The following is a 51,426-nucleotide window of genomic DNA, read 5'->3' as shown; positions in this document are numbered from 1 at the left end:
GGGCACCACCACTCGGCGCCTGGCCGTGGAGTGAGTAGCCGCGCACAAGTAAGCGTGTAGCTAGCGCGGCCCCGGGCGCCTCACCCCCGGCCCCTCTCCCGCGGAGAGGGGAGCCTGCCGACTGGTAACGTTTGCTTGCGTTTGGCTCCCCTCTCCGCGGGAGAGGGGCCGGGGGTGAGGCGCCCGGGGCCGCGCTAGCTACACGCTTACTTGTGCGCGGCTACTCACTCCACGGCCAGGCGCCGAGTGGTGGTGCCCTCGGCCGTGCGAATGCGCAGCAGGTAAAGGCCCTTCGCCGCCGAGGACAGCTGCAACTGCCGGGGCAAGCGCCCCGGAACTTGTTCTTTCAGCACCACCCGGCCGCTGAGGTCCAAAACCGTGGCCTCGCCGGGGCTGCTGCTCTCCACCCAAAATCGTCCGTCGGGCGCCGGGTTCGGATACAGGCTGACCATGCCGGCCCCCGCGGGGTTGCGGGTGCCACTGACCACCGGCGCGGCGGGCACCGTGACGCTGAAGGAGCGGGTAATGGTGCCGTTCTGGGCTTGGCCGTTGCTCACCGTCACGCTCACGGTGGCCGTGCCGCCGCGCGTGCTGCTGATGGCGTAGGGAATGGCGCCCGTGGCGGCTGGGCTGCCGTAGCTCACCGCGTCGAGGCTCACCAGGGACGGGTCGGAGCTGATGGCCGTGACGGTCAGCGGCAGCACTTGGTTGGGGTCGCCGTCGGCGATGCCCGTCAGCGCCACGGGCACCTGCGTGGTCAGGGCGCGGCTGGCTGTCACGTCAGCGATGGGGTCCAGCGTGGGCGGGCTGGCCGGCTGGTTGGGAGCCGTGCCGCCCGGGTTGTAGTACACCCGGAAGGTCCGGCTGGTGGTGCTGTTGCTCGCTTGGCCGTCGTTCACGGTTATGGTCACGGTGGCCAGCAAGCGGGCGAGACCGCCGAAAATATTTAAGGGTAGCTGGTACTCGCCGGTGGCGGCGGGGCTGGTGTAAGTGAAAGTCCCGTTCGGCAGCCCGCCACCCGCCTGGGTTACCGAAGAAATGGCGCTCAGGCTCAGCACTTGGTTCTCGTTAGCGGCTCCTGAGGTGATGCCGGAGAGCGGAACGCTGACCTGAAAATCGCTCGTTTGCACGGTTGTAATAATCACGTCCGGGATGGCATCCAGCGTGGGCGCGTCGTTCACCGGGTTCACCGTCACGCGAAAGGTGCGGACCACGGTGCCGCCCTGCGCCTGCCCGTCCGCAGCCGTGACGCTGATGAGGCAGGTGCCGAAGGCGTCCGGGGCCGGCTGGAAGCGCAGCGTGCCGGTGCTGGTGGGGCTGAAGTAGGCAATGGTCGGGTTGGGAATCAGGCCGGGGTCGTCGCTGACGGCCGTAATCGTCACGGCCTGCCCCGCGTCGCCGCCGTTGCTGATGCCGCCCAGCGCCACCGTTTGCTGGGGGGCGTCCTCGTCCAGGGTCAGGTCGGCCAGGGCGTTGAGGGTGGGCGGGTTGTTGACGTTGGGGCCGAGGCCGGTGTAGCGGTACACCACGAGGTTACCAGTGGCACCGTCGTAAGCGGCCAGGTCGGTGCGCCCGTCCAGGTCGAAGTCGCCCGCCACGAAGGTGTTGCCGGCCACGTTGTAGCCAATGGGCTGGCCGAGGCCGCCGCCCGCCTGCCCGCGCAGCACCGTGAATCCCCCCGCGGCGGAGAAAGTATTCGCCAGCAGGTCGGGCAGGCCGTCGCCGTCGGCGTCCGCTGCCAGTTGCAGGTCGCCGCCGTTCGTTGTAATCGATGGAAACGGGCCCCGCAAGGCAAAGCCTGCGGCGGTTCGCTCCGCCACCACCGTGGCTCCTACGGCATCATATAGCGCGTTCACCACCACGTCGGGTCGTCCGTCCACGTTGATGTCGGCCAGCAAGGGGGACCGAAACGAGGTGGTGTTGCTCAGGAGGCTGACCACCGGGGCATCGTAGCCGGTGTTAGCGGCGTTGCGGGCCAGCAGCACCACTCGACACGGGGGCTGGGTGAAAAGCTGGTCCGGGCTCAGCAGCGCAATGTCCAGCCGGCCGTCCTGGTTGAAATCGGCCACTACTTTGCCTAAAAGCCGCTCCGTCAGCAGCAGGACGGGGGCGTCAAATCCGGCCCCGTTGTTGCGCAGCTCGACCAGCTGCACGGGCGCGAACTGCTGCGTAGTACTGGTTGCGGTGATGGCTACCAAATCGGGCAGCCCGTCCGCGTTCGTGTCCTGTACGTCGAAGGGGCCGACGGGCACCTGGCCGTTCAGGTTCAGCGGCGTGGCGCTGGCAAAGCCGTTGCCGCCGCCGAGGCTGCGGAGTAGAAACACCCCGGAAGCGGCGGTCACCAGCAGGTCGGCCGCGCCGTTGGCATCCACGTCAACCGCCTGCACGTTGGCGGGAGTGGTCCCCGCCGCCAGCTGCACAGGCGGCCCGTAGCCGCCCTGGCCGTCGCCAAACACCAGGCTCAGCAGCCCGTCGGCGACGATGGCAAAATCGGGGTAGTTATCGGCGTTGAAGTCGGCCGCGGCGAGGTTCCGCTGCGCGAAGCCTATCAACTGCGGGGTGGCCACGGGGTAGCTGGTGGCCTGGTACGACGCCGCGTTCAGGCCCGGCCCGGCAAAGCGCAGCGTGAAAAACGGCGTGGCCGACGCCAGCGACGAGCCCACCTGCCGGCTCACCAAATCCGTCACCGTCACGGGTGCAATCGACGAGGCCCCGACCGGCACCTGCACGGTGAGCTGAGTGGCCGTCGCGGCCGTCACCGTGGCCCGGACGGCTCCAAAATTCACCGCGTCCCGGCCGGCCGTTGCCGAAAAGCCCGACCCATTGATGACGACCGTGGCCCCGGCCGCCGCCGCCGCCGGCGCAAGGCCAGTGACGACGGGCTGGGCCTGGGCCGCGAAGGCCAGCAGCACGCTGGCCGCCGCGCCCAGCCAGGCAGAAGAACGTAGCGAAAGTTTCATAAAGCGAACCAGGAAAGTAGGGGAGCTAAGTTAGGCTAAAAAGCGCAGTGATTTGTCAATCAGTGGAATGCGGGCAATAAGACTGTTTAGAAAGTCGATAGCACGTCATGCTTCGACAAGCTCAGCATGACGTGCTAATTGAAATTTTTGATTACTAAACAGCTTCAATGTTCTTGTTTGTGTTCACGCGGCAGAATTTATCTACAAAAGAAGAAACCCGGAGCTGTTTGGCTCCGGGTTTCTTCAAACTAATTGCTGGCTGTCCGCGCGAAGTGCCCGTCAGCTCCCGCCCGATTCTGCGCGCCGCCAGCGCGGGGCGTCCATGCCCAGCGTCACGAGCAGCGCGTGCGGCAGGGTCACGACCGAGGCGGCCAGCAGCGCCAGGCTCACCAGCACCGAGCCGCTAGCGGCGCGGGTCCAGGCTAGGCCGAACACCACTGCCAGCCCCGCGATGCTGATGAGCAGCAGCGGCGCCGAGCGCCGCAGAAAAAACTTCAGCTCGGCCACCAGCCCTGGTCGGCGGGTGGCCAGGCGATGGTCCATCAACTGGTTCATGCGCAGCACGTGCTGCAAGCTGTGCCAGAACACGAAATACATCCCCCCGGACAGCACCGGGGGCAGCACGACCAGCAAGAGCGTGAGCAGCGCCACTTCCAGCGCATCGGTCAGGGCCAGACTACTTTGGCTTTCCCACACGTAGCTGAGCCACAGTACTAAGTGCCCGACCAGCACTGCGGGCCCGATAATGGCCGCGGCCTGGGCGATAGCGGCGGCCCTGACCGGCGCGGCGCCGGCCAATTCCAGCAGACCGTTCACCGTGGCTTGGGTTTCGAAAGGCTGGTGCCACAACGGCACGGCGAAGATGAGGCTGCCGCGCAATAAGCTGTGGGCCAGCCATTGGGCGCGGTGCCGGGCCTGGGCCGGGGCGTCGGCCGAGCCCCAGTGCCAGACGGTGAGGACGAAAAAGAACGTCACCGCCATCGCGGGCTGCCACCACCAGAGGACTCCCACGGCCGCCGCCAGCCCCAGGTACCCCACCAAAAAACGAGCCCAGTACCGCAATTTGTCTTCGGCCAAGGTTGGATGGGTGGCCGGCACCACGTACTGGTCGCAGGCTCCGTGGGCCACGCCCAGCAGCACCATGCCCACCAGCAGCGCGGGCCCGAGCAGCCAGTTGGCCAGGCCCGGGGCCAGGAGCCCCACTGCCACGGCGGCCACTACCGCGCCGTACGAATAGCGCTGGGTCTTGACGGAAATGCTCCAAAAACGTGGCGTGGGGTGGCTGAGCGGCAGCATAATTTCAGAAGAACCAGTTCCGGTGGGTGCCCGTGCTGAAAACCATCAAATCGAAACCCCCTTTTGTGCTCATTCCCGCCCCCCGCAAAACGCTTGTGGAAGGCGGGAATGAGTTCAAAGGGTAGCGGGCTGCTTTTTGGGGAGGGAGTATCGTCGGCTGACGCCGGCCGTTCACCCCTCCCCAAAGAGCGGGTCAACCCTGCGGCGTTAGGCCGTGGCCGCCGTGGGAGACAGCTCCCGAACGGCCGCCGTGCTCTTGCCGGCAGCGGCAATGCCGTAAATGACCAGACCGAAGCCGATTTTGTTGATGGCATCAGCGACGTTGTAGAACAAGTCGACGCTGGAAGGCTGCCACCCGAAAGCGGTGTTCAACCAGCCACCCTGCATGCACATGTAGCCGATGGGGTAGATGGCCCAGCCCACCAATACAAACCAGCCCAGGGCCCGGATGCCCTTGATGACAATGGCATCGCCGGTGCTGCTGGCCAACTGCGCCACCTCACCGAACCAGGCGGTGTAGAGAATGTACACGTAGCCCACCGTGGAGATGGTGCCCCACAGCACCGAGTGGCTCGTGGAACCGCCCACGGGGTTGAAAGCTTCGCCGATGTAGCCGGCGACCAGCATGAGCAGCGAGGCCAGAATCAGCTTCCACAGCAAGCCGATTTTAGCGCCGGCGGCTTTGGTGAGCAAGTAAAACTCCACGCACATCAGCGGCACGGTCAGCGTCCAGTCGATGTAGCGCAAAGCCGTGGGGGTCTTGCCCGTCGACAAGTAGTAGTCGCGCATGTAGTAGTAGTGAATGGCCGCGATGCCCGTGATTAGTCCGGAGACCAGCAGCGACAGCTTCCACTTGCCTTCTACGCTTCCTCTTTCCAAGAAGAAAAACACGGATGCCGCCAGCATGGCCATGTAGCCAATAAAGAACGTGAATGCAATCGGGTCATCCACGGGGATGGTCACAATGTTGAACAGTACGTTAGACGTCATCATGTTGTTGAAGATTTAGAAGTGAAAGATTTGACAAAAGACACGCATAGATAACAATTGTTTTCTGAAACTTTGAGAAAAAAGCGCGCAGATGGCAAAAAAATTATTCATCCGTCACCTCTTTGTCGGGAATTGAGAGGCAATTAGCTGTTTTTTAGGTAATAAATGTAAATGTGCGAAAAATGCGGATGCTGACCAAGGTATAAATTATTGCATCCCCAGCGCCTCAAAGGTCTTCCATCCCGTCAAATGCGCAGAGCGTTTTGGACTTCTTCGGGTGCCCAGCGCAGCAGGGCGTTCGCCTTATTTCCGGACGGGCTCCCAATGGTCATCCAGCAATTAATGAGTTGTCCGCTGCTCGTTGCCAGTCAGGTATTTGCCAAAAGGCTGACAGCGGACAACAACTGGCTGACCACTCAATGGTAAATCAAATAGCTTCCCCTGCTGCTGCGCGCCCGCACGGACTCGCACCGAGCCCCGCCATTAGTTCTTGATGGCCCGCAGCATACTGGCCAATGCGGGCGCCGGGTAGGCCTTGCCGCGCGACACCACGGCGTCGATTTTTTTAATGTTGACAATGTCCTCCAACGGGTTGCCGGTCAGCAGGACCAGGTCGGCGTCTTTGCCCGGGGCAATGGTGGCGGTGCGGCTCGTGGCGCCCATAAACTTGGCGCCGTTCACGGTGGCCGCCTGCAGGGCCTGAACCGGCGTGAGGCCCGCTTCGACCAGCAGCAGCAGTTCCTCCTGCAGCGAGGCGCCGGGGTAGACGAAGGAATTAAACGGCCCGCTGTCGGACCCCGCCAGCAGCGGAACCCCGGCGGCCTGCATCAGCGGCACCAGGCTCATGAACTTGGCGTTTAGCTTTTTGGCAAAGGCACGGGCGGCGGGCGCCTGCTGCTGGGCGCTGGCCAGCCGCCGGGCGTAGGTGGCCTGAATGCGGGGGGCAATGTAGGCGCGCAGCGAGTCCTGGGCGTGGTCGTTGTCGGCCAGCTCGGCCAGGGTTTTTTGGATGTAGAGCGTGGGCACGGCGGCGGTGTTGCGCTTGGCCATCAGTTGAAAAATGCGGGTGGCAGCGGCGGGGCTGTAGGTGTTGTACACGGCGGGCAGCACCGCAAACAGCCCCAGCGGCTTGGGCGTCTGCAGGCTGTTGCGGACCAGCGCCGTGAGGCTGTCCTCCTTGCCGGAGCAGGCCTTGAACACGTAGTACAGGTGCTCGGTGGCGTCGAGGCCCCGGGCCACGGCCTCGCCCAGGGTCACGGAGTAGGGCATGTGGCCGGTGGTTTTCAGGCCCCGCCGCTGGGCCTGGGAAATGGTGTTCAGGTAGGCCTCGCCGGAAATCTTGCTGTCGTAAATCTTCACGTAGTCCACCCGCAGGCGCCGAAGCGAGTCCAGGGCCTTGCCGATTTGGGCGGGCGTTTCCACCTCCAGCGAGCCGGGCCAGTAGGCCTGGGGGCCGTCAATCTTGGGCCCCGAGGTGAAGATGCGCGGGCCGACCAGCAGGCCCGCATCCATTTCCCGCCGCCATTGCAATATGCTGGGGGTGAGGTCGCCGCCCGCGTCGCGCACCGTCGTCACGCCGTGGGCCAGGTAGAGTGCCAGGCTGTTCTTGTTGGCGGCCGCCAGGCTGTCGCCGCCCCGGAAGTGCACGTGCATGTCCCAGAGGCCGGGGATGAGGTAGCGGCCGTTGCCGTTCACGTACTGCTTGGCGGCGTAGCTGTCCTGGTCGGCGGGTTCCACGTCCACAATTTTGCCCCGCGCAATGGTCACTACCTGATTGGGCCGCAGCTGCCCGGTCACCACGTCCACCACCGTCACGTGGTTAATCACCACGTCGTAAATCTCCAGCTTGGTGGGCCGGCGGGTACAGCCGGCCAGCAGCGCGGCCACGCTCAGGCCAAAGAGTACGCGGGTCAGGTTCATGCGGGGAATGGGGCAAACGGCGGGCAGCAAAGTTAGGCGGGCACGCGCACCGTGAATGCGGTGAACTCGCCTTCCCGCGTTTCCCAGGTCAAGGTACCATGGTGGCCTTTGGCAATGGTGTCGTGCGAAAGCGAAAGGCCCGGGCCAGAGCCCTTGCCGGCGGGCTTGATGGTAAAAAAAGCCGAAATACCTGCGCCACCGCCCCGCTCATGCCCGTGTCGTTGTCCCGCCCCCGAATTTTGATTTCCGCGCCCAGTGGCCGCTGCCAGCCGTTTGCTGGCGCTTCCGTACCGCGTACAGCGCGTTGGTACAGGCTCAGCAACGCCCGGCCCAGCTCGTGCGGGACCACCAGCCCGAAGTCAGCAGGGTGCAGGTACTCAGCTACCAGGGCCTTGGGGTCGGGGGCCTCAGGCTGGCCGTCCCAAGCCCGCCAGCACCAGCGCCGCGGCTTCGCCTTGAAATTCTACGCCGAGGACGGCAACCGGGACCTGGTGGGCAGCAACGCGCCGGTGTTCTTCGGAAAAGCCCCGCAGAAATTCACCGACTTTCGACCTACCCAGAAGTGCGGGCCGCGCCAACCGCAAAGTCGCCCACGATGATGCGGGACCGTACATCTGTTCAAGCGAAGAAGCCGCCTTGGGCAATCGAGGCGGCTTTTTTGTGGGTGGTGGCGAGGGGCTACTGGGTCTTTGCTCTGAGGTTCTTGAAGGTCCCGGCCAGGATGATGGTGCAGTTGGGGTCGGTGGAGAGGCCCGCCTTCGGTGGTTCGTTTTGCTCGGGCGCGGGGACTTCGTAGCTGCCGGTCACGAGTTGGCGCTTGGCGTCGTACGCCGTGATGGTGGCATTGCCGGTCAGCTCCCGGGTGAAGTCGTTGAAGCGGCCGATGGAAAAGCTGCCGCTGCCCACGACGCTGCAGACGCAGGAGGGGAAACCCGGGTTGGCGGGGCGGCCGCGGCAGCGCAGCGCGTGGGTGCCCGTCCAGTTGGAGGCCAGCCGGGCGGTGGAGAGCCAGGCACTTTTAACTTTTGACCCTCAACCTTTACACTTTTACAGTGGTGACCCTACAGCGGCTTCTTGCGCTCGGCCTGAAACTTCTTCAACTGCGGGTCCACCAGCTTTTTGTCGCCCACCACCACGATGGTCATGGCCTCGGGGCGCACGTATTTGCGGGCGGTTTCGCTGATTTGCTGGGGCGTCACGGCGTTGATGTTCTTGACCTGCTCGGTGAGGAAGGTTTCAGGCAGGCCGTGGAAATCGAGCGAGTTGAGCTGGCTGATGATGCCGCCCGGGCTGGAGTTGCGCAGCACAAACATGCCGCCCTCGAAGTTCTGAATGCCCTTGAGCTCATCGACCGAGGGCGGGGTTTTTTGCAGGCGCTCCACTTCGTACATGATTTCGCGCAGCGAATTGTAGGTGTCGGCGGTGGTCACGTCGGCGTTCTGGGTCCAGTTGGCGGTGCGGTAGTGCGTTTCGATGTAGCTGTAGGGCGAATACGTGTAGCCCTTGTCCTCCCGAATGTTGCGGGTGATGCGCGAGCCAAACGAGCCGCCGAGCAGCGAGTTCATCACCCGCAGCCGGATGTAGTCGGGGCTGCTGGGGTCCACGGCCGGCAGGCCCACCACGATGGTGGACTGCGGCGCGTTGGGCCGGTCCTGGGTCAGCACTTCGCCTTTGGTCACCGGCTTGGCCACGTCGATGAGCGGCGCCGGGCCCGGCGGGAAGGCCGCCCACGCCGCCGTGATGGCCTGGCGCAGCGCCGGGGCTTCAAACCGCCCGGCCACGTACACGCTGGTGCGCTGGCCGCCGTACTGCGCTTTGTAGAAGGCCTGCACCTGCTCCAGGGTCAGGGCGTCGAGCTGGGCGTCGGTGGGCAGGCCACGGCCGTAGGGGTGGCCGCCGTAGAGGGCGCCCGTGAACTTCTGGCGGGCCTGCACGCCCGGCTGGGCCCGGGCCAGGGTCATTTGCCGCTTCAGGTCGGTTTTGAGGCGGGGCAATTCGGCGGCGGGCAGGGCCGGGTGCTGCACCACGTCGGCCAGGAGCGTCGCCAGCTCCGGGGCGTACTCGCTCAGGCAGGAGGCCCACAGGGTGGTTTGGTCGGCGCCCACCGAAATGCTCAGCGTGCCGCCCATGCGGGCCATTTTTTCGGCGAGCTGGGTGGCCGGCATCGTGGCGGTGCCTTCCTGCAGCAGCTTGCCCAGCAAGTCGGCCACGGCCACTTCGGTGGCCGCCTCGTGCACGTTGCCGGCCTGAATGGCCACCATCATCGTCACCTTGGGCACCTGGCCGTAGGGCACCAGCCGGGCCCGCAGGCCGTTGGCAAGGGTGAATTCTTCCTTGGCGGGCAGGGCGAAGTCGCGCGGCTTGCCGCCAACGGGGGCCGCTTGCTTGGCCGCGGCGGGCGCCTTAGCGGCGGCCACGGCTTTGGCCACGCCCGTAGCCCGCGTGGCGGCTGGTTTGGCGGCCGGCTTAGCCGGGGCTTTCTGGGCCTGAGCGCCCGGCGCGGCCGTGGCAACGAGGGCAATGCTGAGCAGCCCGATAACTAGCTTGTTCATGGCAATCAAGGGGATGGACTAGCTCTTGGCCAGCGGATTGACGGTGATGATGGTGCGGTTGGTGGGCCGCAGGTACTCGCGGATGGTTTTCTGCATCAGCTCCGGCGTCACTTTGCGGAACTCACTTTCCAGGCGGTTGATGCGGCCGGGGTCGTTGTCGAACAGGGCAAACGAAGCCAGCAAATCGGCCCGGCCGAAGTTGTCGGAACCGTTCACCTGGTCGTAGAACGAGGAGCGGATTTTGACCATGGCCAGGTCCAGCGTGGTTTGGGTAATGCCGCTGGTGGCGAGGCGGTTGATTTCCTGGTCGAGCACGCGCACCACCGAGTCGGCCTGCACGGTGGGGTCGTAAATCAGGCTGCCCATCCACAGCATCGGGCCGTTGTAGTTGAACTGGTTGCCCAAATCGGAATTGATGCCACCGGTCACGCCGTCGGAGTAGCCGCGCTTCTGCACCAGGGCCTGGTAGAGGCGGCTGTCGTTGCCTTGCAGCAAAATCTGGTCGAGCATGATGAGGGCGTAGTACTCGGGCGTGTTGCGGTCGGGCATGTGGTAGGCGAAGGCCAGCGCGGGCTTGGTGGCCAGCTTGTCGTCCTGCGCGAAGCGCTGCTCCTGCTCCTGGCGCGGCTCGGTGAGGTCGGGCTTGGGCGGCTGCGGCGCGCTCGGGATGTTGCCGTAGTACTGCTGTACCCAGGCCTTGGCCTCGGCGGGCTCGAAGTCGCCCACCACGGCCAGCACGGCGTTGTTGGGGGCGTAGTAGGTTTTAAAGAAGCTCCTGGCGTCGGTCAGGTTGGCGGCGTCCAGGTCCTTGAGGTCGCCGTAGAAGTTGTGGGCGTTGTTCCAGTTCTTGTTGGCTTTCATGGGCATGTCTATCCACGGGAAGCTGCCGTAGGGCTGGTTGAGCACGTTCACGCGCACTTCGCTCTTCACCACGCCCTGCTGGTTGGTCAGGTTGCTCTGGTTGATGGCCAGGCCGCGCATCCGGTCGGCTTCGGCCCACAGAATGGTTTCCAGCTTGTGGGCCGGCACCACCTCGTAATAGTTCGTAAAGTCGAAGCGCGTGGAGCCGTTCAGCGCCCCGCCGTTCTTCTGAATCAGCCCGATAAACTCGTTCTTGCCCAGGTTTTGCGAGCCCTGAAACATCAGGTGCTCAAACAAATGCGCAAAACCCGTGCGGTTGCGCGGCTCGGTGCGGAAGCCCACCGCGTAGTAGGCCGCCACGGTGGCCGTAGGCGCGGTGTGGTCGGGCGAAAGCACCACCCGCAGCCCATTCGGCAAGGTGTAGTACTCCACCGGAATCTGAAACGCCGGCCCCACGGGCGCGGCGGCCGGCACCGGCGCCGTGGCGGTGGTAGCCGGCGCCGCGCTGGTGGCCGAAGCGGCGGTGGGGGCCGTGACGGCGGTAGTGGCCTTGGGGCTGCACGCGCCCAGGGCCAGCGCGGCCACCGGCGCCCACCGCAGGCCGCGGCTCAATGCTTTTAAATGTCTCATAGGTTAAAGAGGGTGAGGTGTAGGAAAGCAGAAACTGGTTTGTGCAATATTAAGGCATATGAGCTAGCTTTCAACTATTTGCATTGCGCCTTCGGCAGCGCGCAGTAAATGTGGAAGGGCTTCGACTAAGGACGGCCACAAAACGCCGACGCTGCGTCGGAAGCGTGCCGCGGTTCGGCGGTTCGGCGATTTGGCGGGAGCCCCCGACCTTTGCGCGGTGTTCACCTTTTCCGCCTTGCCGGCCCTGCTGGCCGGCCGCCTTCTGCAAGCCCCCGCCGACCCGGCCACCGAAGTCCGCCACCTGCTGCTCGACAGCCGCCGGGTGAGTCTGCCGGCCGGAACGCTGTTTTTTGCCCTGCGCGGCCCCAGCCACGACGGCCACCGCTACCTGCCGGCGCTGTACGCCCAGGGCGTGCGCTTGTTTATTGTAGCAGAAACCGCGGCCCTGCCCGGTGACCTCGCGGCCTACCCCGAGGCCGGCATTGTCGCCGTGGCCAGCCCTTTGGCGGCCCTGCAAGCGCTGGCCGCGGCCCACCGTGCCGAATTCACGGGGCCGGTGCTGGCCATCACCGGCTCCAACGGCAAAACCATTGTCAAGGAATGGCTGGCGCAGCTGCTGAGCGCCGACGAGGACATTTGCCGCTCGCCGCGCTCCTACAATTCGCAGGTGGGCGTGCCCCTGAGCGTGTGGGAGTTGAACCCGGCGCGCCACACGCTGGGCATTTTTGAAGCCGGCATCTCGGAAGTGGGCGAAATGGCGCGGCTGGCGACGATTATTCGGCCCACCGAAGGCATCTTCACCACCTTGGGCACGGCCCACGACGCGGGCTTCGCGTCGGGGGAGGCGAAGCTGCTGGAGAAGCTGCGGCTGTTTCAGGGGCCGCGGTTTCAGCGCCTGTTTTACTGCTACGACCACGAGCCCGTGCGGGCCGCCGTGGCCCGACTTCGACTGCCCGGCTTTAGCTGGACGCGCCGGGCCGACCCGGCGGCCGACCTTTGCTTTGCCCTGGAACCCGCCAGCAGCGGCAGCACCGGCGTGCGGGCGCACTACCCAGCCGCCGGCCTCGCAGCCGCGTTCATGCTGCCTTTTGCCGACGAGCCCTCGGTCGAAAACGCCCTGCACTGCCTGGCCGTGCTGCTGCACCGCCAGGTGGAGCCGGCCGAAATCCAGCGCCGCCTGGCCCGGCTGCACCCCGTGGCCATGCGCCTGGAAATGAAGCTCGGCCGCCACGATTCGTACCTGCTCGACGACACCTACAACAACGACCTGGCCGGCCTGGCGCTGGCCCTGAACGCCCTGGCCCGGCAGTCGCGCCCCGGCCGCCGCACCCTGATTCTGAGCGACGTGTTGGAATCGGGCCTCAGCGAAGCGGCGCTCTACGCCCAAGTGGCCGGGTTGCTGCCTGCGGCGGGCGTCACCCGGTTGGTCGGTATTGGCCCGGAGATTTCGAGAGAATTACAAGAATTAAAAATTATAAATTATAAATTAAAAATTGATGAGGAAGTTCTCGGCAGTAGCGAGGAAGAAGGGGAAAGCAGGGGTGAGGCAAACCAAGAGGCAAACCAATTTTTAATTTTTAATTCTCAATTTTTAATTCAAACCTACCCCACCACCGAAGCCTTTCTTGCCGTCCTCGACCCCGCTGATTTTGCCCGCGAGGTCATCCTCATCAAGGGTGCCCGGCGCTTCGGTTTCGAGCGCATTGTGGCCGCCTTGCAGGCCCAGCAGCACGGCACCGTGCTCGAAGTGAACCTCGACGCCCTGAGCCACAACCTCCAGCACTACCGCCGCCAGCTGCGCCCCGGCACCAGGCTCATGGTGATGGTGAAGGCATTTGCCTACGGCGCGGGCTCCTACGAAGTAGCCAGTCTGCTCGAATTTCAACGGGCCGACTACCTCGCCGTGGCCTACGCCGACGAGGGCGTGGCCCTGCGCGAAGCCGGCATTAGCCTGCCCATCATGGTGATGAACCCGGCCCCGGACTCGTTCGACACCCTGCGCCGCCACCGCCTGGAGCCCGAAATCTACTCGTTCGACCTGCTGCACGAGTACCTGAAGGCGTTTTTAGCGGCTGCTTCCGACCCGGGCCCGCCGCCGGTTCACGCCGCCGCGCCCGCCATGCACCTCAAGCTGGACACCGGCATGCGGCGGCTCGGTTTCGACGAAGCCGACGTACCCGCGCTGGCGGCCTTGTTGCGCCAGCACGCCGCCCGCCTGCCCGTGGCCAGCCTGATGACGCACCTGGCCGCCGCCGACGACCCCGCCCACGACGACTTCACCCGCGCCCAACTGGCCGCTTTCCGCCGCATGGCCGCCGCCCTGGAGGCCGCCCTGGGCCGCCCCGCCCTCAAGCACGCGCTCAACTCGGCCGGCATCCTGCGCTTTCCCGAAGCCCACTTCGACATGGTGCGCCTGGGCATCGGCCTGTACGGAGTAGACGCCAGCGGCCGCGACACCGACGCCCTGCGGCCCGTGAGCGAGCTACGCACCACCATCTCCCAAATCAAAACCCTGCCCGCCGGCGCCACCGTGGGCTACGGCCGCCGGGGCGATGCCGCCCCGGCGGCGCGCCGCATTGCCACCCTGGCCATCGGCTACGCCGACGGGTACGACCGGCGCTTCGGCAACGGCGTGGGCACGGTGCTCATTCGCGGCCAGGTGGCGCCTTTGGTGGGCTCGGTGTGCATGGACATGTGCATGGCCGACGTGACAGCCATTCCCCAGGCGCGGGCCGGCGACGCGGCCCTGCTCTTCGGCGAAGGGCTGCCGCTGCCGGAGCTGGCCGGCCGCATCGGCACCATTGCCTACGAGCTGCTCACCAACGTGAGCGAGCGGGTGAAGCGGGTGTTCGTGAGCGAGTAGGCCGTGCCAGGTGGCTCGGTACGTAGGACGGGGCCTTGCGGTGGTGCGCCGGTGTGAGCGGGCCCGCGCCGTCCGCGCCACCAGAAACCGGAACCTTTGAAGCCCGCCGCTTGGGGTCGACAAAGAGTCTTTTTTACTGTCGACAGGGAGCGGCCCAATGTTGGCAAGGTATTTATTTTGCTACTTTACAGTCGGCGTAACGAGCTCCGAATAGACTTAGACCAAAACTCTGCTTTTTGACGCCTCTTCTTGTCATGATAATCAATACGTTCCGTTTATTTCGCCTGCTTGGCGCGCTGTCTATCTGCTTGGCGGCGGCGGCGGCGGCCAGTGCCGGCACCCGTTCCGCCCCAATAGTTTTGGCTGAGCCCAATGCCCCGGTGCTTGACGGGCTTTGGAAGGGCCAGCTGAAAGTGCCCGGCGGGCAACTTGAAGTCATTTTCCGGTTTCAAAAGCTGACCGGCGGCGAGTATTTCTGCGCCCTCGATGTGCCGCTGCAAAAGGTGAGCCGGATGAACGTGAAAGCGGAAGTGAAGGGCGACACCGTGCGCCTGTTCGCCGAGGAAGCCGCCACCCGCTTCGTGGGCCTGTTGTCGACCGATGGCAAGCAGATGGTTGGCACCTGGCAGTCGCCCGGCTTTAAAGCTCCCATGGTGTTGACGTTCAGCCCGGTGCTCGCCATGAACGCGAAAAACGTGCGCCTCACGCCCCCTTACCGCGAGGAAGAAGCCACGTTCAGCAACCTGACCGTCAACGCGCGCTTGAACGGCATGCTCACCGTGCCGGCCGGCCCCGGCCCCTTTCCCGCCGTGGTGCTGCTGAGCGACAGCGGCCCGCAGGACCGCGACGGCACCGTGGGCGACTTTGCCCCACTGGGCCTGCTGGCGGATTTTCTCACCCGCCGCGGCGTGGCCGTGCTGCGCTTCGACGACCGGGGCGTGGGCAAGTCGGGCGGCACCCCCGCCACCACCACCGCCGACTTGGTGAGCGACGCCCAAGCGGGCCTGAATTACCTGCGCACCCGGCCCGAAATTGACCTGGCCCACCTCGGGCTGGTGGGCCACGGCGAGGGCGGCAACGTGGCCTTGCTGGCCGCCGCGCAGCCCTTGCCCCCGGCCTTTGTAGTGGCGCTGGCGGCCTTTGGGTTGCCCGGCCGCGAGATTGTGGTGCAGCAGCAGGCCACCACCCTGCGCACGCTGGGCACCGAACCCGCCCAGATTGAAGCCGCCACCAAACGCCAGCAGGCCATGCTCGAAATCATCCGGCAAACCACCGACAACGCCCAGGCCCAGGCCATTGTGGCCAACATGCTGAAGCAGAACAACGCGGCCATCGACAACGCCACGGCCCAGTCGAGCGCGGCCGAGATGACCTCGACCCGGTACCGCTACTTCCTCGCGTTCAACCCGGTTGAGCGGCTTGTGGCCGTCAACTGCCCGGTGCTGCTGCTCAACGGCACGTCGGACCTCACCATCAACGCCGACGCCAACCTCAACGCCCTCAAGGGTGGCCTGAGCAAGAACAAAACCCTGACCGTTAAAAAGCTGGCCGGCGTGAATCACCTCTTCCAGCCCGACCCCACCAGGTGGCCCGTCGTCAACGGTCAGCCCCAGCCTAACTTCTCGCCCGAAGCCCAGGAAACCATCCGCGAATGGATTATGGAGCAGGCCAAGAAATGATGCGCTGGTTGGTCGGTGCGCTGGTTGTGCCGTACTGGTTGATGCCGCCAATTTCTTTCAAGCGAAAAAGGCCTTGCTGGAGAGCAAGGCCTTTTTCGTTCCGGTACACGCTGGTTTAGCACAGCGGCACATCCACCAATCAGCACATTACTTTATCATGTCCACTTCGGCCTTAATCATGGCGTTGTAGCGGCGGCCCTGGCCGTTGGCCAGCGTCAGCAGGTTCCAGCCTTTGCCAATGGTGTAGCTCCAAGTGCGGCTTTCCTTGAACTCGAAGGTGGGGCGCATAATCTGCCCGTAGGGCGTGTAGTTGTCCATGAAGTTGGTGGTGTAGAACTTGTCGCCGCCCACAATCCACTCCATGGCCACGAAGAAGCCCTCCTCGGGCGCCGGGATGTTGTACGTACTCAGGTCGATGGTGTACCACTCGCCCCCGCGCGACGCCGACACCACCACGTTTTCGGTGAGCAGGTCGGTGTTGGGGGCGTTGTAGTTGCCGTCGGCCTTGTAGATGCGCACGCGGAAGGGCTCGCGCGGGAAGCCGTTCTCGCCGATGTAGAACGACACCGTGCGCACGTTGCCGAGCTTTTTCTGCTTGTCGTTTTTGACGAAGAAGGCGTACTGGCTACCGGGCAGGCCCTGAATCATGCCTTCACCGGGGTTGTTGGAGCTGGAGCCCAATTCCAGGTTTTTGACCTTGCCGCCTTTGACCACCACGTTGTCCAGCAAAATCACCCGCTTCTTTAATTCAACTATTAGGTCTTCGGTGCTACCGCGCTTAATTAGAACGGCGGTGTTCGTATAACCCAGGGTCATGACAATCAACGAATCTTGAGTGTTTTTCTCCAGGCCCGCCAATTGGAAGTAGCCGTACTCGTTGGTGAGGGCGCCCGTGCCCTCCTCGCGCAGGGCAATGGAGGCAAAAGGTACCGGGTCCTTGGTCTTCGCATCCACGACGCGGCCGGTAATGCGGTTTTCCTGCGCCCAGCTCAGCGCCGGCAGCAGCAACAGAACCCATAGAGCGAGAAAAGGTATGCGTTTTATCATCGCCAAAAAATAATATAATGGATGGTAGACTGGCAAATTTACAAATTCCGAATCATTCCGTCGCTATCGCAGCCCAGCACGAACCGCGGTTTGGCGACTAAACGCCATTAATTCCGGCCGTACGGAGCCTCAGGGGTAATTTTGGTCCTGCTAAAATAGCTTCTGCCACATTCAAACAAATGGTCCGTCCTATTTTCAAAGCCGGCCGCGCAAAAAAATAACATAGCTGCGCGTATTGCGTAACCGCGTAAGTTGCTATTTCCACCTTCTTCTTTTCACACCATGAAATCCTCCATTCTTTCTTTTCTCGCGGCCACCGCCTTGCTGGCCAGCTGCGAAACCAAGCAGTCCGAAACCAAAGACCAGCTCGGCGAGGCCGGCCAGGACACGGCCGTGATGGCCCGCGACGGGCAAACGGCGGGCGAAGTGGCCGGCACTGCGGCTGCTTCCGTGGGCGCCGCCGCGGACAATGCCTGGGACCTGAGCAAGGCCAAGCTGGCCGACGTGAAGTTTGAGGAAATCACGCTGCCCGGCGTGACCGTGCGCGGCGATGCCACTTACAACGTGTACAGCGTGGACGAAAAAGTGTTGTTCGACACCGACAAGGCCGACATCAAGGCCAGCGCTGCCGCGGCCCTGAACCAAATCACGGGCTCCATCGGCCAGCGCTACGGCGCGAGCCAGGTGCGTGTGATGGGCTTTGCGGACGCCCGCGGGGACAAGAACTACAACAGGGAGTTGAGCGGGCAGCGCGCCGAAGCTGTGAAAAACTATCTGGTGTCCCAGGGCAAAGTCGACGCCTCGCGTGTGAGCCTGGAGCCGATGGGCGAGAGCATGCCGGTGGCCTCCAATGCCACGGCCGCTGGCCGGCAGGAAAACCGCCGGGTGGAAATTGCCGTCCGAAGCAACTAACCCCACCGGCCCGGGGCCGCGCGGCCCGTCCCAGTCCAGACCGCGCGGGCCCATCCAATCGTAGTCAGCCGCCAGCAGGCCCGTGCGTTCGTTCGCGCGGGCCTGTTTTTTTGCCCGCTGCTGCCGGCCCACCGGGCGACGGCGACGGCAGCAGCCCAAGTGCTCCGTCAGGAGCAGTCGACGGCCGCGAAACCCGGGCTGGCCCCTGCCATCAGGGCAGTAGTCCATCTGACCGCTGAATAATGAGGTGGATAGGCATCTAGCTATGAATTTGCGGTGTACTACGCACGGCTACTTATCTTTAGGGTGCCATAGGCAGATTTACGCTTATTAGTTAAGATGACAAGACGTTTAATGTGGGCGGTGGCTCTTCTGTGGCAAGGCTGGCTCGCGGGCGCTCCGGCAGAAGAACCCTTGCCGCTGGGGGGGCTGTGGAAAGGAAAATTGCCCGTCCTGGGCGGGCAGCTGGATTTGACCATCAGCGTGGTGCCACTGGCGGGCGGCAAGTATTTTGCCGCGCTTGACGTGCCTGCTCAAAAGGTGAGCCGGATGCCCACCGAAGTGACCGTACGCGGCGACTCGGTGCTGCTCTGGATGCCGGCGGCCGGCAGCCGCTACGCCGCCCGGCTCGACGTGGTGAAGCGGGAGCTGAACGGCATCTGGACCCAGGCCGGCATAAAATCGCCGGTGCGGCTGCTGTACTCGCCCATGCCCACGCTGGGCACGTCGGGCACCCGCCTCGCCCCGCCCTACCGCGAAGAGGACGTGATGTTCCACAACCCCGTGTCGCGGTTGAACATGGGCGCCACTCTTACCGTGCCAGCCGGCCCGGGCCCGTTCCCCGCCGTGGTGCTGGTGAGCGACCTGGGCGCGCAGGACCGCGACGGGACGGTGGGCGACTACGCCATGATGGGCTCCCTGGCCGACTACCTGACCCGCCGGGGCATCGCCGTGCTGCGGTACGACGACCGGGGCGTGGGCCAGTCGGGGGGCAGCACGGCCACCGCCACCACCGCCATGCTGGTCAGCGACGTGCAGGCGGCCATCAATTTCCTGCGTTCCCGCCTGGAGGTGAACATCAGCCGCATCGGGGTGATAGGGCACGGCGAAGGGGCCAACGTGGCCTTGCTGGCCGCGGGCCAGCCGCTGCCGCCGGCCTTCGTGGTGTCGTTGGCGGGCTACGGCCTGACGGGCGAACAAACCCTGCTGCAGCAGCAGGTGGCGCGGCAGCGGGCCAACAAGCTGAGCCCGCTGGTGGTGCAGGCCGCCTACGAGCGCCAGCGCACCATGTACGAAATCATCCGGCAAACCAACCCGCCCCAAGCCCAGGCCATCGTGAGCAACATGATGCGTCAGGACCAGCCCGGCCTCGACCCCGGGGAAGCCCAAGCGGCTGCCCAGCAACTGCTCTCGCCGTGGCGGCACTATTTCCTTTCCTTCGACCCGGTGGCCGAGCTCGACCAAGTGCGCTGCCCGGTGCTGCTGCTCAGCGGCACCGCCGACCTGGAGGCCCCCGCCGATTTGCACCAGGCGGCCCTGGAGAAAGAGCTGAAGAGCGTCAACCACAGCACCACGGCCCGGCGCCTGCCCGGCCTGAACCACTTGTTTCAGCCCCCTGCTTCGGAGTGGACCCTGATGAATGGCGAAATGAGGCCACTGTTTTCACCCGTGGCCCAGGAGATTATCCGCGAGTGGATTACGGGGTTGGTGGCCAAAAAGTAGCGCGGGAACCTGGGCCGGTGGTAAGTGGGAAGTTTGCCCATCCGCGGGGTGGCCGGGACTGGGACGAAGGCGCCGAGGGCACCGGCACCGTTGGCACCGTCGGCGGTTTATTTAATCATGTCCACCTCGGCCTTAATCATGGCGTTGTAGCGCAGGCCCTGGCCGTTGGCGGCCGTGATAAGGCTCCAGCCCTTGCCGATGGAGTAATTCCAGGTGCGGCTTTCCTTGAACTCGAAGGTGGGGCGCATAATCTGCCCGTAGGGCGTGTAGTCGTCCATGAAGTTGGTAGCAAAGAACTTGTCGCCGCTCACCACCCATTCCATGGCCACGAAGAAGCCCTCCTCGGGGGCGGTGATGTTGTAGGGCGTGAGGTCGACGGTGTACCACTGACCGCCCTGGGGCGCCGACACCACCACGTTTTCGGTGAGCAGGTCGGTGTTGGGTGCGTTGTAGTTGCCGTCGGCCTTGTACAGCCGTACGCGGAAGGGCTCGCGCGGGAAGCCGTTCTCGCCGATGTAGAACGACACCGTGCGCACGTTGCCGAGGCGCTTGTTTTTGTCGTTCTTCACAAAAAAAGCGTACTGGCTGCCGGGCAGGCCCTGAATCATGCCCTCGCCCGGATTGGAAGCCCGGGCCCCGAGGCCGAGGTTTTTGACTTTGCCGGCTTTGACCACCACGTTGCTCAGCTCGACGGCGCGTTTGGGCATCTCGATGGTGAGGTTGGGCACGGCGACGCCACGCTGCACCAGCACGACCCGACGGGCGTACCCCAGGGCAACGACGACCAGCGAATCCTCGGCATTCTTGGTGGGTGCGGGCACAATGAACTGGCCGTGCTCATTGCTGAGGGCGCCAATTTGCTCGCTTTGCAGCCCAATGGAAGTAAAAGGCAGCGGCTCCTTGGTGTCCTTGTCAACGATGACCCCTTTGATTTGGACCAGTTGCGCCCAACCGAAATTTGCAGCAGCAACTATAAATAATGCTATAAGTAGTAGGCGTGTGTACATAGTAGCGACGATAGAGCGAACAAAATTACAAATTCCAAGGCGGAAAGTTATCAGAAAATATCAGTAGCTACAAACTCTGGTCGGAAGGGGGCCGAAGCTGGGCCGCCCAAATGCTGGCCGGTAACTTGGCTTGGCCTTTAAAAAAATGGGAGCACTCGGAAAGAATTTGGTGGCGTACCTTTGTTTGTATTCTTTCTAAATAAGCAGCTCACCCTTCTTTGCTCGTGGCCCTATTCCGTCGTTTTTCGCAAAATGTTGCCACCGGCGCGGCTACCCGACGTACCGCCAAAGACTTGCACGTGGGCGAAACGGGCACTATTTGCTGCCTGGAAGACCCGGAAATGGCGCTTAAGCTACTGGAAATGGGCTGCGTACCGGGCGTGCGGGTGCGCCTGAGCGGCCGGGCCCCTTTGGGCGACCCGCTGATGCTGGTCCTCGGCGACCAGGAGTACACGCTGTCGGTGCGGGCCAGCGAGGCGGCCACCATTTTACTGAAAGAATAGGCGCGACGGATGGCGGCGGTAGCGAGCAATTCGGCGGGGGCGCAGCCCACCGCAGCGCAACCCGGCCCCGCGGCGGGGCCCCGGCCCTTGCGAATTGCCCTGATTGGTAACCCCAACAGTGGGAAAACTTCACTATTTAATCAACTGACGGGGCTCAACCAGAAGGTGGGCAATTTCCCAGGGGTGACGGTGGACCGCAAGTCGGGCTTTGCGCAACTGACCCCGGCGCAGCGGGCCGAGATTGTGGACCTGCCCGGCACGTACTCGCTCTACCCCAAGAGCCTGGACGAGAAGGTCATCACCGACATGCTTTACGACCGGGCGGCGCCCAACTACCCCGATTTCGTGGTGGTGACCGTGGACGCCAACAACCTGCGCCGCAGCCTGCTGCTGTTTACGCAGCTCGGCGACCTGGGCCTGCCCGCGGTGCTGGCCCTGAACATGATGGACGTGGCCGAGCGCCACGGCGTGCGCATCGACTTGCCGGCGCTGGAGCGGGAGTTGGGTGTGCCCATCATTCCGATGAATGCCCGCAACGGCAGCGGCGTGGCCGCCCTCAAGATTGTGATGGCCCAGCGGCTGGACGCCGCGCCGGTGCGCTTCTGGGAGCCCGATGAAAAGCTGCTGCCGCTGGTGCGCCAGATTCGCTACTATTTCGACCTGCACAACGACTACCTGGCACTGCACTACGCCCAGCAATACCGCCACATCGGCTTCCTGAGTGCCGAAGAGAAAACTCACTTGCAGGAACTGACGCAGCAATACGCGTTCGAGGCCACGGCGCAGCAGGCGGCGGAAACCATTGCCCGCTACGCCCGCATCAACGACATTCTGCTGGAAACGGTGACGGTGACGCGCACCGAAACCCGCGAGCCGGTGAGCAACCGCATCGACAAGGTGCTGACCCACCGGGTGGGCGGCTACCTCATTTTTCTGGGCATTTTGTTCCTGCTGTTCCAGGCCATTTTTGCCTGGGCGCAGTATCCCATGGACTGGATTGACCAGGGTATTTCGGGACTGAGCGCGGCCATTCAGGACCGGTTCGACGGGCCGCTGGTGCGGCTGCTGACGGAAGGCGTGCTAGCCGGGCTGGGCGGGGTGCTGATTTTCATTCCGCAGATTGCGCTGCTCTTTGGCTTCCTGGCGGTGCTGGAAGAGACGGGCTACATGGCCCGCGTCACGTTTTTGATGGACAAGCTGATGCGGCCGTTTGGGCTGAGCGGCAAGAGCGTGGTACCCCTGATTTCGGGGCTGGCCTGCGCGGTGCCGGCCATCATGGGCGCCCGCACGATTGAGAGCTGGAAGGACCGGATGATAACCATTTTCGTGACGCCGCTCATGTCGTGCTCGGCGCGCATTCCGGTGTACACGGTGCTGGTGGCGCTGGTAGTGCCCGACGAAGCCGCCTGGGGCCTGTTCAATTTGCGCGGCGTGGCTCTGATGGCGCTCTACCTGCTGGGCCTGTTCTCGGCGCTGGGCTCGGCCTGGGTGCTGAAAAAGGTGCTCAAGGCCCGGGAGCGGAGCTACTTCATCATGGAGTTTCCGGTGTACCAGTGGCCGCGCTGGAAAAACGTGGGCCTGACCATCTACCAGAAAGTGCGGGCCTTCGTGTTCCAGGCCGGCAAGGTGATTATTGCCATTTCGGTGCTGCTCTGGGTGCTGGCCAGCTACGGCCCCGGCCAGCAGCAAGCCACGGCCGAGGCCCGGGTGCGCCAGCAGGCCCCGGCCCGCAGCTGGGACGCGCCCGAGCTGAGCCGCCAGGTGGCTTCGGCGCGGCTTGAAAACTCCTACGCCGGTTCCTTCGGGCGGGCGCTGGAGCCAGTGATTCGGCCGTTGGGTTTCGACTGGAAGATTGGCATCGCGCTGCTCACCTCGTTTGCGGCGCGGGAGGTGTTCGTGGGCACCATTTCCACCATCTACAGCGTGGGCCAGGACGCCGACCTGGGCACCTTGCAGCAGAAGCTGCGGGCCGAGAAAGACCCGAACGGTCAGCCGTTCTTCACGCCGGCGCGGGCGTTTTCACTGCTGGTGTTCTACGTGTTTGCCATGCAGTGCATGAGCACTCTGGCCGTCACCTACCGCGAAACCAAAAGCTGGAAATGGCCCCTGGCACAACTGGTGTATATGACCGGGCTGGCCTATGTGGCGGCGCTGGCAGTGTACCAGGTGCTGGCGTAACGGCGGGCGATGTGAAGGGCTGGCCTACTCGGGAGGACCCGTGCAGCATCGAGCTAAGGGATAGCTTAAGTAGTCAGCCAAAAGTAACCGTGCCTTTTGCCCGGTCCCGGCACCCTCACCCCCGGCCCCTCGCCCGCGGAGTGGGGAGCCAGACAAGCCCTTTGCCAACTCCCCTCGCCTTGGGAGAGGGGCCGGGGGTGAGGTGAACCAGGCGCGCCGTTTGTACGGTTACTTTTGGCCGACTACTTAATGACTGTTCATGGTGAGCAAGGAGTTATTTGTGTCAACCGGGTTGCTGCCAGAACTATGTAGAGACGCAACATTTTGCGTCTCGTCGTTGAACGACTCCCGAACGGCGCGGTCCCGAAGACGCAAAATATTGAGTCTCTACGCTGTTTTAGCTGATGCGAACGGCTTCCAATACTTCGAGAAAACGAGCGAAAAGCGGTGACACCCGAGTACCGGGAGCAGCTTAGCACTGCTTGCTGCTACCAAACGAGGGCACAGCGGCGGCTAACTTTTCGCGTACGCCGGGGTTGGGGAAATCATGGCCAAGCGCAATTCACCCAACGACATTAAAGGCATCGACGACCTTAACCGGCTCAATGAGATTGTGGTGGACAAGCGGAACGGCAAGCGCGCCGATGCTAAGAAGAACCGGCGCAACCGCCATTACGAAAAGCAGTTCATCAAGAGCGCCATTAAAGACAATCTGCAAGGGGAAATTGAGGAGTGAGTAGCGCCGATGCTTGAGGTTGTGCAGAATAGCTGCCGGGTAGCGTGAAAGGGAGTGTTCGGTTTGGAACGCGGTGTCCAGAACCGGACAATAATTACTGCCCAATCACCAAGCTATTTCAATGCAAAATATTTATTTTAAGACGATTATGTAACTGGCACGCCGCTTGGCTCTTTGTGTAGGAACCCGCCCCCTTCCTGTACGAAAATGGACAGAGCCATTGCCCCCGCCGCCCAAACCCAACGCAAGCGCCGCCGCTGGCTCACAGTGGCCGGCGGGCTGCTGCTGGCACTGGCAGGCGGGCTGGCCTTCCGCTCGGTGCTGAAGCCCAGCATCCGGCGCACCGATTTGCTCACGGCCCGGGTGGAAACCGGCGACGTGGAGGCCGCGCTGACGGCGGCGGGCATCCTCATTCCGGGCCGCGAGGCCGTCCTCACCAGCCCCATTCCGAGCACCATCCGCCGGGTGGCGGTGGCGGTGGGAGCCCGGCTGCGGCCCGGCGAAACCATCCTGGAGCTGGACAAGGAGCTGGCCAACTCGGCCCTGGCCAAGCTCGACGACGAGCAGCGCCGCAACCAGAACAAGAACTCGCAGTTGCAGCTCAGCCTGGAGCGCAGCCTGAACGACCTGCGCGCCCAGGCCCAGGTGCAGGCCGTGCGGGTGCGCAGCCTGCAATCGACGCTGCGCGACGAGCAGCAGTTGCTGAAAATTGGCGGCGGCACGGCCGAAAACGTGCGCCAGGCCGAGCTGAACCTGACGGTGGCCGAGCTGGAAGCCGGCCGGCTGGCCCGCCAACTGCAAACGCAGCAGCGCGCCAACGCCGCCGATGTGCGCGAGCTGGGCTACACCGTGTCGATGCAGCAGCGCAGCATTGGGGAGCTGGCCACCAAGCTGCGGCAGGCCGACATCAGCAGTCAGCAGCCGGGCGTGCTCACGTGGGTGAACGAGAACATCGGCACCACGGTGCAGGCCGGCGACGCCCTGGCGCGGGTGGCCGACCTGAGCAGCTTCCGGGTGCGGGCCACGATTTCGGACAGCTACGCCGAGGCCCTGCACGCCGGCGACCCGGTGGTGGTGCGCATCAACGGCACCGACTTGCGCGGGGCGGTGGCCAGCATCAGCCCGGCCGTGGACAAGGGCGTGGTGACGTTCTACGCCCAGCTCGACAACCCCCACCACCCGGCGCTGCGGGCCAACCTGCGGGCCGACGTGTTCGTGGTGACCCGGGCCCACCGCGGCGTACTGCGCGTGAAAAACGGGCCGTTTTACCAGGGGGGCAAGGAGCAGCCCGTGTTCGTGGTGCGCGACGGGCGGGCCGGGCGCCGCACGGTGCGCTTCGGCGACAGCAACTTCGACTTCGTGCAAATCACCGGCGGCCTGCGGGCGGGCGAGGAAATCGTGGTGTCGGACATGAAGGAGCATCTGGACACGCCGGAGCTGACCATTGACGATTGAGGGGGCGCACCTCACCCCCCGGCCCCGCATCTGCTACACGCGCAGAGTCCCGCGGAGAGGGGGAGCCAAGCGTCCTCTTATTACCCATGCTACTTCTGCTTTTAGCACCAATGGCTTTTCTCCTTTCTTTCTGCAAAAGTGCCTTTGTAAACCCGCCGCAATCGTCAGGCTCCCCCTCTCCGCGGGAGAGGGGGCCGGGGGGTGAGGTGCGCCGGGCGGCAAGCGGCATCTTAACGTTGCTGTTGCTCCCCATCCTGGCTCAAGCCCAGACGCCCTCTCTCACGCTGGCCGACGTCATTGCCCAGGCGCTCGACCACTCGGCCGTGGGCCAGCAGGCCGTGACGACCCGCGAAACCAGCTACTGGACCTGGCGCGGCTACCGCGCCAACTACCGGCCCCAGCTGGGCTTACAGGGCACGCTGCCCAACTTCAGCCGGGTGATTACGCCCGTGGTGCAGCCCGACGGCACCACCAATTTCCGGCCCGTGCGCATTAATAACTCCGACCTCGGGCTGACGCTCAGCCAGAACGTGGGCCTGACCGGCGGGCAGGTGTACGTGGGCTCGGTGGTGCAGCGGTTCGATGATTTCAACGGTGACCTGCGGCGCTACAATAACCAGCCCTTTGCCATCGGCTTCACGCAGCCGCTGGGCCAGTTCAACGGCCTGCGGTGGGCCCAGCGCATCGAGCCGCTGCGCTACCAGGAAAGCCAGCGCCAGTACGTGGAGGAGCGCGAAACCATTGCCCAGCGCGTCACGGAGCTGTATTTCGACCTGCTGCTGCAACAAGTAAACGCCGACGTGGCCCGCCAGAATGCCCAGGCCACGGCCGAGCTGCTGCGCGTGGGCCAGGAACGCTACCGTCTGGGCCGGCTCTCGCAGAGCGACTTGCTGCAACTGGAGCTGAACCTGCTGGACGCGCAACAAGCGCAAACCCAGGCGCAGCTTGATGCGCAAAACGCGGCCGTGGACCTGCAAGCCTACACCGGCCTGGCCGGCAGCGAGGCCCCGGCGCTGGCCGTGCCCGCCCCGGCCCCCGCGCCGGCCGTACCGCCCACCCAGGCCCTGGCGCAGGCCCGCCAAAACCGCAGCGCCACGCTGGCCTTCCGCCGCCGGCTGCTGCAGGCCGAGCGCGACGTGGCCCAGGCCCGGGGTACCACCGGTCTGCAAGCGTCCCTCACGGCCAACCTGGGCTACGTGAACCAGGCCGAAAACCTGGGCAATACCTACCTCAACCTCCAAAACCAGCAGCAGCTGCGCCTGACCTTTGTGGTGCCGCTGATGGACTGGGGCCGGCAGCGCGCCATCGTGAAAACGGCCCAGCTGACCCGCGACCAGACCCAGCGCGCCGTGGCCCAGGAGGAGCGCAGTTTCGAGCAGGCGGTGCTGGCCCAGGCCGGCCAGCTGGCCGCGCTGGGCCAGCAGCTGCGCCTGGCCGGCCGGGCCGACTCCCTGGCCCAGCGGCGCTACGACATCACCCGGGCCACTTATCTGGTCGGCCGCCTCAGCCTGACGGATTTGAGCCTGGCCTCCAACGCCAAGGACGGGGCCAAGCGCGGCTACATCTTCGCGCTGCGCGCCTGCTGGGTGGCCCACTTCCGCCTGCGAGCCCTCACGCTGTATGATTTTGAAAACCAGGCGCCCATCATCGCCGCCCGCTGACGGGCGCCCGTCATGTCGAGCTTGCCGAGACATCTCGCGTGCGGCAGTAACCTAATCGGCGAACGATGCGAGCGAGATGTCTCGGCAAGCTCGACATGACGTTCAATTTTTCTCGATACCACTTCTCACCTTATTCCGCTCATGGAAAATATGCTTGCCAACTCCTCCGATGCCCGCGCCCAGGCGCCGCTGCCCAGTGACCGCGCCGCCGCGCCGGTGCTGCGGCTGACCAACATCGAAAAAATCTATCAAACCAAGACCATCGAAACGGTGGCGCTGAACCGGGTGAACCTGACTATCGGCCGGGGCGAGTTTGTGTCCATTATGGGGCCCAGCGGCTGCGGCAAATCGACGCTGCTCAGCCTGATGGGCCTGCTCGACGAGCCCACCAGCGGCACCATTGAGGTGGACGGCCGCGCCGTGGAGTCGTACTCCGACAAGGAGCTGGCCGGGCTGCGCAACCTCAAAATCGGCTTCGTCTTCCAGAGCTACCACCTGATAAACGACCTCGCCGTGGTCGACAACGTGGAGCTGCCGCTGCTGTACCGGCGCGGTCTCAGCGGCAAGGAGCGCCGCCAACTAGCCCTGGCCGCGCTCGACAAGGTGGGGCTAAGCGCCCGCACCACGCACTTTCCCAGCCAGCTCTCAGGCGGGCAGCGGCAGCGGGTGGCCATTGCCCGGGCCCTGGCCGGCAGCCCGGAAATCATCCTGGCCGACGAGCCTACCGGTAACTTGGACTCGGTGATGGGCGAGGAAATCATGGGCCTGCTGCTGGGCCTGAACCAGCAGGAAGGCACCACCATCGTGATGGTGACCCACGACGAGCAGCAGGCCCGCAAGACCCAGCGCCTGGTGCGGTTCTTCGACGGCAGCCAGGTGGGGTAATCAACTAACAGTTAACAATTGGCAGTGAACAAAAAGAACGTCATGCAGAGCGCAGCGAAGCATCTCGCGTGCAGCAGTAATCACGACGGTTGCAACGGCGTGAGCGAGAGGCTTCGCTGCGCTCTGCATGACGGGTTGATAACACCTTGTAAATCTAAAAACCCATGCTGCTCTCTTATTTGAAAATTGCCTGGAAGGTGCTCTTGCGGCGCAAGTTCTTTACTTTCATCAGCCTGTTTGGCATCAGCTTCACGCTGATGATTCTGCTGGTCGTCTATGCGTTTTACGACCATACGGTGGGGCCGCACACGCCCGAAAAAAAGGTGGACCGGCTGGTGTTCGTCAACCGGATGACGGTGGGCTTCAAGGAAGGCGGGCAGAACAACGGCACCGCGAGCTACAGCTTCCTGGAGCGCTACGTGCGGCCATTGCGCACACCGGAAACGGTTTCCATCTGCTCCTACTTTGGCTCGACGGCCGCCTACGTGGGCAACCAGAAGCTCGACGTGGACCTGAAGTACACCGACGGGCAGTTCTGGCAAGTGCTCGACTTTGACTTTCTGGAGGGGCGGCCCTACAGCATCCGCGAAGTAGGAGAGGGGGCGCACGTGGTGGTCATCAACGAGCGCACCAGCCGGGCCTACTTCGGCACGCCGCGGGGCGTGGTGGGCCGCACCCTCGAAACCGACCGGGTGCGCTACCGCGTGGTGGGCGTGGTGCGCGACGTGCCCGGGATGCGCTTCAATTCCTACGCCGACGCCTGGGTGCCCATCACCACGGGCACGTTCGACGCGAAGGACCCCGTTCTGTTCGGCAACTGCCTCGCCATTATCCTGGCCCGCCGGCCGGGCGACATTCCGGCCATTCAGGCCGAGTTTGACCGAGCGGTGGCGCGGGTGCCCGTGCCCGACCCCAAAACGCAGGACAAAGTAAGCTCCAGTGCCAGCACGCTGCTGGCCTCGCTGGTGCGCTGGTTCAACAACAACAACGGGCCCAACGACGGCGTGCGGCAACTGCTGGCCAAGATTCTGGCCTTCGCGCTCTTGTTCATGCTGCTGCCGGCCCTCAACCTGGTCAACGTCAACGTGAGCCGCATCCTGGAGCGGGCCTCGGAAATTGGGGTGCGGAAGGCGTTCGGGGCCACGTCGGGCACGCTCATCGGGCAGTTTCTGGTCGAGAACGTGCTGCTCACGCTGGTGGGCGGCGTGCTGGGGCTGGGGTTGGCAGCGGGCGTGCTGGCGCTCATCGACGGCAGCGGCTTCATTCCTTACACCACGCTCACGCTCAACCCGCGCATTTTCGCCGGCGGGCTGCTGCTGAGCCTGCTGTTCGGGGTGCTGTCGGGCGTGTACCCGGCCTACAAAATGTCGAAGCTGCACGCGGTGCAGGCCCTGAAGGGCAACGGCAACTAATTCTTTCATTCTTAGCGCGCCCCTTGTCATGCTACGCCACCTGTTTACCCTGATTTGGAACCGCAAGCGGGCTAATGGCCTGCTCATTGCCGAAATCTTTTTTGCCTTCGTCGTGCTGTTCGTGCTGGGCAGCTTGCTCGTGGACAGCTACCGCCGCTACGCCATGCCGCTGGGCTACCAGTACGAGCAGGTGTGGCACCTGGAACTGGACCCCGGCAACGAGCCTGCCGCCCGACAGGACGCCACCTTCGCCCGGGTCATCCGCCAGCTCAAGGCCCTGCCCGGCGTGCGGAGCGCGTCGCCCACGCGCTACAACACGCCCTTCTCGTTCAGCGACAGCAGCGTGGACTTTAAGGCCAACGGCCGCGAAACGGGCAGCGACTTCTACTCCGGCGGCGACGAGCTGGCCGACGTGCTGAGCCTGCAATTGGCCGAGGGCCGCTGGTTTGACCGCCGCGACGACGCGGCCGCGCGCAAGCCCGTCGTCATCAGTCCAGAAACCCGCGCGGCCTTGTTTCCGACGGGCCCGGCGTTGGGCCAGGTTATTGCCTTGAAGGACGAAGAGTTGCAGGTGGTGGGCGTGCTGGCCACCACCTACCGCGGCCGGGGCGAGTTCCAGGAGCCCGCGCCGGCCACGTTCTTGCGCAGCGAAAAGCTGCTGGCCGACGCCGACACCACCCACCTCGACCGGCCCCTGCTGCTGGTGCGGGTGCAGCCCGGTGCCACCGCCGAGCTGGAGCAGCGCATGACCCAGGAGATTGCCGCCGCCTCGGGCGGCTGGAAATCGACGGTGACCACGCTGCGCGAGGAGCGCGCCATCCGCATGAAGTTTGCCCTGGCCCCCATGGGCGCAATGGTGCTGGTGGGCCTGTTTCTCATCATCAACGTGGCGTTGGGCCTGTTCGGCGTGCTGTGGCAAACCATCAACCAGCGCCGGGCCGAAATTGGGCTGCGCCGGGCCATCGGCGCCAGCAGTGGCAGCATCAGCGGGCAGATTCTGGGCGAAACGCTGGTCGTGACCACCTTCGGGCTGGCGCTGGGGCTGCTGGTGGCGGCGCAGTTTCCGCTGCTGGGCGTGATGGGGATGAAAGTTGGTGTCTACCTGACGGCCATGCTGCTGGCATCGGGGCTGATTTACGCCCTCACGGTGGTTTGCGCGTTGTACCCGAGCCGGCTGGCGGCGGGCATTCACCCGGCGGTAGCGCTGCGGGAGGAGTAATACTCCGGGCGCCCGCTACTTTTTGTCGGCGGCGGTAACGAATTACCCTTCGGTCCGGTAACCGGGCAACCTGGCGCTCCCGCGCCGCATCTGTCCCACCAAAACCAACCTTTTTCTCACACCCTTTTCACTTTTTTCTTATGAAAACCTTCACTGCTCTCGCCTTCCTCTGGCTGCTGGTCTTCGTGCCGGCCCTCGCCCAAACCGCCCCGGAAACCCGCACCGTGGCCGCCTTCACGGCCGTCGAAGTCGGCAACGGCATCGAGCTGCGCCTCGCGGCCGGCCCCACCCAGCGCGTGGAAGCCAGCGCCGACACGCCCGAACACCTGGCCCGCCTCAAAACCGAAGTGCGCGACGGGGTGCTCAAAATCAGCTTCGACCGCCAGCTGAACGAGGCCTGGGGCAAGAAAAATTTCGTGCGCAACCTGCGGGTGCGCGTGACCGCCGCCTCGCTCGCGGCCCTGCAAGCCAGCAGCGGCGCCAAAGTGGAAGTGGCCGGCCCGTATGCTACCGACAAGCTGCGGCTCGGCGTTTCCTCCGGCGCCACGCTGAAAGCGGACTTCACCACCCCGGCCCTGCAGGCCCGCGTGAGCAGCGGCGGCGTGGCCACGGTGACCGGCAAAATTCAGCGCCTGGACGTGCGGGCCTCCAGCGGCGGCGTGTTCGAGGGCGACGACTTGCAGGCCACCGCCTGCGAAGCCGCGGCCTCCAGCGGCGGCACCGTGGCGGTGGCCGTGCAGGAAACCCTAACCGCCGAAGCCAGCAGCGGCGGCGACGTGCGCTACAGCGGCTCGCCCCAGGTCACGAAACACACCAGCAGCGGCGGCAGCGTGAAAAGCCGCTAGCCGGTCATGCAAAAGAACGGTCACGCAGAAGAACGGTCATGCAGAGCGCAGCGAAGCATCTCGCCCGCGCAAGTAGCTGTTTACTGCTGCACGCGAGATGCTTCGCTGCGCTCTGCATGACCGTTCTTCTGCGTGACCGCCCTGCCGTCATTTGTTAGGCCGTCAAACTTCCTCCCATGTTCCTCATCGTCGACGACGACCTCGCCATTCGCACCTCCCTGCGGCTGCTGCTCAAGCAAGCCGGCTACCCGGCCCAGGCCGTGGCCACGCCCGCCGAGGCGCTGGCCGTGGTGCGCGCCGCCGCCCCCCGCCTGGTGCTGATGGACATGAATTTCTCGCTCGACACCAGCGGCCAAGACGGGCTCATGCTGCTGGCCGAGCTGCGCCGGCTGGTCCCGCAAGTGCCGGTGGTGCTCATCACCGGCTGGGGCAGCATCGCGCTGGCGGTGGCGGGCATGAAGGCCGGCGCAGCCGAGTTCGTGACCAAGCCCTGGCACAACGACGCCCTGCTCCAAACCATCCGCACGGTGCTGGCCGTGCGCGAAGCCGCCGCCGAAACCGAGCCGGCCGAAGCCCCCGCCCGCCAGCGCCGGCAGCTTGACCAGCAGTTTCGGTTTCAGGACATCGTCGGGCACGATGCCCGGCTGCTGCACGTGCTGCGCCAGGTGGGCCAGGTGGCCGCCACCGATGCCGCCGTGCTCATCGAGGGCGAGAGCGGCACTGGCAAGGAGCTCATCGCCGAGGCCATCCACCAGAACAGTCCGCGTCGCGCGCAGGCGTTCGTGAAGGTGAACCTGGGCGGCATCTCGGCCAGCCTGTTCGAGAGCGAGATGTTTGGCCACCGTCGCGGCGCCTTCACCGACGCCAAGGCCGACCGGGTGGGCCGCTTCGAGCTGGCCAACGGCGGCACCATTTTCCTGGACGAAATCGGCGAATTGGAGCTGGCCTCGCAGGTGAAGCTGCTGCGCGTGCTGCAGGACCGCACCTACGAGGTGCTGGGCGATAGCAAGCCCCGCCGGCTCGACATCCGCGTGATTGCCGCCACCAACCGCAACCTGGCCGAGATGGTGGCCCAGGGCCGCTTCCGCGAGGACCTGTTCTACCGCATCAACCTGATTGCCGTGCGCCTGCCCGCCCTGCGCGAGCGGGCCGCCGACATTCCGCTGCTCACCCAGCACTTCGTGGGCCAATTGCGCGCCACTTACCAGCGCCCGTCCCTCAAGGTGGGCACCCGCGCCCTGCACTGGCTGGCCGAGCAGCCGCTGCCCGGCAACATCCGCGAGCTAAAAAACCTGGTGGAGCGCGCCGTGCTGGTGAGCGGCCACGACGAGTTGGGCTCTGAAGATTTCCAGACCAACGCCCAGCCCTTGCCCGCCCGCGCCCTCGCGCCCGGCGAGCTGCCCCCCCCCGGCACCATGACTCTGGAGGCGCTGGAGGCCCAGATGATTCGGCAAAGCCTAGCGCACTACGAGGGCAACATCAGCCGCGTGGCCAAGGCCTTGGGCCTGAGCCGCGGCGCGCTCTACCGCCGGTTCGAGAAGCACGGCATCCCGTACGACGCAGCCGATTGAAAAAAAGACCAGGAGGGCGTTATGTCGGCGCGGGAAGCGTCTTATCGAAGCCGAACCCCTCGCTGTAGCGTACCGTGACAAGCTGCTCCGGCAAGCGGACACCAGATGAGCAGGACAAAAGGAGCACCGAGGCAAACGAGCTGTTCACGAGCTGTTCAGGCCAGCTCAGCGTGACGTGCCCCCGTCCTCATCGCCCAAAGTACCCTCACCTCATCACCTCCCTTGTCCCCACGTCCAGCCGCTGACCGGCTACCAGCACGTGCAGCTGCAGGCCGTGGCCGCTGATAACGTGGCCGTCGGGCAGGCCCGGCAGGTTGTTGTGGGTGGCCCGGGCCGCGTCCACGACCACCACGGCTTCATCGCCAAACACCTCGGCTGGCTGGCCGGGGCGTATCACCAGGCCCGTCTCCTCGCTCAGCCCGACGCCGAGCAGCGCGGGCTGGGCCAGCACGGCGTGCAGCAGGCGGGGGTAGCGCCCGCGCTCGGCAAAGTGCTGGTCGAGCAGCACGCCGGGCAGCAGGCCCAGGCCGGGCTTCACCGCGATGCGGCCGCTCAGCAGGCTGCGCCAGCCGTGCCCGTCCACCAGCATGAACTCGGCCACAGCCGAAGCCCCCGCGCTGGTGCCCGCCAGCAGGAAGCCGGGCTCGTGCTGGTACTTCGCTTTGAGCACGCCGAGAAATTCGGTGTTCAGCAAGAAATCGGTGAGGCGCTCCTGGTCGCCGCCGCTCATGAACACCAGCGCGGCCCGGCGCAGGCGCACGAGCGTGGCGGAATCATCGGCGGGGTGGGTTTCATCGACTTGCAGGTGGCGCACGTGCGGGCAGCCCAGCAGGTGCAGGGCGTGGGCGTAGGCGGCGGCCGTGCGGGCGGGCTGGCGGCGGGTGGCCGTGGTGAGCACCTCGATGGGCGCGTTGCGGTCGGGCAGCAGGCCGGCGAGCAGGATCAGCAGGGGGTCGTCGTCGCCGCCGCCGAGCACCACGAGGGTGCCGCGGGGCGGGCCCAGGGGAGAAACAGAAGCGTCGAGCATGGGCACGAAGGTGGGGCGGAAAGAGAAAACGAGCGTCGCCGGGCCGCGCTATTCCCGGGTTGCCGCCCGCCTTGTTTAGCCTGCCTAACGCGGTTTTCAGGTTCGTGTACACCTTTCACCTCACCCCCAACCCCTCTCCCGCGGAGAGGGGGGCCAATCGTAGGTCGGGAGCGGCTCCCCTCTCCGCAGGAGAGGGGTTGGGGGTGAGGCGAAAGGGAAAGCAGAACGTATGCACTGACCTGAAAACGGCTATAACGGATATTACCGGCCCAAAGCTGGGCTTTCGACCTACTTTTGCACCGCCATTTCCTTGTTCCTCAACCCCGCTTGCCTAGCGAAGCACTCTCCATCCTCCTTTCATGCAGCCGCAGACCGTTGAAGCCATCACGTCCCTGATTCAGGAAGGCGAATTTTTCAAGCTCAAGCAGGTGCTCCGCGACTTTCAACCGTCGGAGCTGGTGGCCCTCATTGAGGAGGAAGAGGAGCGGGAGCAGCTCATCATTTTCCGGCTGCTGCCCCTGAAGCTGGCCACCGAAGTGTTTGAGTACCTGGACCTGGAGGTGCAGCGCCACTTCCTCGACAACCTGGCCCAGGACAAGATGGCCGACATCCTCAACGAGATGTCGCCGGACGACCGCACGGCCCTGCTGGAGTTTCTGCCCGCCAATTTCGTGGCCGAGCTCATCCAGAGCCTCTCGGAGCCCGAGCGCAAGGTGACGCTCCAGCTGCTGGGCTACCCCGAGTACTCGGTGGGCCGGCTGATGACGCCCGACTACATTGCCATCCGCGAGAACTGGACGGTGCAGCAGGTGCTTGACCACGTGCGCCAGCACGGCGGGCAGTCCGAAACGCTGAGCGTGCTCTACGTCACGGACCCGCACGGGGTGCTCATCGACGACATCCGCATCCGCGAGTTCCTGCTGTCGGCCCCCACGGCCCGGGTGCGCGACATCATGGACCGGCGCTACGTGCCGCTCAACGCCAGCCAAGACCAGGAGGAGGCCATCGACATCTTCCGGCGCAACGACCGCGTGGCCCTGCCCGTGGTGAGCGACCAGGGCATCCTGCTCGGCATTGTGACGCTGGACGACATCCTCACCATCCGCGAAGAGGAAGACACCGAGGACATGCAGAAGCTCGGCGGCTCCGAAGCCCTCGACGAGCCCTACCTCGACACCCCCCTGCTGCGCATGGTGCAGAAGCGGGCCGGCTGGCTGGTGGTGCTGTTTCTGGGCGAGCTGCTCACGGCCTCGGCCATGCAGTTTTTTGAGGGCGAGCTGCAAAAGGCCATTGTGCTGGTGCAGTTCATTCCGCTCATCATCAGCTCGGGCGGCAACTCGGGCTCGCAGGCCACCTCGCTCATCATCCGGGCCATGGCCCTGGGCGAATTCACGCTCAGCGAGTGGTGGCGGGTGCTGCGGCGCGAAATCATTTCGGGCCTGGCCCTGGGCCTGATTCTGGGCGTGGTGGGCTTCGCGCGCATTGCCGTGTGGCAGCAGTTCTCGCAGATTTACGGCGAGCACTGGCTGCTGGTGGCCCTCACGGTGGGCGTGGCGCTGGTGGGCATCGTGCTGTGGGGCTCGCTGGCCGGCTCCATGCTCCCGCTGATTCTGCGCAGGCTCGGCCTGGACCCGGCCACGTCCTCGGCGCCCTTCGTGGCCACGCTCGTGGACGTAACCGGCCTGATTATCTACTTTTCCGTGGCCCTCGTGATACTGCGCGGGACGCTACTCTAGCCGGCGACGCGCATGGTCCTTTTCTCGTGCCGTTCGGTTGGGCTGCCAGAGCCGAAGCGCCTTTGCGCGTGGGCCCTGGCAAGCAGCAGTTGGGCCCTCAGCGGCTGCGCGGTGGTGGGCAACGTGGCCCAGCTCGACGACGACTACTACCGCTTGGTGCGACGCGCGTCGCCCGACTCGTTGGTGGCGGCCGTGCACGCGGCCAAGCACTTCTACGGGCAGCAGCACGCCGACACGCTGCTGCTCACGCCGCAAAACGGCCCGGGCGCACCCGTTACCTACCGCTACCGGTTGCGGCCCGACCAGCGGGTGCTGCTGCTGCGCCGCCGCCTGGACATTGACGTGTTCACCATTCCGTTCAAGGTGCGCCCGCCGCGGGGCGGTGTGCCGGTGCAGCTCAACACCAACTTCAACGCCGCCATTTACGTGGGCCGGCGGCTCGATTTTTACTCGCTGCGCACCAAGCGCACCACGCCGTTCGGCCCCACGCCGCACATCCGGGCCACGGGCCTCGGCTACGGCGCGTTCGTGGGGGCCGGCTCCACCATCGTCAACCCCGACGTGACCGGCCAGCGCGCCACCATTGCCGAGTACGAAGGCCTGGTGGTGCACGGCGGCGTGGCCGCCATCTATGACGCGCGCGCCTTCAACATCGGCCTGGCCGCGGGCCTCGACCAGCTCCTGGGCCCCGACGGCCGCTACTGGATTTACCGCCGCAAGCCCTGGTTCGGCATCCTGTTCGGCCTGGACTTGAACTGAGGAGGCATTCCACTGGGGGTAAAATTAATGGCCCGTTGTGCAACGCATTCTACGCATCAGTACAGAGCCGAAGCGTCCCGCGTGAATCGTTGAGAGCGCAGCTTCATTCCCCCAATCAATGCGCCAGGGTCGGCGCGGGGTTGCGCTTGATGAGCGGTGACCTACCGCGCCAGAGGCCGCCTGCGTCAGCGGCGCAGCACGGCCGCCGGAGTACGTATGGGGTCTTCGGCCACGAGGTATGCACCGTCCAGACGCAGGCGCTTGCGTGTGTTGCGGTAGCAGCGGCAGCACTCGTTGCCGCGCTCCTCGCCGTCCAGCTCCAGGTCAGAAATCAGGTAGCGGCGGTTGGCGCGGGGCACCACGTAAACGTCCTTTAGTTCGGCCCGGCGAAACCTCTGACCCAGCCTGTCCAGGTCGAAACGCAACTCGGACACGGGATTAAATATGCAGCCGTCGCGGCACCTGGCCGTACTCACTCCAGCCGCCGCCGGCCGGCCTTCTTCTCGCCCTGAATTTTCTTGCCCTCCAAGCGCTTGCGCACGGCGCTTTTGCTGGGGCGGGTGGCCTTGCGGGGCTTGGGCCGGCGCAGGCTCTTGAGCAGCAGCGCGTGGAAGCGGGCCAGGGCAATTTCCTTGTTGCGCAGCTGGCTGCGGTCGTCCTGGGCGGTGATGAGCAGCAGGCCCTCGGCCGTGAGCTGGTTGGCCAGCTTCTCCAGCATCAGGGCCTTCTGCAAATCGGTCAGCAACTGCGAATCCTGCAAGTGCCACCGCAGCTCCACCCGCGACTCCACCTTGTTCACGTTTTGCCCGCCCGGCCCGCTCGACCGGCTGGTCTGGAAGGTGATTTCGGGCAGGAAAGCGGCGGCGGGCGGCAGCATGGGGTTGAATTAAAAATTAAAAATGAAGAATTAAAAATTGAATGCTGAGTGAATCTTGCCTAACCAGCGAATCCATTTTTAATTCTTCATTTTTAATTTTTAATTATTTCTCCAGCAGCATGGCCCCATAAGAATAGCCGCCGCCGAAAACGGTGATGATAATCTTGTTGCCGGCCTTGAGGGTGTCCCAGATTTCGGCCAGGCCGATGGCGGCGCCGGCACAGCCGGTGTTGCCGAGGCGCTCGATGTTGCTCACGGCCTGGGCCGGGTCGAGGCCCAGTTGCTTCACCACGTTTTTGGAGATGCGCAGGTTGGCCTGGTGCGGAATGAGGTAGGTGAGGTCGGCCGCAGCCAGGTGGTGCTGGTCGAGCAGGGTCTGGGTGACGCGGGCCATGTAAAGGCAGGCTTGCTGGAACACGTCGCGGCCGAAGGGCATCACGATGCCTTTCTCGACCGGCTTCAGGGTCACGGCTTCGTCGGCCTTGCCCACGGGGGCCGCCCCGCCGGTGATGACCTGGGCGATGTGCAGGTCGTCGGGGCCGATGCGGTCCTTGGAGATAAGCAGGGCCGCGGCGCCGTCGCCCCAGAGGTGGCCGGCCATGGTGTCTTCCTCGTTGTTGTAGGCGGTGTTGTGCTCGCTCACCACCACCACGGCGCGGGTGGCCTTGCCCATTGCGAAGTAGCCCTCCACGATTTCCACGGCGTTCAGCAGCGAGGAGCAGGCTGAGGAGATGCTGACCGTCGGAATCTCATTCACGCCGAGGTCGCGCTGCACGGCGTGGGCGGCCGTAAAAATCGTGTCGTGCGGGGTGTAGGTACCCACCACGATGAGGTCGACCGAGCCCGGGGCAAAGGCGGGGGCGGCGGCCAGTACGGCGCGGGTGGCGGCCACGGCCATGGTGTTGGCATTTTCGCTGGGGGCCGCCTTGCGGCGCTCCTGAATGCCGGTACGCTCAACTATCCACTCATCGGCCAGGCCGTTCAGGCGGGTGAAGTGCGCATTGGTCACGACTGCTTCCGGGAGGTAGGCAGCCACGTGGTGAAGGTACACAGGGTGGTGTTGGGTGGGAAATTCGAGCGCGCGTTGCAGCCGCACAAAGGTACGGCGCCCGGTCGGCGGCGGTCGGCCTCCCCTCCCATATGCCCGAATTTTACACGCAGTAAATAGTGGTCAGTGATTAACGGTTAGTGATTAGCGAGTCTTTCGAACAGCGCTAATCACTAACCGTTAATCACTGACCACTGAAATAATCACTGACCACTAAAAAGCTACTCCTTGCTGATGCGGCCGCTGCCGCGCGTGGAGCTGCTCAGCTGGCCGCCGCCGGCCACCCGCACGTTGCCCGAGCCCGAGATGCTGGCCTCGGCGGCTTTGCTGGCGTAGACGTTGGCATTGCCCGAGCCGCTGATGCGCACCTTGCTGGTTTCGGTTTTCAGCTCGCGGGCTTTCACGTTGCCCGAGCCGCTGATGCGGATTTCGTGGCGCGGGCAACTGCCGCTCACCACCACGTCGCCGGAGCCCGATACGGCTGTTTCGAGGGTGGTGGCCGTGAGCTGCGGCACCTGCAGGTTGCCCGAGCCCGACATGGCCAGGGCCATGCCCTCGGCCTTCAACGCTCCGTCGACTTCGAGCTTGCCCGAGCCGCCCACGCGCAGAGCCGTGAGCGTGGGGGCCGTCACGTACACCGTCACCGGCCCGCGGTTTCGGGAGCGGAACATGCCGTCTTTATCCTGGCGGTAGCGCAGGCGCAGCTGCTGGTCCTGCACCACGGTTTCAAACTCGGCCAGGTCCGGGGCGCTGGCCTCCACCACCACGCTTTGGGGGCTGCCCTGCTTGAGCACCACGCGGGCCGAGCCGCCGAGGCTGACCTCGGTGAACGCGCCCACCGGGCGAGTTTCGCGCTGAGCATCGGGCCGCCCGCCGCCGAACGATGAGAGCGCGCCCACGGCCAGCACCACGAGGCTGGCCCATATCGATTTAGTATGCAGCTTATTCATCCGAAAAAAGGGAAAAGGGTGGGTGGTCATATTTGGTAGTCCTGCAGATACCCCGAGCGCCGGGGTAGCCCAACACGTCAAGTCCCGGCAAATACCTCGCTCCATTCCAGCGCGAGGCCGGGGAGGGTGCCCACCGGAATGGGGCCGGGGGTGTAATACTCACCCGCCAGGCGGTACTGCCCGCCGTCGAGCAGGAACGCGGCCATCATCTTCTCCCCCGAAAACACAATCCAGTATTCGGCCACGCCACTCTCCTCGTACAGGTCGAACTTGATTTTGGTGTCGCGGCCCACGGTGCCGGGCGAGAGGATTTCCACAATCCAGTCGGGCGCGCCGAGGCAGCCCCGGTCGTCGAGCTTGGCCGGGTCGCACACCACGCAGATGTCGGGCTGCACCACGGTCTGAATTTGCGCGTCGCCGTTGGCCCCGCCCGTGGTCAGGCGCACGTCGAAGGGGGCGTGGTACACGCGGCAAGGCTGCCCCTTCAGATGCTGGCGAACTTCGCCAAAAATATTTCCGGAATAATCTTGGTGCAGCCGGCTCGGGCCCGCCATTGGCTGCATTAATTTGCCCTTTGATGAGTTCCACGAACTCGTCGAATTTCCACGTCAGGTAATCGGCGTAGGTGTAGGATTTGGTTAAGTCCAACTGCGAAAACGAGGTGATTTCGGTCATGATGGGAATGCAATGGGAGGCTGGTAAAGATACGTGCCTGCCGAGGCGAGCCAGCAACGCAGCGCGTAGCGGCCCGGCCACTAAAAGCCTCACCCGCGGCAACGCTTGCGGCGGCCCTTGTTCTCCGGCTTTCTTACCCGGCCTCAACGGCTTCGGCAACCGGGAGCGCGGCGGTGCGGCCCAGGTACTCCTGGCCCCAGCCCACCAGTGCTTGCAGCACCGGCCGCGCCTGCTCGCCGGGGCCGACGAGGGCGTACTCCACCCGGGGCGGCACCTGCTGGTGCACGGTGCGAGCCACCAGGCCGTCGGCCTCCAGCTCGCGCAGCTCCTGAATGAGCATTTTCTCCGTGATTTCGGGCATCAGCCGGCGCAGCTCGCCGTAGCGGCGGGCGCCGTCCAGCAGCGAGGCCAGGATGAGCAGCTTCCACTTTCCGCCGAGCAGGTTGAGCGTGGTGCGCACCGGGCAGAAAAAGTCGCCGATGGCGCGTGGGGTTTCTACCGCGCCCCACCGGGCGGCATCTTCCTGTTGTTTAGTGAGCTTGGGCATAAAATTTTTATAGCTGATTATCAACGATTCTTACCTGGTAGAAAGTACCCTACTTTTTCGTAGGTACTTGTGAAATGCGAAGGTAAGTTTTAATCTTTGCAACGCGAGCGGGCAACTTTGCCCCCGCCTAATCTTTCGCACGCATGTCTAAGAAAATCAGGGTCCTCGGGGCCACCGGCAACATTGGCACCGTCCTCGTGCACCAGCTCCTCGGCCAGGGCCACCACGTCACGGCCGTGGCCCGCCCCAGCGCCCGGCTCGACGCCCTGCAGCAAGCGGGAGCCACCGTGCAGGCCGGCGACCTCCACGACGCGGCTTTCCTCACCGAGGCCCTGCGCGGGGCCGACGCCGCCTTTCTCATGATTCCGCCGAACTCAGCTGCTCCCGACGTGATGGCCCACTACCAGCAAATTGGCGAAGCCACCGTCCAGGCCGTGCGCGCGTCCGGCCTGCGGCAAGCGGTGAACCTGAGCAGCAACGGCGCCGACTTGCCCGCCGGCACCGGCCCCATCCTGGGCGTCCACTACCAGGAAGCCCGCCTCAACGCCGTCGACGGCCTCGCCGTGGCCCACCTGCGGCCGGCCTATTTCATGGAAAACCTGCTCAGCAGCGTGGGAATGATTCAGCACATGGGCATCACCGGCGGAGCCATGCGGCCCGACTTGGCGCTGCCGATGATAGCTACCCAGGACATTGCGGCCTACGCCGCCGAATTGCTCAACGGCGCCCCGCTGGAAGGCCAGTCAGTGCACAACCTGCTGGGCCCGCGCAACTACTCGCAGCAGGAGGCCACGGCCGCCATTGGCCAGGCCATTGGCCGGCCCGAACTGCCCTACGTGCCGTTCTCGTACGATGACGCCAAGAAGGGCATGGTGGGCGCCGGCCTCAGCGACAACATGGCCAGCCTCTACGTCGAGATGACCCGCAGCCTGAACGAGGAGAAGCTGATGGTGCACGAAACCCGCACCGCCGCCAGCACCACGCCCACCACGCTCGAGGAATTCGCGCAAACGGTATTTGCGCCGGCGTTCCGGGGCGCCACGGCGGGGGCGTAGGAAGCGGTAAGGCATCGCGGAGACGTCCTTCTCGTCCGGCATCTGCTGGCCGAGCAGGACGTTCTTTTGTTGCGCCGTGCAAAACCCGGCCAGCCTCGCAGCCTACTTTTGCCCCATGCCTTTGCTTCACCACCTCGACCAGGGCCAGGGCCGGCCCCTGGTCATCCTCCACGGCCTGTTTGGCACGCTCGACAACTGGCAGACCCTGGCCCGGCGCTGGGCCACCGAAGCCGGCCTGCGCGTGGTGAGCGTGGACTTGCGCAACCACGGCCGCTCGTTTCACAGCCCCGCGCACACGTATGAGCTGATGGTGCAGGACGTGCTGGCCCTGTTCGACCACCTGCAGCTGGGGGCCGACACCACGCTGCTCGGCCACAGCATGGGCGGCAAAGTGGCCATGCGCCTGGCCCTCGACCACCCCGCGCGTCTGGCCCGGCTCATTGTCGTGGACATTGCCCCGCGCTTCTCCGACATGCGCCACCAGGACGACGTGCTGGCCGGCCTGCACGCCGTGGACTTGGCCGCCATCGGCAACCGGCAGGAAGCCGACGCAGCCCTGGCCCCGCACGTCCGCAACCTAGGCACCCGGCAGTTTCTGCTGAAAAACCTGTACCGCACGGAGAACAACGCCTTCGCCTGGCGCATCAACCTCGACGTGCTGGCGGCCCAGCTACCGGCCATCGGCGAAGCCACGGAGAGCGCAACGCCGTTTGGGAAGCCGGCGCTGTTCATCCGGGGCGGCAACTCGGACTACATCTCGACCGAAGACAAGCTGCACGGCATCCCGGCGCTATTTCCGAATTCCGAAGTGGCCACGGTGGTGGACGCCGGCCACTGGGTGCACGCCGAAAAACCCGAGGAAATATTTCAAATGGTGCGGGCCTTCGCCCAGCAGTAGGCCGGAGTCGGGCGCGCGGTCTAAGCAGCTGTTTGCGTCAGCAATTGGTTGGTGTCGAGACGCATATTCGCGTCTCGCCGTTGGCGCCGCTAACCATCAATTGAACAGAACTGACCGACCTGCGCCCACGACCGAGCCGCCAGTATGCGTCTCTACCCCGTTCTCATGCCACCAATAACTACCGCAAACAACTGCTGAGAAAACGAGAGACGCTTCAGGCGCTGCGCTGCGGCACTGGTTTTTCGGCTGCTGCCGGGCTGGGCTTTTTGTGGGTCTTGCTCCACCACACGTAGCCGCCGAACAGCAGCAGCCCCGCGCCCGACACCCAGAGCAGGCCGGTTTTCAGGCGCTGGCTGTCCTGGCCCAGATACGCCAGCAGCGCAATGAGCGGCACAATGGCCACGGCCGTCACGCCGATGAACCGCCAGTAGCCCATGCGCGCCGAGCCCGCCACGAAGCTGATGGCGTCGTTCGACACCACCGGCGTGAGGCGAGCGGCGGCCACGGCACCCAGGCCGTACCGCTCCACAAAGTCGTTGACCTTGCGCTCGCTCTTCTCGCCCAGCAGGCGCTGCACCACGGGCTGGCCCAGGGCGCGGCCCAGCCCGTAGCCCACGCTGGAAGCCGTGAGCACGCCCGCCCAGGCCAGCAATGAGCCCCACCACGGCCCGTAGGCCAGTACCGCCACCAGTATCAGCAGGGCGTTATTAATGACAATCAAGAACATCTGGGCCACCATCGTGACGATGACCAGCACGGGGCCCCAGTAGCCGAACTGCTTGACCCAAACCGCTACCCGGGCCTGGTCGCCGGTGCGGAGCACGGCCCAGCCCTCCTGCACGCCGGCCTGAAACGCGGGCCACAGGAAGTAGGCGCCCACCAGCGGGGCAATGATGGCCAGCGAAACGTAAAGCGGCAGGCGGCTGGAGCGTGAGGAATCGGGCATGAGCGGCGGGCGGTGAGACGAGGACGTTTCTACGCACCGGTCTGTTTCCGGTTGGGCCGCCTGCCGTGCCGTTCCTTTGCGGGCTCTTTCCTGCCGCCGCCCATGCCCGCCACCCTATACCTGATTCCTACGCCGCTGGCCGACGACACGGCCCCCCAGGTGCTGCCGCCGCAGGTGGTGGCCGCCGTGGCCGCCCTCTCCTACTTTTTGGCAGAAAATGCCCGCACGGCCCGGCGCTTAGTGAAGAGTGTCGCCCCGCACCGCGTCATTGAGGACATTCGCTTCACGGTCATCGACAAGGACAGCACCGATGCCGAGGTGCGCGCCGCCCTGGCGCCCTTGCTGAAAGAAGGCCTCGACGCGGGCATCCTGAGCGAAGCCGGCTGCCCCGGCATTGCCGACCCGGGTGCCGCGCTGGTGCGCGAGGCCCACCGGCTGGGCCTGCGGGTGGTGCCGCTGGTGGGCCCGTCGTCCTTGCTGCTGGCCCTGATGGCGTCCGGGCTCAACGGCCAGCAATTTGCCTTCCACGGCTACTTGCCCATTGAAAAAGCCCCGCGGGTGGCCGCCATCAAAACCCTGGAGCGCGAGGCCCAGCAGCGGCAGCAGTCGCAGCTGTTCATCGAAACGCCCTACCGCAACGGAGCATTATTCGCCGACTTGCTGGCCCACCTGCAGCCCGGCACCCGCCTCTGCGTGGCCGCCGACGTAACGGGCGCCGGCGAGTTCATCAAGACCCTGGCGGTGGCGGACTGGCGCCGCCTGCCGGCCCCGGAGCTACACAAGATTCCCACGGTGTTCGTACTGGGGAGCTGACGTGGACGCTGCGCTTAATGAGGAATGAGGAATGAGCAACAGGAACGTCATGCAGAGCGAAGCATCTCGCTCGCTTCGTTGAACGATTGAATTACTTCCCCACGCGAGATGCTTCGGCAAGCTCAGCATGACGTTCCTGTTGCTCATTCCTCATTCCTCATTAAGCGCAGCGTCCGCGTTAGCCGGCCAGGGCTAGCACGGTTTCGCCGTGCTGGCTCATGTCGAGCCCGGCGGCTTCGTGGCGGGCATTCACCCGAATGGGAATCAGTAGGTTGGTGAGCTTGTAGAGCAGGAACGAGCCGCCGAAGGTGAAAGCCGAGATGAATACCAGCGCGGCCAGATGGTGCCAGAGCAGCGTGGCCGAGCCGGTAATCAGCCCGCCCTGCTGGGCGAAGATGGCCGTCATCACCATGCCTACGATGCCGCCCACGCCGTGGCAGGGAAATACGTCCAGCGTGTCGTCCAGCGTGGTGCGGTTTTTCAGGGCCACGGCCCAGGCGCTGATGGCCGCCGCGCTCACCCCGATGAACAGCGCCGGGCCGTAGCTCACGTAGCCCGCCGCCGGCGTGATGGCCACCAGCCCCACCACCGCGCCCACCGCCGCGCCCACCGCCGAAGGCCGCTGCCCGCGCACGGCTTCAATCAGCATCCAGGTGAGCATGGCCGCCGCCGAGGCCATGTGCGTGGTGAAAAATGCCTGCACCGCCACGGTATTGGCGGCCAGGGCCGAGCCCGCGTTGAACCCAAACCAGCCGAACCACAGCAGCCCCGTGCCCAGCAGCACAAACGGAATATTGACGGGCACGTGCTGCTGCCCGGCCTTGTGGGCCTCGCGCCGGCCCAGCGCCAGCGCGCCCGCCAGCGCCGCGAAACCCGCCGAGATGTGCACCACCGTGCCGCCCGCAAAATCCATGACGCCCCACTTGAACAGGAAGCCGTCGGGGTGCCAGGTCCAATGGGCCAGCGGGCAGTAGATGAGCAGGCTGAACAGGCACATGAACAGCAGGTAGCCCCAGAACCGAATCCGCTCGGCGAAAGCCCCGCTGATGAGGGCCGGCGTGATGATGGCGAACTTGAGCTGGAAGGCCGCGAACAGGACCAGCGGCAGGTTGGTGGCCAGCTTGGAATGCGCGGCCGTGCCCACGTGGTTGAACATGAAAAACGTGAGCGGATTGCCAATCACGCCCCCGATGCTGTCGCCAAACGCCAACGAGAAACCCACCACGTACCACAGCACCGATATCACGCCCAGCGCGATGAAGCTCTGCAGCATGGTGGAAATCACGCTGCGCTTGCTCACCATGCCCCCGTAAAAAAACGCCAGGCCCGGCACCATGAACAGCACCAGCCCCGAGGCCGTGAGCATCCAGGCCAGGTCGGCCGCGACGAAAACATTGGACTTGGCATCGGGGTGGTCCTGGGGCAGCAGGGCGGCCGCGAGGGCCAGCAGTAACAGCGCGCTCAGGCAGCTTATGGCCAAGGATTGTTTGCGGGTCATGGCAAGTGTAGTTTTAGCAGTCATACGGCTACCAATTTACGCTTTTCTTTCAATAACCCTTTTTGATTTTAGGTTAATATTGATTTTTCCTACCTCATAGAATCAATTTTGACCCAGATTTTTAAGGCCATCTTTAAATACACTACTTACGGTGCAGCCGGGAAACCTCACCCCCAGCCCCTCTCCCGCGGAGAGGGGAGCCGGACTTACAGCAGTTCTTAAGTTGTTCTCCGGTTCGTGGCTGTAGGGTGCGGGGCTTGCCCCCGCCCGTCGTTGGACGATGCAATCCCGAGCTGTGCAACGGATGGGCTTAGACAAGCCCGCACCCTACAGCCACGAACCGGAGAACCGCTTTAAGCCAATTCAATGCTGAATGCGGTGCGTCCGCTCGGTTCCGTGCGCAGTTGAAACGCGAAGCCGTGGGCCAACAGGATGTCGCGCACCAGCGTGAGGCCGATGCCCTGGCCGTCGCGCTTGGTGCTGAAAAACGGCGTGAACAGCCGCTGGCTGACCTCGGCACTCAGGCCGGGGCCGTCGTTTTCGATGACGACCGTGGGCGGCCGGGCGGTGGTGCGCACCCACACGTTACCCTCCTGGCCGATGGCTTCGAGGGCATTCTTGGCAATGTTGAGCAGGGCTTGCTCCAGTTGCTGGGCGTCCAGGTGCAGCACGAGCGGGGCGGCGGGCAGCTCCAAGTGCCAGGTTATGCGGCGGGCCGCGCTCTGGGGCTGGAGCAACCGGCAGATGCCGCGCAGCAGCGCGTGCAGGTCGGTGGGCTGGAGCGTGGGCGGGGGCAGCCGCACGAGGTGGGCGAAGTTGGCGATGAAGTTGGCCAGCTGGGTATTGCGGGCAATGCTCACGTCGAGAGCCTGGGTGAAATCGGGTTGGTCGGCCGCGGCCAGCTGCGGGGCGTAGTGGTGGAAGCTGTGCAGGATGGAGTTGATGGCGCCGATGGAATTGTTGATTTCGTGCGACATCATCCGAATCAGCTGCTCGTAGGCCTGCTTTTCCTGCTTGATGAGCTCCTGGGTCAACTCCTCCAGCATGATGAAGCGGCGGGTGAAGCCCCGGTCCAAAAAGTGCGCGGCGTGGGCCCGGTAGGTTTGCAGGCCCGAGAGGCGCAGGGCCTGCGGCTGGCTTTCGGCGAGGCCGGCCAGGGCCGGCCCCCAGGCGCCGGGCAGCGCCGCTGGTTCCTGACCGAGCAGCGCGGCCACGGGCTGGCCCAGGAACCGCCCGGCCGCGGGGTTCACGCTTTCGATTCGCCCTTCAAAATCCAGCACGAGGATGCCGGCCGGCGAGGCCTGAATGAGGCGTTCGAGCAGGAAGCTCTTCTCGTGCTGGCTCACCCGCTCGCGCCGCAGCTCGGCAATCATTTGGTTGTACACGTGGATGAGTTGGTCCATCTCGCGCTGGCCCACGGGCACGAACTTCATGGAGAAGTCCTTGGCCTGCATGGCTGCCGTGCCCGCCGCGATGAGCTGCAAGGGCCGCACAAACCCGCGAAACAGCTGCGCCGTGAGCACGATGCTGATTAACAAAAGGACTTCGGACGCGATGAATAGCACCGGATTGGTAGTGCGCAGTTGGGCCGCCAGCGCAATGAGCACGGCGTGAATGATGACAACGAAGAGCAGGAATTTGGTGCGGAGCGTCATGGGCAGGGGGTAAGCGCAAATAAAAGAACGTCGTGCTCATTTGGCGTCCGCCTGCCGAAGCAGCTCGCCCGTACGACTGATTCCACTTGCCGGTCGTGCTCATCCGGTGTCCGCGCAGCGAAATATCTGGTGGTGACGCTACAGCTCGTTCGGCGAGGAGAAAACGCTTCCCCCGTCGGCCTAACGGAAGGCGCCGCCGACGCGGGAGAAATGCTTCGGCGGTGCTCCGCAGGACGCGCCCACTTTTTCTTCATTTCTTCATCACCCAACAAAGGCACCAAACCATTCTACTTTTGCGTTGATGCCGCGAAAATATTCTGTGCTATTCATGCGTATTTCCCGTTTGTGGCTGCGGCCGTTGCGTTTTCTGGGCTTGGCGCTGGTGCTGCTCACGCTGCTGCCGTGGGCCTGCACCCGCAAAACCGTTTCCTTCAACAGCACCCCCGACCAGCCGCTGGTCGCCGCGCTGGCCGCCGACACGGTCACCCGAACGGCCGACACGCTCCACGGCAAAAACCTGCTCAGCACGGCTCGCAAGGTGGTGCTGACCCAGGAGCAGGAGCGCACCGCCAAGGAAACCGACAAAGAGGCGCAGCGCAAAGCCAAAAAGAAGAAGAAAAACGTCTTTCTGGGCGAGAAAACCAAGCGCGCTTTCGCCAAGACCGGGCCCAAAGGCCGCAACCAGATTATCGAGGTATTCTACTTCCTGAAATACCCGAAGACGCTCAACGCCTACGCCCCGGCGCATTATTATTACGACCCCAAGAAACACAAAATCCTGAAGCTGGCGGCGGTGGAAGAGGACGCGCCCGCGCTTAAGATTCTGCACGGTCCTTACAAGAAGCTGCAAAACAACAAGGTGCTCGAAACCGGCTACTACGCGCTGGGCACCCGCCACCTGCGCTGGGAACGGTTCGACAAAAACGGGGTGCTGCTGACCAAGACCCACTACGAAATGGGTTTCCCGCGCGATGCCAACGTGAGCTACTACGGCGAAGACCGCAGCCTCGTCAACGAAGTGGTGCCCTACGTGAACGGCCGGCTGGAGGGCGACTACGCCAAGTTCGGCATCAACGGCCAGCCCGAGTGGCGCGGCCAGTTCGAGAACGGCCGCCGGGTGGGCGTGTGGTACAAGTACTGGGGCTTCCGGGGCCGCCGCCGCTACGAGTACCAGTACGCCGAGTCGGGCTACGACCCCGAAGTGGCCGAGCCCGAGCTGGTGCGGGAATACAACCGCAACGCCACCCTCATCTACGACAAGGAAAAGAACATCGACAAGCGCGGCCAGCCCGAAGCCGAAGACCGGCCCGGCCAGCGCCGCCCCACCTACCGTGCCGTGCCCAAAGCCGCCCCCAAGGCGTCGCCGAAACGACGGAGCTGAAAAAGAAGGTGATGAGGTGATGAAGTGAAAAGAGGGTCACCCTATTACCTCGTCACCTCAAAAAAAAGCATCCTCGAAATGCTCGATGCGGAAACCCTGGCTGAGCAGGGTCAGGGCTACGATGTCGAAGCGGATGTCGCCGCGCCAGTCCAGCTCTTCCTGCAAGTGCGTAGCCGCGCGCCGGAACAGTTCTTTCTTGCGCGCCGATACGAACGTTTCGGGCGCGCCGAACTGGCCCGAGGACCGGGTCTTGACTTCGACGAACACTAATAGCTCGGGGCCGCGCCGCAGCACCAGGTCCACCTCGGCCCGGCCATGGCGGTAGCCGCGGGCCAGCACCTCGTAGCCCCGGGCCAGGAAATAGTCGGCGGCCGCGGCCTCGCCGGCCTGGCCTAGTTCGTGGGGCGCGTGGGCCATTTTTGTTGGGAACGAAGAAAAAGCACCCCCGCCAGACAAACCGGCGGGGGTGGGCCCGCAAGCTAGCGACTGGCGAACCCCGGGCCGCTGCCGGACCACCGGAAGCCAAAGCTTGCGGTGCTTAGTACCTTTGCGTCCCGTTTAAATCAGCCCCTCTCCATGGCCTCCTCCGTAGACCAGTTCGCGCCGCAACTGCTCGACGCCCTTCGCCCCAACGACCCCGCCCGCGCTGCTCCCAACCGCACGCTGCGCGTGCAGCGCCTGGGCCTGGTCGAGTACGTGCCCACCTGGCAGTTGCAGGAGGAATTAATGGCCGCCACGCTGACCCTTAAAACCCAGAACCGCCAGGCCGAAACCACCGGCGGCGCCCTGGTTCCGACGCCCAACCACCTGCTGCTCTGTGAGCACCCGCACACCTACACCCTGGGCAAGAGCGGCAAGCCCGAGCATTTGCTGCTCAACGAGGCCGCCCTGGCCGCCCACGGCGCCAGCTTCCACCGCGTCAACCGCGGCGGCGACATCACCTACCACGGCCCCGGCCAGCTGGTGGGCTACCCAATCCTCGACCTCGACAATTTCCGGCCCGACATTCACTGGTACCTGCGCACGCTGGAGGAAGCCGTCATTCGCACGCTGGCCGGGTACGGCCTCAACGCCGGGCGCATTGCCGGCCTCACCGGCGTGTGGCTCAACTGGGAAGCCGGCGCGCCCAACCCGCGCAAAATCTGCGCGCTCGGCGTGAAGTGCAGCCGTTGGGTCACGCTCCATGGCTTCGCCCTGAACGTGGCCCCGGACCTGGCCTACTTCGGGCACATCGTGCCCTGCGGCATCCCCGACAAAGCCGTGACCTCCCTGGCCCAAGAGTTGGGCACCGCCGCAGTGGTGTCGGTGGCCGCAGTGCAGGAGCAGTTACTGCCGCACCTCCTGGCGTTGCTGGGGGCCAGTAGTGCGGGGGCAGGTGCTTTCCCGGATTTGCCCACTTTTTAAAGCCCCGCCGGTCGTAAAATTCGTAGAACCCGTTCAACCCCCGATTTTGTGAAGCAAGACATTTCTTTTGACCAAGTAGAGGGGGTTTCCGTCGCCGTCATTCCCGACGACCAGGCCCTGACGCCCGAAGGCCGGACCATCTGGCAAGTGTACCTCCTCAACCACAATACCTTTCCGCTCAGCAACGTCATCGTCAACGCGTACGGCTACGGCCTGCAGGAAGACGGCGAGAAGGTGCGTACCTCCACCCTGCGCTACCTGTTCGAGGAAGTGCCGCCGCGCACCGCCGTGCCCGTCGAACCCATCGATTCGGCCCTGTTCTACCTCAGCAACCAGTACTGGGTGAGCTACTACCGCGGCGCGCAGATTTTTGATAAAAAATACATTTTCGTGCCCGATTCCATTGTTCCGGACAACTTCACGCACATCGGGCTGCTCGACCGGGTGGGCGTGCTGCACAGCTGAGTCCGGTCACCGGTTACATTAGTTTATCACCCTATTCGTGCTGCTGCTCCCCGTGCCTTTTCCTACCGGTCTGCGTTTCTGCTCACCTCGGCGTTGTACTTATGAATCATCTTGATATTCCCCTGGGGCTGTCGTGGATGTGGGCCTTGCTGGTATCGCTCTTTGCCGTGCCATCCATCATCTACATTGCCCATCTCAAGAACATGCTCGATACGCCCAACGGGCGCACCGTGCACCAGTCGCTGACCCCGCGCCTGGGGGGAGTGGCCATCTTCGCGGGCTTCATGTCGGCCCTCACCATTTTCGCCCCACTCCAGAACGGGGCCAAGGAACTGCTGGCCGGCTGCATCATCCTGTTCTTCGTGGGCTTGAAGGACGACTTGGTGGGCATGTCCGTTTCCAAGAAATTCGTGGGCCAGCTGCTGGCCACCGGCATCGTGATGATAATGGCCGACGTGCGCATCACCAGCTTTCAAGGCATCCTGGGCGTCGGAGTCCTGCCGATTGGCATCAGCTACGCCTTCACCCTGGCCGTCATCGTGGGCATTACCAACGCCATCAACCTCATCGACGGGCTCGACGGCCTGGCCGGCACCATCGTGCTGATTATCAGCGGCACGTTTGGGTATTATTTCTACCGGTACGGCGGGGCCAGCTACGGCAATTTCGCCTACGTGGCCATCTGCCTCATCGGGGGCTTGCTGGGATTCCTGCGGTACAATTTTCACCGGGCGCCCATCTTTATGGGTGATACGGGCTCTTTGGTGTGCGGCTTCATTGTTTCGGTC

General features: G+C 64.5%; 44 protein-coding genes (1 of these 44 only partly in view). 24 read left to right on the top strand and 20 right to left on the bottom strand.

Features of this window, described 5'->3' with window-relative positions; all coding sequences use genetic code 11:
• Nucleotides 1–224: 224 nt before the first annotated feature.
• The 4 genes from RMO51_RS17945 to RMO51_RS17930 form a co-directional block, all read right to left on the bottom strand.
• Nucleotides 225–2,960, bottom strand: coding sequence for an FG-GAP-like repeat-containing protein (locus RMO51_RS17945; protein WP_310396935.1), 2,736 nt, complete (start codon nt 2,958–2,960; stop codon nt 225–227).
• 279 nt (nt 2,961–3,239) lie between these two features.
• Complete coding sequence (locus RMO51_RS17940; protein ID WP_310396934.1) at nt 3,240–4,256, bottom strand: Brp/Blh family beta-carotene 15,15'-dioxygenase; 1,017 nt, start codon at nt 4,254–4,256, stop codon at nt 3,240–3,242.
• Nucleotides 4,257–4,463: 207 nt separating this feature from the next.
• A complete protein-coding gene (locus RMO51_RS17935) occupies nt 4,464–5,249 on the bottom strand; it encodes a bacteriorhodopsin (RefSeq protein WP_409025053.1) in 786 nt (261 codons plus the stop codon).
• A gap of 480 nt (nt 5,250–5,729) precedes the next feature.
• Nucleotides 5,730–7,166, bottom strand: a complete 1,437-nt coding sequence (locus RMO51_RS17930) for an amidohydrolase family protein (RefSeq protein WP_310396933.1) — start codon at nt 7,164–7,166, stop codon at nt 5,730–5,732.
• Between the two features lie 98 nt (nt 7,167–7,264).
• Here RMO51_RS17930 and RMO51_RS17925 point away from each other — a divergent pair, with 98 nt between their 5' ends.
• On the top strand, nt 7,265–7,765 hold the full coding sequence (locus RMO51_RS17925) for a catalase (RefSeq protein WP_310396931.1): 501 nt from the start codon (nt 7,265–7,267) through the stop codon (nt 7,763–7,765).
• 79 nt (nt 7,766–7,844) lie between these two features.
• Here the strand turns inward: RMO51_RS17925 and RMO51_RS17920 are convergent, their stop codons facing one another.
• The 3 genes from RMO51_RS17920 to RMO51_RS17910 all read right to left on the bottom strand — a co-directional run bounded on the left by RMO51_RS17920 (nt 7,845) and on the right by RMO51_RS17910 (nt 11,209).
• Nucleotides 7,845–8,072 (bottom strand): hypothetical protein, encoded by a 228-nt coding sequence (locus RMO51_RS17920; protein ID WP_310396929.1) that lies wholly within the window; start codon nt 8,070–8,072, stop codon nt 7,845–7,847.
• Between the two features lie 155 nt (nt 8,073–8,227).
• Nucleotides 8,228–9,718 (bottom strand): pitrilysin family protein, encoded by a 1,491-nt coding sequence (locus tag RMO51_RS17915; RefSeq protein WP_310396927.1) that lies wholly within the window; start codon nt 9,716–9,718, stop codon nt 8,228–8,230.
• Between the two features lie 18 nt (nt 9,719–9,736).
• Nucleotides 9,737–11,209 carry a pitrilysin family protein gene (locus RMO51_RS17910; protein WP_310396926.1) on the bottom strand — a complete coding sequence of 491 codons (1,473 nt, stop codon included), beginning with the start codon at nt 11,207–11,209 and terminating at the stop codon, nt 9,737–9,739.
• Nucleotides 11,210–11,426: 217 nt separating this feature from the next.
• On the opposite strand from RMO51_RS17910, the gene alr reads away from it, so the two are divergent.
• A complete protein-coding gene (gene alr / locus RMO51_RS17905) occupies nt 11,427–14,072 on the top strand; it encodes an alanine racemase (protein ID WP_310396924.1) in 2,646 nt (881 codons plus the stop codon).
• Nucleotides 14,073–14,326: 254 nt separating this feature from the next.
• On the top strand, nt 14,327–15,751 hold the full coding sequence (locus RMO51_RS17900; protein ID WP_310396922.1) for an alpha/beta fold hydrolase: 1,425 nt from the start codon (nt 14,327–14,329) through the stop codon (nt 15,749–15,751).
• A gap of 147 nt (nt 15,752–15,898) precedes the next feature.
• Here RMO51_RS17900 and RMO51_RS17895 read toward each other — a convergent pair whose 3' ends face one another.
• Nucleotides 15,899–16,798, bottom strand: coding sequence for a carboxypeptidase-like regulatory domain-containing protein (locus RMO51_RS17895; protein WP_310396921.1), 900 nt, complete (start codon nt 16,796–16,798; stop codon nt 15,899–15,901).
• A gap of 282 nt (nt 16,799–17,080) precedes the next feature.
• Between RMO51_RS17895 and RMO51_RS17890 the strand changes: the two genes are divergently transcribed.
• Both RMO51_RS17890 and RMO51_RS17885 read left to right on the top strand, forming a co-directional pair.
• Nucleotides 17,081–17,710 carry an OmpA family protein gene (locus RMO51_RS17890; RefSeq protein WP_310396919.1) on the top strand — a complete coding sequence of 210 codons (630 nt, stop codon included), beginning with the start codon at nt 17,081–17,083 and terminating at the stop codon, nt 17,708–17,710.
• A gap of 339 nt (nt 17,711–18,049) precedes the next feature.
• The gene (locus tag RMO51_RS17885; protein ID WP_310396917.1) at nt 18,050–19,432 is read left to right on the top strand and encodes an alpha/beta fold hydrolase; all 1,383 of its coding nucleotides are present in this window, start codon (nt 18,050–18,052) and stop codon (nt 19,430–19,432) included.
• Between the two features lie 107 nt (nt 19,433–19,539).
• On the opposite strand, the gene RMO51_RS17880 is transcribed toward RMO51_RS17885, so the two are convergent.
• A complete protein-coding gene (locus tag RMO51_RS17880) occupies nt 19,540–20,439 on the bottom strand; it encodes a carboxypeptidase-like regulatory domain-containing protein (RefSeq protein ID WP_310396916.1) in 900 nt (299 codons plus the stop codon).
• A 224-nt stretch (nt 20,440–20,663) separates the two neighbouring features.
• Here RMO51_RS17880 and RMO51_RS17875 point away from each other — a divergent pair, with 224 nt between their 5' ends.
• From RMO51_RS17875 to RMO51_RS17830, 10 genes are all read left to right on the top strand, one after another.
• Entirely contained in the window at nt 20,664–20,942 is a 279-nt protein-coding gene (locus RMO51_RS17875; RefSeq protein ID WP_310396914.1) for a FeoA family protein, read from the top strand.
• Nucleotides 20,943–20,951: 9 nt separating this feature from the next.
• Nucleotides 20,952–23,120: a ferrous iron transport protein B gene (gene feoB / locus RMO51_RS17870; protein WP_409025052.1), complete on the top strand. Its 2,169-nt coding sequence runs from the start codon at nt 20,952–20,954 to the stop codon at nt 23,118–23,120.
• 547 nt (nt 23,121–23,667) lie between these two features.
• Nucleotides 23,668–23,856, top strand: coding sequence for a hypothetical protein (locus tag RMO51_RS17865; protein ID WP_310396911.1), 189 nt, complete (start codon nt 23,668–23,670; stop codon nt 23,854–23,856).
• A 207-nt stretch (nt 23,857–24,063) separates the two neighbouring features.
• Nucleotides 24,064–25,311 carry an HlyD family efflux transporter periplasmic adaptor subunit gene (locus RMO51_RS17860; protein WP_310396909.1) on the top strand — a complete coding sequence of 416 codons (1,248 nt, stop codon included), beginning with the start codon at nt 24,064–24,066 and terminating at the stop codon, nt 25,309–25,311.
• Nucleotides 25,312–25,553: 242 nt separating this feature from the next.
• Nucleotides 25,554–26,972, top strand: a complete 1,419-nt coding sequence (locus RMO51_RS17855) for a TolC family protein (protein ID WP_310396908.1) — start codon at nt 25,554–25,556, stop codon at nt 26,970–26,972.
• 216 nt (nt 26,973–27,188) lie between these two features.
• Entirely contained in the window at nt 27,189–27,857 is a 669-nt protein-coding gene (locus tag RMO51_RS17850; protein ID WP_310396937.1) for an ABC transporter ATP-binding protein, read from the top strand.
• A gap of 164 nt (nt 27,858–28,021) precedes the next feature.
• Nucleotides 28,022–29,269 carry an ABC transporter permease gene (locus RMO51_RS17845; protein ID WP_310396906.1) on the top strand — a complete coding sequence of 416 codons (1,248 nt, stop codon included), beginning with the start codon at nt 28,022–28,024 and terminating at the stop codon, nt 29,267–29,269.
• 28 nt (nt 29,270–29,297) lie between these two features.
• Nucleotides 29,298–30,488, top strand: coding sequence for an ABC transporter permease (locus RMO51_RS17840; RefSeq protein ID WP_310396905.1), 1,191 nt, complete (start codon nt 29,298–29,300; stop codon nt 30,486–30,488).
• A 140-nt stretch (nt 30,489–30,628) separates the two neighbouring features.
• Nucleotides 30,629–31,333, top strand: a complete 705-nt coding sequence (locus tag RMO51_RS17835; RefSeq protein ID WP_310396903.1) for a head GIN domain-containing protein — start codon at nt 30,629–30,631, stop codon at nt 31,331–31,333.
• 176 nt (nt 31,334–31,509) lie between these two features.
• Nucleotides 31,510–32,904: a sigma-54 dependent transcriptional regulator gene (locus RMO51_RS17830; protein ID WP_310396901.1), complete on the top strand. Its 1,395-nt coding sequence runs from the start codon at nt 31,510–31,512 to the stop codon at nt 32,902–32,904.
• 205 nt (nt 32,905–33,109) lie between these two features.
• Here RMO51_RS17830 and RMO51_RS17825 read toward each other — a convergent pair whose 3' ends face one another.
• Nucleotides 33,110–33,931 (bottom strand): cyanophycinase, encoded by an 822-nt coding sequence (locus tag RMO51_RS17825; RefSeq protein WP_310396900.1) that lies wholly within the window; start codon nt 33,929–33,931, stop codon nt 33,110–33,112.
• 359 nt (nt 33,932–34,290) lie between these two features.
• Between RMO51_RS17825 and mgtE the strand changes: the two genes are divergently transcribed.
• Nucleotides 34,291–35,667 (top strand): magnesium transporter, encoded by a 1,377-nt coding sequence (gene mgtE, locus RMO51_RS17820; RefSeq protein WP_310396898.1) that lies wholly within the window; start codon nt 34,291–34,293, stop codon nt 35,665–35,667.
• Between the two features lie 12 nt (nt 35,668–35,679).
• The gene (locus RMO51_RS17815; RefSeq protein ID WP_310396895.1) at nt 35,680–36,426 is read left to right on the top strand and encodes a hypothetical protein; all 747 of its coding nucleotides are present in this window, start codon (nt 35,680–35,682) and stop codon (nt 36,424–36,426) included.
• 185 nt (nt 36,427–36,611) lie between these two features.
• Here the strand turns inward: RMO51_RS17815 and RMO51_RS17810 are convergent, their stop codons facing one another.
• From RMO51_RS17810 to RMO51_RS17785, 6 genes are all read right to left on the bottom strand, one after another.
• Nucleotides 36,612–36,860, bottom strand: coding sequence for a hypothetical protein (locus RMO51_RS17810; protein ID WP_310396894.1), 249 nt, complete (start codon nt 36,858–36,860; stop codon nt 36,612–36,614).
• Between the two features lie 38 nt (nt 36,861–36,898).
• Entirely contained in the window at nt 36,899–37,303 is a 405-nt protein-coding gene (gene arfB / locus RMO51_RS17805; RefSeq protein WP_310396892.1) for an alternative ribosome rescue aminoacyl-tRNA hydrolase ArfB, read from the bottom strand.
• A gap of 103 nt (nt 37,304–37,406) precedes the next feature.
• Complete coding sequence (locus tag RMO51_RS17800; RefSeq protein WP_310396890.1) at nt 37,407–38,354, bottom strand: 3-oxoacyl-[acyl-carrier-protein] synthase III C-terminal domain-containing protein; 948 nt, start codon at nt 38,352–38,354, stop codon at nt 37,407–37,409.
• 218 nt (nt 38,355–38,572) lie between these two features.
• Complete coding sequence (locus RMO51_RS17795; protein WP_310396889.1) at nt 38,573–39,301, bottom strand: head GIN domain-containing protein; 729 nt, start codon at nt 39,299–39,301, stop codon at nt 38,573–38,575.
• Between the two features lie 77 nt (nt 39,302–39,378).
• The gene (locus RMO51_RS17790; RefSeq protein WP_310396936.1) at nt 39,379–39,855 is read right to left on the bottom strand and encodes a Uma2 family endonuclease; all 477 of its coding nucleotides are present in this window, start codon (nt 39,853–39,855) and stop codon (nt 39,379–39,381) included.
• A 254-nt stretch (nt 39,856–40,109) separates the two neighbouring features.
• Nucleotides 40,110–40,523, bottom strand: coding sequence for a helix-turn-helix domain-containing protein (locus RMO51_RS17785; RefSeq protein WP_310396887.1), 414 nt, complete (start codon nt 40,521–40,523; stop codon nt 40,110–40,112).
• A 143-nt stretch (nt 40,524–40,666) separates the two neighbouring features.
• Here RMO51_RS17785 and RMO51_RS17780 point away from each other — a divergent pair, with 143 nt between their 5' ends.
• Entirely contained in the window at nt 40,667–41,578 is a 912-nt protein-coding gene (locus RMO51_RS17780) for an NAD(P)H-binding protein (protein ID WP_310396885.1), read from the top strand.
• Nucleotides 41,579–41,693: 115 nt separating this feature from the next.
• A complete protein-coding gene (locus RMO51_RS17775; protein ID WP_310396883.1) occupies nt 41,694–42,476 on the top strand; it encodes an alpha/beta fold hydrolase in 783 nt (260 codons plus the stop codon).
• Between the two features lie 214 nt (nt 42,477–42,690).
• Here RMO51_RS17775 and RMO51_RS17770 read toward each other — a convergent pair whose 3' ends face one another.
• Nucleotides 42,691–43,422, bottom strand: a complete 732-nt coding sequence (locus RMO51_RS17770; RefSeq protein ID WP_310396881.1) for a TVP38/TMEM64 family protein — start codon at nt 43,420–43,422, stop codon at nt 42,691–42,693.
• 102 nt (nt 43,423–43,524) lie between these two features.
• Between RMO51_RS17770 and RMO51_RS17765 the strand changes: the two genes are divergently transcribed.
• A complete protein-coding gene (locus RMO51_RS17765; RefSeq protein ID WP_310396879.1) occupies nt 43,525–44,235 on the top strand; it encodes an SAM-dependent methyltransferase in 711 nt (236 codons plus the stop codon).
• Nucleotides 44,236–44,413: 178 nt separating this feature from the next.
• On the opposite strand, the gene RMO51_RS17760 is transcribed toward RMO51_RS17765, so the two are convergent.
• Together RMO51_RS17760 and RMO51_RS17755 are read right to left on the bottom strand one after the other, a co-directional pair.
• Nucleotides 44,414–45,733, bottom strand: coding sequence for an ammonium transporter (locus RMO51_RS17760; RefSeq protein ID WP_310396878.1), 1,320 nt, complete (start codon nt 45,731–45,733; stop codon nt 44,414–44,416).
• A gap of 353 nt (nt 45,734–46,086) precedes the next feature.
• Nucleotides 46,087–47,388, bottom strand: a complete 1,302-nt coding sequence (locus RMO51_RS17755) for an ATP-binding protein (RefSeq protein WP_310396876.1) — start codon at nt 47,386–47,388, stop codon at nt 46,087–46,089.
• A 328-nt stretch (nt 47,389–47,716) separates the two neighbouring features.
• Between RMO51_RS17755 and RMO51_RS17750 the strand changes: the two genes are divergently transcribed.
• Nucleotides 47,717–48,769: a hypothetical protein gene (locus RMO51_RS17750; protein ID WP_310396874.1), complete on the top strand. Its 1,053-nt coding sequence runs from the start codon at nt 47,717–47,719 to the stop codon at nt 48,767–48,769.
• Nucleotides 48,770–48,826: 57 nt separating this feature from the next.
• Here RMO51_RS17750 and RMO51_RS17745 read toward each other — a convergent pair whose 3' ends face one another.
• A complete protein-coding gene (locus tag RMO51_RS17745; protein ID WP_310396873.1) occupies nt 48,827–49,186 on the bottom strand; it encodes a YraN family protein in 360 nt (119 codons plus the stop codon).
• A 159-nt stretch (nt 49,187–49,345) separates the two neighbouring features.
• On the opposite strand from RMO51_RS17745, the gene lipB reads away from it, so the two are divergent.
• From lipB to RMO51_RS17730, 3 genes are all read left to right on the top strand, one after another.
• Complete coding sequence (gene lipB, locus RMO51_RS17740) at nt 49,346–50,173, top strand: lipoyl(octanoyl) transferase LipB (protein ID WP_310396871.1); 828 nt, start codon at nt 49,346–49,348, stop codon at nt 50,171–50,173.
• Between the two features lie 48 nt (nt 50,174–50,221).
• Complete coding sequence (locus tag RMO51_RS17735) at nt 50,222–50,638, top strand: hypothetical protein (protein ID WP_310396870.1); 417 nt, start codon at nt 50,222–50,224, stop codon at nt 50,636–50,638.
• A gap of 101 nt (nt 50,639–50,739) precedes the next feature.
• Nucleotides 50,740–51,426: the 5' portion of an MraY family glycosyltransferase gene (locus tag RMO51_RS17730; protein ID WP_310396867.1), read on the top strand. Its footprint extends 405 nt past the window's final position; only the first 687 of its 1,092 coding nucleotides appear in the window; the start codon lies at nt 50,740–50,742; the stop codon falls past the right edge of the window.

Origin of the sequence: Hymenobacter sp. (assembly GCF_031398885.1) — a bacterium.
Lineage (GTDB): Bacteria > Bacteroidota > Bacteroidia > Cytophagales > Hymenobacteraceae > Hymenobacter.
The sequence above is the reverse complement of the archived record's forward strand: the minus strand, read 5'-3'. Positions and strand labels throughout refer to the sequence as shown.

Coding starts and splice junctions, on each gene's coding strand:
- RMO51_RS17775 (WP_310396883.1), top strand. CDS start 41,694: ATGCCTTTGCTTCACCACCTCGACCAGGGCCAGGGCCGGCCCCTGGTC.
- RMO51_RS17890 (WP_310396919.1), top strand. CDS start 17,081: ATGAAATCCTCCATTCTTTCTTTTCTCGCGGCCACCGCCTTGCTGGCC.
- feoB (WP_409025052.1), top strand. CDS start 20,952: ATGGCGGCGGTAGCGAGCAATTCGGCGGGGGCGCAGCCCACCGCAGCG.
- RMO51_RS17865 (WP_310396911.1), top strand. CDS start 23,668: ATGGCCAAGCGCAATTCACCCAACGACATTAAAGGCATCGACGACCTT.
- RMO51_RS17760 (WP_310396878.1), bottom strand. CDS start 45,733: ATGACCCGCAAACAATCCTTGGCCATAAGCTGCCTGAGCGCGCTGTTA.
- RMO51_RS17860 (WP_310396909.1), top strand. CDS start 24,064: ATGGACAGAGCCATTGCCCCCGCCGCCCAAACCCAACGCAAGCGCCGC.
- RMO51_RS17770 (WP_310396881.1), bottom strand. CDS start 43,422: ATGCCCGATTCCTCACGCTCCAGCCGCCTGCCGCTTTACGTTTCGCTG.
- RMO51_RS17840 (WP_310396905.1), top strand. CDS start 29,298: ATGCTACGCCACCTGTTTACCCTGATTTGGAACCGCAAGCGGGCTAAT.
- RMO51_RS17830 (WP_310396901.1), top strand. CDS start 31,510: ATGTTCCTCATCGTCGACGACGACCTCGCCATTCGCACCTCCCTGCGG.
- mgtE (WP_310396898.1), top strand. CDS start 34,291: ATGCAGCCGCAGACCGTTGAAGCCATCACGTCCCTGATTCAGGAAGGC.
- RMO51_RS17925 (WP_310396931.1), top strand. CDS start 7,265: ATGGTGGCCTTTGGCAATGGTGTCGTGCGAAAGCGAAAGGCCCGGGCC.
- RMO51_RS17815 (WP_310396895.1), top strand. CDS start 35,680: ATGGTCCTTTTCTCGTGCCGTTCGGTTGGGCTGCCAGAGCCGAAGCGC.
- RMO51_RS17750 (WP_310396874.1), top strand. CDS start 47,717: ATGCGTATTTCCCGTTTGTGGCTGCGGCCGTTGCGTTTTCTGGGCTTG.
- RMO51_RS17945 (WP_310396935.1), bottom strand. CDS start 2,960: ATGAAACTTTCGCTACGTTCTTCTGCCTGGCTGGGCGCGGCGGCCAGC.
- RMO51_RS17940 (WP_310396934.1), bottom strand. CDS start 4,256: ATGCTGCCGCTCAGCCACCCCACGCCACGTTTTTGGAGCATTTCCGTC.
- lipB (WP_310396871.1), top strand. CDS start 49,346: ATGGCCTCCTCCGTAGACCAGTTCGCGCCGCAACTGCTCGACGCCCTT.
- RMO51_RS17835 (WP_310396903.1), top strand. CDS start 30,629: ATGAAAACCTTCACTGCTCTCGCCTTCCTCTGGCTGCTGGTCTTCGTG.
- RMO51_RS17790 (WP_310396936.1), bottom strand. CDS start 39,855: ATGGCGGGCCCGAGCCGGCTGCACCAAGATTATTCCGGAAATATTTTT.
- RMO51_RS17785 (WP_310396887.1), bottom strand. CDS start 40,523: ATGCCCAAGCTCACTAAACAACAGGAAGATGCCGCCCGGTGGGGCGCG.
- RMO51_RS17795 (WP_310396889.1), bottom strand. CDS start 39,301: ATGAATAAGCTGCATACTAAATCGATATGGGCCAGCCTCGTGGTGCTG.
- RMO51_RS17930 (WP_310396933.1), bottom strand. CDS start 7,166: ATGAACCTGACCCGCGTACTCTTTGGCCTGAGCGTGGCCGCGCTGCTG.
- RMO51_RS17880 (WP_310396916.1), bottom strand. CDS start 20,439: ATGTACACACGCCTACTACTTATAGCATTATTTATAGTTGCTGCTGCA.
- RMO51_RS17845 (WP_310396906.1), top strand. CDS start 28,022: ATGCTGCTCTCTTATTTGAAAATTGCCTGGAAGGTGCTCTTGCGGCGC.
- RMO51_RS17915 (WP_310396927.1), bottom strand. CDS start 9,718: ATGAACAAGCTAGTTATCGGGCTGCTCAGCATTGCCCTCGTTGCCACG.
- RMO51_RS17895 (WP_310396921.1), bottom strand. CDS start 16,798: ATGATAAAACGCATACCTTTTCTCGCTCTATGGGTTCTGTTGCTGCTG.
- RMO51_RS17765 (WP_310396879.1), top strand. CDS start 43,525: ATGCCCGCCACCCTATACCTGATTCCTACGCCGCTGGCCGACGACACG.
- RMO51_RS17910 (WP_310396926.1), bottom strand. CDS start 11,209: ATGAGACATTTAAAAGCATTGAGCCGCGGCCTGCGGTGGGCGCCGGTG.
- RMO51_RS17780 (WP_310396885.1), top strand. CDS start 40,667: ATGTCTAAGAAAATCAGGGTCCTCGGGGCCACCGGCAACATTGGCACC.
- arfB (WP_310396892.1), bottom strand. CDS start 37,303: ATGCTGCCGCCCGCCGCCGCTTTCCTGCCCGAAATCACCTTCCAGACC.
- RMO51_RS17755 (WP_310396876.1), bottom strand. CDS start 47,388: ATGACGCTCCGCACCAAATTCCTGCTCTTCGTTGTCATCATTCACGCC.
- RMO51_RS17900 (WP_310396922.1), top strand. CDS start 14,327: ATGATAATCAATACGTTCCGTTTATTTCGCCTGCTTGGCGCGCTGTCT.
- RMO51_RS17825 (WP_310396900.1), bottom strand. CDS start 33,931: ATGCTCGACGCTTCTGTTTCTCCCCTGGGCCCGCCCCGCGGCACCCTC.
- RMO51_RS17935 (WP_409025053.1), bottom strand. CDS start 5,249: ATGATGACGTCTAACGTACTGTTCAACATTGTGACCATCCCCGTGGAT.
- RMO51_RS17745 (WP_310396873.1), bottom strand. CDS start 49,186: ATGGCCCACGCGCCCCACGAACTAGGCCAGGCCGGCGAGGCCGCGGCC.
- RMO51_RS17885 (WP_310396917.1), top strand. CDS start 18,050: ATGACAAGACGTTTAATGTGGGCGGTGGCTCTTCTGTGGCAAGGCTGG.